This is a genomic window from Microcoleus sp. PH2017_28_MFU_U_A, assembly GCF_020738035.1.
In the GTDB taxonomy this organism is placed as follows: domain Bacteria; phylum Cyanobacteriota; class Cyanobacteriia; order Cyanobacteriales; family Microcoleaceae; genus Microcoleus.
The window spans coordinates 1-42,417 of record NZ_JAEQCX010000124.1 but is presented as its reverse complement, the minus strand read 5'-3'; the positions used below and the strand labels follow the sequence as shown (position 1 = coordinate 42,417).

Genomic DNA, 42,417 nt, shown 5'->3' with positions numbered 1-42,417 from the left:
AACCAGGGGCAAATAGTCTCGTGCGATCGCCCGAGTTGCGGACAAAGCTACCCAAATAGTCAAGGATGGGTAGCTTTGTCCATAAATTAAGTTACAGTTCCTAACCCTGGGCTTTCACTTTTTGGCCGCAGGTGTGGCTGTGAGAGAAACGCCCCTGTTTATTACTTTAGGAGAACCGGAAGCGCAATTGCGCGCCAATGCCGAAACTCTCGGTTTTGACATGGAGGCGATGGCCTTCCTCGATTTGAGCCCCTCCTCAGAATTTTTTACCGAAGTTCAAACCTACGACATTTTCTCGCCGTCGGAGGTGGAACGAGAACCGACTACACAAAAGATTATCGATCGAGTCCAAGCTGTCAATTTCTACTCTGCTGCGCCGCTGCGAATCGGTTAACATCCCGGTTGGGGCGATGATGGCACAAGGAAGTCTTTAGGTGATACCTGTGGAACCTTTGCTGTATTCGCCGGATCAGTTTGCGAGTATGGTACGCCAAGAGGTGGAACAGGAAAAGACGCGGATTGTGATGATTGACAGTATTTATGGCTATCAGATTTCGATGCGCGGGCAAGATTTGGTGAATAATTTGCACGCTTTGTGCAAGTATCTCAAGAATATGGGAGTCACGGTGATCTTGATTAATGATGTTCTGCTGCTGGGTCGAGCTGAGTCAGGAAAAATGGCGCTTTGTTTGCTACCGCTAGACTTGGCAAAGTTTTGTAAAGAGTTGGTATCGGAATTTCAGAACAGCCTGAAGTTGAAACCTCAAAACGATCCGGTGACGCTGATTTTTGTGAATCAGTGTCAATCGGCGATTGCCTGTTTGGAGGCTAGCTTGCTGCGGCGCATTCTCAGCAATTTGCTGTCTAATGCTATTAAGTATTCTCCTCCGAATACCGAAGTAGTTTTTGAATTAAAACTAACTGAAACCGAGGCTGTTTTTTAGGTGCAAGATGCCGGAATTGGCATACCTTTGGCAGACCAAGAACGGCTGTTTGATTCATTTTTTCGTGCGAAAAATGTCGGTATAATTCCCGGTACAGGACTGGGGCTGAGCATTGTTAAAAAATGTGTGGACTTGCACGGCGTCGAAATTGCGTTGAGCAGTGAAGAAGATGTCGGTAGTAAATTTACCGTAACGCTGCCGCTCGCAAAACTGGAAGAAGAGCAACTGTCGCCTGCAACGCCTTAAACTAGATGCAGGCACGATCTTGAGATATTCAGTATGGAAATCGCAGATGTAATCGCGCTAGTCCATCCGGCGATCGCAGTAGCGCTAGTTTTCAAATGGTTTGTAGTAAGGACTTTAGTCCCCTAACTTTTATGAGGACTAAAGTCCTCACTACAAACATTTTTTATGATTAAATCAAAGTTCTATAGGAGCAATGGCATTTAATAGCTCTTCTAGGATAAACCGCAGCAAGGATTGAGTTGCTAATATTAAACCCAATCGGGCTTGAGCGAGTTTTGGCTGTTCTGTTTTGACTTCGCCCCAAATTCGGCACTGGCTGTAAAAAGTCTGAAATGCTGCGCTCAAACTATTGGCTAATTTGAAATAATTAACAGGTTTTTCGGGTTGATTTGCCTCAAAAACCGGAGCTAAACAGTCTAGCACTGCGATCAGTTCCGAAATTAAACTGCGTTCTGCTGGAGCTACTAATAGCAGCCGACGATCGCCCTCGTCAACCCAAGGAATAGGATTTGGGGCCGCCAGCGACCAAATTTGCGGCGCTGTGGTGACATTCGGCTGTGCGATCGCAATTAACCGATCGCGATCGGCCATTCGCAGCAGGGAACAGCAGCGTGCGTGGCTGTACTGAATCGGAAACAGCCGATCGGCGGATATAACAGGAGATAAAGTGCGATATTCTGGAACAGGGAGGGGAATTTGAGCTAATCGCTGCAACCAGAAAGCTAAACCCGCATCAGTCAGCTCTAGCTCAATTATTCCTGACGGTGCGACTTGAACGGCGAAATCTGGACAACACAGCGGCTTGAGAATTTCAGCCAACTGTGCGGCGATCGCCTGCGGTGTCTGGTCCCAAGTTGCAGCCCATTTCAGGGCGATCGCAGACACGTACACCACCCGCTCCCTATTTTTAGCCCGATTTAACGGAATTTCGCTCGTTGTGCCTTGCTCTTCGATCGCGAAGAGAAACCTTAAGAGCAAAAAACACTTCACTGTAACTTCCGGGCACTGGGATATATTTAATGTATCCATATCGGCTATTCTTGCAGTAAAAGTGCCTAGAGACTGTTACCACTTGCGCTATCTTTGTACGTTAAACTGCTGATGTCAAAGGTAGTCGATCGGCTCGCCCGGGCGAGTTCACATCGAAGGAATGGGCTTTCTAGCGATTTTTGGGGTAAATATACAATAATTTACGATCGACTCATTGCCGAATTCTACCATTTTCATGTATTTTTTGCTACATTGAGTTTTTAGGTGAAACTGAGAAGAGTCAGCACAGTTAAGAAGCGTGTCAGCTCAATGGGGGGTTGGTTGTCTCACTTAGTATCGCAATGCAGGCAAAAGCTGTTTTTCTCACTAACTAAATATATCCCAGAGCCTCACTTATGCAATCAACTTCCACACCTCTAGAAACGATCGATCGACCGTTTATCACCTGGCAGCGAATTATCGACTGGGCCCAGGAACACTACCGCTGCCGGACTTTTAGCAAAGACGAGAAGATTCCCGCCAGACCCGGACTGCTCTATTTAGTCCAGAAAGGTTCTGTGCGGCTCGTCGGTAGCGCTCAAGTTAGCGCCGCTGCAACAAAGTCCAAATCCGTTTCCAAAACTACAGAAGAAGCTTTTTTGGGCTTCGTCGGCGCCGGTCAGCCCTTTGAACTGGTTGCTCAGTCTCCCTTTACGCTCCAAGCTTACGCCCACGCCGATCACACTCACGTAGTGTGGATGTACTGGCACGATTTGGATAATTGGCCTCACTTCCGCCGGGAAATTTTGGATGCGTTTCGCTACCAGCACCAGCGAAAGCTTCTCTGGCTCAGCACTTTGGGACAGCGCCGGACGATCGACAGATTGCTGGGTTTTCTCACTTTGTTGATCGAAGAGTTCGGCGAACCCTACGTAGGTGATGGAGAACCGGATGTGGTGCGGGGCTATCGGTTGCCTTGGGCCTTGACTCACGCTCAAATTGGCAGCGCCATCGGCTCGACGCGGGTAACGGTGACGCGGCTGATGGGCAAATTGCGATCGAAAGGTTTGATTAATACTGAGGATGATAATTTAATCTGTTTGCCTGCTAAGGCTACTCCCCAAAAGACAAAAAATCAAAAGCAGGATGTAGAAGCATTCCTCGAAGACGATCTCGAAGACGATCTCGAAGACGATCTCGATGAAGATTTCGACGATTCTCTCGATGACGATCTCGAAGAATCTGCATAAAATCCTGCGGGTGATTGCTAACAGCACTTAGCTATTATAGTATGGCTGTTTTCTTCTTGCTTCTTGCTTCTTCGGTGTACGATGAGTTTTGTAAACTTTTCTCGTTCTCGAATGGTGCGAATGATGTCGGACAAGCAAAAATCTCCAATCCCGAACAATCAGCAACGGGTGGTATTCTGCGACTTTGACGGCACGATAACTGTTGAAGAAACTTTTGTGGCAATGCTCAAGCATTTTGCACTGGAATTGTCGTCTCAACTGATGCCGGAAATGTACGCGAGAAGGATCAGTTTGCGCTCGGGAGTGCGGCAGTTACTAGAGTCTATTCCCTCGGAATGTTATGGGGAAATTGTGGAATTTTCTAGGGGACAACTGATGCGGCCGGGATTGGTGGAATTGCTGGATTTTTTGGACGCGCAAAGGGTGGATTTTGCGATCGTTTCCGGCGGCCTGCGGGTTATGGTAGAGACGGTTATGGGTGATTTGGCACACCGGGCGATCGCAATTTATGCTGTAGATGTGGACGCTAGCGGCCCTCACTTGCAAGTCAATTCTGAGTTTGAAGGAGATACAGAATTGGTATCTAAGGTGCGAGTGATGGCGCAGCACCCAGCCCAGGAACAGGTGGCCATCGGAGATTCGCTGACGGATTTTAACATGGCTTTGCAGGCGAACTCGGTGTTTGCGCGCGATCGGCTTGCCGAATATCTAGACGAACAGCAAAAGCCGTATACTAAATGGGATAATTTTTTTGACGTGTTGGAAAATTTATCCCAGCAATGGAATTGCAACTAAACTATTGGCCAAACAGGGCATAGGGCATAGGGCATGGGGCATGGGGCATGGGGCATGGGGCATGGGGCATGGGGCATGGGGCATGGGGCATGGGGCATGGGGCATGGGGCATAGGGCTGCGGTATGTGTATTAGACTTGAATTGCAAAAATCGGAAAACACCCTGAAATTATCTGCGTTTATCTGTGTTTATCTGTCTGACATCTGCGGTTGAAGGATCGATCGAAGACTTATGCAATCTTGTCTATTGGTAAAGTGCGCGTTGCACACCCTGCACTTAGATATGCCAGCACAATTCCTATTAACGTAAAAGGTAGATAAAAAACTGAGGATTAGTAGAGAATGAGTGAGGATGTGAGATCGGATTTAATTGTAGCAGCCAAACATTTTTACGATCGCGGTTGGATGGCTGGGACTGCTGGCAATCTTTCAGCCCGCTTACCAGACGGCAGTTTTTGGATTACTGCTAGCGGCCGCCAGAAAGGGCAGTTAACCCCTTCAGATTTTATCAGAATGAGTTCCGAAGGCGCGATCGTCGAACAACCCGTTCCAGACAGCCGCCCTTCCGCCGAAACCAGCATTCACTTAGCCGTTTACGATTGTTTTCCAGGCGCTAAAGCTTGCTATCACGTACACTCAATCGAGGCAAATTTAGTTTCTCGGCTAACAGCAGATGATTCAGTGCCTTTACCTGCGATCGAAATGCTGAAAGGTTTGGGGGTGTGGGAGGAAAACCCACAGGTGGCGATACCCCTATTTGCAAATTATTTAGAAGTGCCTAAAATAGCCAAGGAAATTTGTGAATATTTCGCCGTTTGTGTACCCTCTGTACCCGCGTTGTTAATTCGCGATCACGGCATCACAGTCTGGGCAGACTCAACCGCCGCCGCCTACAATTATGTAGAAATTGTAGAATATATTTTTCGCTACACCCTCGCAGCCAGCCAATTAAACTTAAATTTGAGATGTTAGATTGGGCCAGTCTCGGACGCAAAATCTAATATTTCTAGGGCGTGCAGAGGCGCAGCTTGCCACTAAATATCGCGTCCAACCAGTTTTTTAGTCCGGGACTTTCATTCAGTTGACAGTTGACAGTTGACAGTTGACAGCGACCTCTACGCTTAAGTCCGAGGATTGGAGTAATGAATAGTCTGATTTTAATTTCTCCCGGGCTTGGGGCTTTCAACCAATTCTTTCTGGTAACGAACTAGCAAATATCGAGAAAAGGCAAAAACATGGCTAAATATACCCGAGTTTTATCGATAGATGGAGGCGGAATTAGAGGGATTATCCCCGCGCAAATTGGAGTCACCCTAGAGTCAAAGCTACAACAAAAAAGCGGCAACTCAGATGCCAGAATAGCTGACTATTTTGATTTAATCGCCGGCACGAGTGCGGGAGGAATTTTAACCTGTCTCTATTTGTTTCCGGATGCAAAAAATTCCAGCAGGCCTCAGTGGACTGCCCAAGACGCGGTTAATTTTTCGATCGATAGTGGCATCGACTTTTTTCAAAGTTCATTTTTGAAAACACTCGAATCTCTAGACGGTTTGATAGATGAGAAATATCCGAGCGATGCATTAGAAAAATTCTGTTGGCAAAACTTCAAAGATTGCAAACTCAGCCAACTCCTGAAACCTTGTTTAATTTCCAGTTACGATGTCGAAAGGAGAAAAGCTCATTTTTTCAATCAAATAGATGCTAAAAAATATCCAGCAGCAGACTATTTTCTCAGAGATATCGCCAGAGCCACATCTGCTGCTCCCTCTTACTTTGAACTTCCCAAAATCTACTCTTTGACAAACGAATCCTATGCTTTAATTGACGGAGGAGTATTCGCCAACAATCCCGCACTTTGTGCCTATGCCGAAGTGAGAAATAAATTAAGAATTCCCGAGACTCGCTCCGACAAAGGCCCGACAGCAAAAGATATGGTAATTTTATCGCTGGGGACGGGACAAGCTCAGAAAAAATTTCCCTACGAGGAAGTGAAAAATTGGGGTAAAATTGAGTGGGTTCAGCCTTTGATTAATATCATGATGACGGGAGTTGCTGAAACTATAGATTATCAAATTATCCAAATTTTTGATGCCATTGACAAACCCAATCAATATTTGAGAATTTCTCCAGATTTAAGCCACGAACCACGACTGCCGATTGATGATGCCTCGGCAGAGAAAATATCAACTCTGGTGAGAATTGGCAAGGAGCAAGCCGAAAAGTATAATGAAGAGTTGGATAAGTTTATCGACTTGTTGCTTGCCGAGTAATCAATAGAAATTAATTCTTTGGTACGTAGTTGCGCTTCAGCGCTCTTAGCTTATATTATAAAGAGCGCGCTTTGTGCAACTGCATACCTTTTGTATAAGTTACCAACCGCAGGGCTGGCAGACTTAAAAAATATATAGCCTTTCTCAAAAAGATGAGGTATAACAGACAGCTCATATAACTACTAAACTTAGGGGGCTAAAGCCCAACAACGTACCTCATTTTTGTGATAACCGCTATATGTTGACAAATTGTGCAATAATTGCTGTACAATTGGCGAAAATCTCAGTAGTGGCAGTGCTTCGCCGTATTTGCAATTAATCGCCAGCAGTCAGTCATTGGTTAAAAATTACCAAAAGCGCGATCGACATTTAGATGAAACCTTCAAGAACAGGTGGTTTCAGCGTTTTTTAGTGACGCTGTTCCTAGGTGGCCAAGTCTTGCTGCGCCTACTCCAAGGCAAAATTGACCGCCGCAAAATCATGGAACATTTAGTCACAGTAGGCTTGGATTCTTTGCGCTCCGTGCTGCTAATAGCCTTTTTTGCAGGCATGATTTTTACTGTTCAATCCGCGAGAGAATTGATTCGGTTTGGGGCGGTTGGGGCGGTGGGAGGTGCTTTTGCAGTGGCATTTTGCCGCGAATTAGCACCAGTTTTAACGGCGGGCGTGGTGGCGGGACAAGTAGGTTCTGCCTTTGCCGCAGAGATAGGAGAAATGCAGGTGACGGAACAAATAGACGCCCTGTATATGTTGAGAACAAATCCCGTTGATTATTTGGTAGTCCCGAGGGTGATAGCTTGCTGTGTCATGTTGCCGATTTTAACAATTTTTTCGGTGGCGGTGGGGATTTTGGGCGGGTTGTTTGTGGCGGTTAATTTTTATGAGTTGGAACCTTCGGTATTTTTGGAATCGGTGCGGACTTTTTTGGGGCCTTGGGATTTAGTAACTGTGGCAATTAAGAGTGTAATTTTTGGGTTGATAATTGCGCTTGTCGGTTGCGGTTGGGGGTTGACGACGGCGGGCGGAGGGAAAGGGGTAGGCCAAGCTGCAACGGCGGCGGTTGTGACTTCTTGGGTGTTTGTTTTTGTGGCGGATTTCTTTTTATCGCTGTTGATGTTTCACGAGTTGGGAATTACGAGAAGCGGGGGGTAATTGTTGTTAGAAAACTCGGCGGTTGAAACCGCGTCTATACAGAAAACTCGGCGGTTGAAACCGCGTCTATACAAACGAAACCTGCCTCCGCAGGTTGAAGAAATAACTACATAAATTAAGTTCGTAGTGAGGACTTTAGTCCTTCTTCATGGCGCCGGAATATAAGGAGGGCGATAAACTCGAATTGCTTGAATAGGAACTGTCCCGTCTGTTTCGGGGACGATTTCGAGGATGTGTTTGGAGTTGCTCAAATTCTGAGCCAATGTTGTAGGATATTCGCGACTTGAATCTGCAATTTGTGGCGGAATGTATGAATCAACAAACATCGGCTTAACTTGCCACGAAATCTCAAAGCCTTTCGGAGTAGGCTTTTTCGAGTATTCATAGGCATTTTGCAGCCACCAGTTTCTCGGTTCGATCGCGACGCGGCCCGATTTTGAAACAAACATTTTGTCGTTGGTACCGCTGCCGTCGTAACCTGTTTGAGAACCTACTACGTCAAATTTAAACTTGGTAGCATCGCTGTTAATCTCAGTGATTGTAGCTTTCCAATCTTCGACGATGAGCGGTTTTTGATTGGATACTTGGATGATTGCTGGCCAACCGACGCCGAGAGTAATGCTGGGTCTGGTGATGCTGTAAAGTTCGGGAAATTCTGAGGGTTTTTTGCCGTCGATCGCAATTTTAGCAGAAATTGCCTTGCCGTTGAAGCTTCGATCGGCGATCGCATCTATCCGATTCCCTTCAAACTCCAAAACTAACTTGCCATTCTGCCACTTAACATCAGTGCCCACTGTATAAGTTTTGACTAAATTCTGCTGCGCTGTTTGAGGAGAACTTGGGTTGTATCGCAGGTAGGGTTTAATGAGAGCAGCTAGCAGAAAATTCCCCCAAGCGTTGAGGTGAATGCTGTCGCTCAATAGCTGTTTTGGCTGCAAGCGATTGTCTGTCAGATACCTGCGCCAAGGTGCGCGGATTTCCGCGATTTCGCAGCCGTATTTATTTGCCAACTCAGGCAACCATTTGGTAGAATGAGTGTTGTGCCATTCGTAGCCTTTGACTTCATTTTCATTGTCGTTTTTACCTGTCGGAATCCAGGTTATGTGGTCTGAATGCAAGAGTATTTCGCTAGTAGTGCGGCGGCGGACATTGGCAATTATCGCTTCGTAATCTTCCTCACCTCCGTAGACGTGGAAAATCAGCAAGTCTGGATAAAAAGGATACAAATCATGTTCGCTGGGACGGATTAAAATAGACGAGGCAAAGCCTCCGATTGCGCGATTTTCCACAATCAAATCTGCATCGGGAAATCGCTTTTTTAATTCCTGCACTACATCTTGCCACCAATCTTGCTGAGTGATGGATTGACCGTAAAATAGGATGCGTACTTGGTGGCGTTCTGTGGGAGTGCTGGTTGCAAGTAACCCCATTGTTCGTTGAATTCCCGCTCCAAAACTAGCATTATTTGCAAGAGGAGCGGGCGGGGGAAATGGGGTGGCGACGGCTATTTTTTTGAGAGCCGGAACTAACAGGAAGCTCAAACACAACAAAAGTAGCCACAAGTATCTATAAATCTGGGAGTTTATGCTATTTTTCGGCCGTTTTGCCATTGTTTGATTTTTCCGTTATCTAAAACTTACCAGAAATAATTGGTTGAAAGCCTCTCACGAGTGAGGGAGAAATTAAAATCAGACTATTCATTACTCCAATCCTCTTCCTTCTAGCTAGAGGTCGCTCTCAAACTGTCAACTGTCAACTGTCAACTGTCAACTGTTGAACCCTAACTAGCAAGAGTAGCTGTAGGCTGTGCAATGCGAACCTTCCGAGAGCTTGTATGGTAGATGAGAATGCGGACTTCACGAGTAGCTTTCGGCTGTACAGTGCGCGCCTTACGAGTTGCTTGTTGATTCTTGATTCTGCTATATTAACAAATATACTGCGACAAAAGATGATATAATATTTGCTGATTAATTGCAAGAACTCGATCGCACGTCAAATGGATTACAAAACAGCCCGCAGTTTTCTGATCGACCAAGGAACCGCCCTGGAAACCAAGAAAAATCCCGACGCCTTCCTGATGCGCCTCAAAGAAGGCCAGCCACCCGTACCGGGACAGGTGACATCGATTTTATTAGCTTTAAAAATATTGTTTGAAGGGCTTCAAGAATCTCCAATGCTCGATCGCCAATTAATCTCGGCCCTCCATTTACTCTCCGCAGACAGTTTGCTGCAATTTGAAGCAGGACGGGCCAGAGGAGTTTCTTGGCCGCCGCTGCTGAAAGAAGACTTAAATAGAATTGCGATCGGAGTCAAGAATATCTTTTCCGGAGTCTGGCAATAATTAGCTAAGTCAACTCCCGACGTTCAACAAGAGAAATTGTCAAACTCTACTCGCGAAAGCTTTCTAGGGATGCTAAAAGAGCGGGAAGTCCCGCCAGGGAGGCCGATACTAAAGCCTCATCTTTATACACTCGCGATCGGACTCTGCGGATATTTTTAGCAGCCGAGGTTGTAGAGCCTCGCATCTCCCTATTGCTGGTTTCGACTAGCCCTAAATGTCTGGTTTCTCGGTTCAGGCAAAACATAGCTGTATCCTTATTTGATCCGTAGAGCCTCCAAATTTCTCGGGGCTTGCTCAATATTTATATTGTTACTCGGATTGGTAATAGGGATGAAACCATGAAATAATTATTCACGATAGTCAGGGATCGAGTTAAACTGTATCATAACTCTTATCAAACTCCATCGCAAATCTTATTAATTTGTTACAGAAAGTGTTTGTTTAAGCCGATCGCCCGCTGCGACACAGACACTAGCGGGTGTATCTCAGTTTTGCATTTGTAGTAGTGCGAGCTTAAGAGCTCGCGTATTGTACAATACGCGAGCTCTTAAGCTCGCACTGTAAAAAAAATGCTTTTTGCAAAAATGAGATGCTCCCGACACTAGCTACATGAGACAGTCATGCCTGTCACCGCATAAAATCTCCGGCAACAGGCCTTACTGCCCCGATAACTCCCCCCCACGATCGCCAACAAACTCTTCGTAGTGATGACTTTAGTCCTAATATGCGGACTTAAGTCCGCACTACGAACCTATTTGATATAACGGGTGCATCTCTGTTTTGCATTTGTAGTGCTGTCCCCGCTCGCGTGCTATATATAGCACGCGAGCTCTTAAGCTCGCACTGTAAAAAAAAATGCTTTTTCCAAAAATGAGATGCTCCCGATATAACTCCCTAAGAACCAGCATTTGCCAATTCTTCTCGCAGCACTTTCTGGTAGACTTTCGGCAAACTTGAACTCATAGAATTGTTCTCAATTCCATATCCCAAACTCGTCCAAGTTCCCGACAGCATCCGCAAAACATCAGTTAATCTTTCCTGTCGCAACATCTCAGGAATATCGGCTTTCCAAAATTTGCGATCGCTCAACCAAGCATAAACCACAGCATCTTGATATTCCGGTTCAAAACTGTAATCTTGCCACAATACAAAATTACCAGGCTTTGGATGATAGCGCTTCGCTTTATCTTTCCAAGTTGAAGTCAAAAATTGATACCTACCCGCCGCCGTAGTACATTTGCCAACATTCGGGCCGTTAACAATCTTCACGCACCAGTCAGGATGACGGCTCAAATCTAATACATATTTTCCGCCGTAAACAACGTGATAAGGCCGAGAAACATTGGACTCGCTAGCAGAAATAGTCCGCATCAAAGCTCGAATGTAAGGATCGCCCGTTTTCATAGCCAGCGGTGGCATTTTTCTCACCTCGCTCGCAGACTGCGAAAACTGCTGATTTCCCCGCAAATTTGCTACCAAAAAAACAGCGCAGCTAATTACAGCGCCGATGACAATTATAAATCCGAGAATTTGAAGTTCCGATCGCCTCAGCAAACTTTTTTGGCGGCGGCGCAGTTTCTCGGTTTCAAATGCAGTCATTTCCATTTCGGCGATTTCGGCTAATTTTCGATCCGCCCGCATCCGCCGCACGCGAAAATCGTGTTGGTATAGCGGCGCGGCTAATAGCGTTAAACTCGATAAAGCTCCTGCCAATTTTACCAGCCAGAAATCGAATTCACCTGCGATCGCCACATTTGTGAGAGTGGAGATTCCTGCGAGCATTTGCGCCGGATCGATCGATCGCACTGACCAATAATAAATCGCCATTTGCACCAACAGCGCCAGATTGAATGCAAAAAAAATCACTACTACAGCATTCAACCCTTCTCGCAAGTGCGATCGCACTCCAGTATGCCGCCGCTTGAACTTGCGCGCCACTCGAAAGCGGCCCGGCAGCATAGTCAGCAAGGGATTGAGGATTTTGACGGCTAAAAAGTGAGCGACAAAGAACAAAGGTAACTGAATCAGCCAAGCCGCCAGCAGCAGAGCCAGAAAGCCGATATCGTCGTTGGCGAAAGGAATGCCCCTGCGAAGGACAAAACTAAAACTCTGAGCGAGAGCAAATGCCCTTAACCACGAAATCGGATAGGGGAACCAAGCTGGCCACTTGAGAGTTTTCATCATGCGGGGAAGGGGAAATTTCAATGGCGGATTGTCAAGCTCTTAAGATTTTGCCAGATTTGGCGATCGAAAAATTGGCAATTCCTCTGCGGTTTGTACTGATGGGACTTGGGCGCGGGTGCGTCAGCCGATTTGAGATTCTTCGACTTCGCTGTACAAGTTTTAGATTTTAGATACTTCGACTTCGCTGTACAAGTTTTAGATTTACCCGTAAAAAAACCCGGTTTCTTGGTTCGCTACCAGGGACTAAAGAAACCGGGTTTTTTACCTAAATTGTTGGCTGTAAATGCGTATTTTCGTAAAAAAACCCGGTTTCTGGGAACCAGTGCACCAGTCCTAATTCAATCAAACCACGCCAGCAAACAACTCCTCAAAACTCTTTTGCGGGGCCTCCGGCTTCGCCACAATCTCCACAACCTTGTTGCGAGAAGCAGGCTGAAACAGCGCCTCCACACAGACTTGAGCTACCTTACTGCGGGGAATGCTGCTTTCAAACAGTGTATCTGCACTCCTCATGACGATCGCATCTGAATTATCCTCATTTTTGAGACCGCCCGGACGGACGATCGTATAAGTCAAGCCGGATTTTTGCAAATATTCCTCCGCCTGCTTCTTCCAAACCAGAATCAGCCAAAACAGATTCAGCGGGTGAAAAAACTGAGAAACGCACAGAGAAGTCACCAGCACAAAATGCTCAATTCCCTTAGCCTTAGCTGCCTCCACCAAATTTTTAGTACCCTCCAAATCCACCTTGTAAGGCGCAGTCGGGTCAAAACCCGGGGCCGCCCCCGTCGCGCACAGCAACACCGTACTATCGCCGATCGCATCGCCCAGAGAAGTGGCATTTAATACATCGCCGGTAACTAACTCTGCCTCCGGTGGTAAAATCTGCCTCGCTGTCTCTAGATTTCGGACGAGGGCACGCACTGGAATGCCACGCTTGACTAATTCTGCGACGATTCGGCGGCCAGTCTGACCTGTCGCTCCTGCTACAAATGCTTTCATAAGTCGAGTTATGCTGTTCTAGGGTAAGTTTTGTTACTATCTATTTCTCAATTGTAGGGAGGAAACTCCCCGACCACATCCCCAACCCGACTGATTGGCGTGTATTACAGGAGAGCATGTCAGGAACCTCAGCCCCAACGGCATGAGGCTTGAAAGAGAAATCGGACAAGCCATTCTGACCAGCCTAAGTCTTAACTGACTACGTTTTTTGAGTCATGACACCCTGAGATGCTTTCGCTAGTCTCTTGCTCTGTCGCTGGTGGTTAAACAGTTTTAAGGTCACTGAAACAGTGCTGCTAGCCCAACAAGCTCAGAAAACTTTGACCGACAAGCTAACATTACCCCGAAAGGGAGGCTCAATTGAGCAAAATACTATGCGTACAGGATTGGAAGATTTGAAGCGGTAATTGTCCCGTTGAAAGTGCAATACAAAAGCACCCCGAATTAACCAATCCCAAGGCGGTAGTAAATTCAAAAATGCAAAGCCGTCCTAGAAGGACGGGGTTTCTACCCATAATTTTGATGATGAAGCAGAATTCCGCTGAATATCAAACTGTTGAAGCTTCTGACGAAAATTGCTACGCAGATGCGAGTTTCAGACAGCCCGAAAGTGCAGGTGCGGATGCAGGCGAGGAAGTTGAGCCGATTTGGTTTCACACCCACTTTGAAGACAGCATGGAGATGTACGCCGATGCTGCAACGGTGGCCGAGCATTTCAACAATCACAAGACTTGGTTTTGTCAGTGCGCTGCGCCAATGAAGGCCCAGCCGATCGGCGAAAACGGCTACGATCTATTAATCGGTCGTTTTGGGGCCTTCGGCTACCGAGTTGAAGCAAGAATTGGTTTAGAGTTGCTGCCGCCTGACGCTGAAGGCTGCTATTTGATTCAGACTATCCCGGTTCCGAATTATACCTCGCCCGGATATGAAGTGGATTTTCGATCGGCAATGAAGCTAGTCGAGATACCGTCTGACGAGTTTGCAGCCGATTGGCCTGCGTCGCAACGCGCCCAGCTACCGCCTGCGATTACCAGCGCCACCTGGAAGCTGGATTTAGCTGTAGGGGTTTGCTTTCCCAAGTTTATTCGATCGATGTCTCAACCTCTCATTGAAAAAACCGGCGATGCGCTTTTGGAAAAAATCATCAAACAAGTCAACCGCCGCTTGACATATAAAACTCAGCTTGTTTTCCATGAAAATTTAGGAATTCCCTTTCCCAAAAACCCGAAGAAACACTAACAAAAAAACGCTCGCGGTTGAAACCATAGCGGATCGAATGAAAGATGAGGTACGTTGTTGGGCTTTAGCCCTCTTTCTTAGTTGAACTGCTTATAAGCTGTCATACCTCATCTTTTTAATACCAATTTTTAACGAAATAACAGTATTCTTGTCCCCCCCCTGATTCATGGGGGGGCTAGGGGGGTGTTCGAGTGTTGCACAATTTTAGATAATTGGTATAAGAAACATTATATTATGCTTTTCACTCGCCGTCCTGCCGAGTACCCTTCAGGAAAGCTAACGCCTGCGTTTTTGTAAACCTAGTTTCAACCGCCGCCTGCGTTTCTGCGCCGCCAGCAAGGGAAGCTGACAAAGCCCTTATTTTTACTCACAGTAACGTGACAAGAAGATTTAATCGAACCAACATTAAAACCGCTGTTATTTCTAATCGCATTTCCCCTTCCTCCCTGACTCGCGACTGCCAGCAAACTGCCCTTAACCGTATTATTTTCTACAATTGCATTCTGCATCCCATTAATTTTTTGCTCAGTATCCGCATTCACATAAATCAAAGGCCAATCACCCTTAACATTAGACAATAACTTATTCCCAAAAATCCTCACATCTCGAATCCGAGGCACTTGAGAAATACCGATGTAAGAATTGCCAGTATTACCGACAATCTCCGCTTGCCGAACCGAAGTTCCGCCGCAGCAAGCATGAATCACAATTCCCCCTCCGTCATTGCTGAGAAACTCGGAATCTTTCAGTTGATGTCGGTACACTTGAAAGTCATTATCTTGTATTAAAACATTCCAGCCGGCCCATTCGATCGCCCTACTGTTAAAACTCGTATTTTTCCCAGCGACTCCCGCGCCTGTATCGTCCGTCCACCAGCGCTTGCGGGCATCATCTCGAATCGCATTATTTTTAACAACCAAGCCATTTCCCGACGCTCGGATTCCCGCCCTCATGGTATGATAAACCCAATTATCGCGAATCGCAATACCTTTGCGAAACAGACCCGGCTCAGCACTTGGTTCCGCCGCCAGCACAAAGTTTTCTTCAGATTTGCCAGCCTTGGAACGGTTGACTAAAATACCGAAATGGTTGCTGTAGTCGAATCTAACATCATATTGGGCGATCGCGCCTGTCTCGCCAGATTTTACTTGATATTCAGGTTGCTGGTAATTATCTGTTATACTATCGTTAAGTCGATTGTTGGCAATTAAGACATTAGCCAAAGCATTAACTTTGATATTAGCGACATAGGGATTGGCATATCGCTGCCACGCTGCTTGAAAATTCAGGTCTGGGACTGAGGAACTGGGTTCGGCAACGTTATTGCTGCGGAGGCCGTAAACCACAATATTTCGATTTTTACTGTAGTCGAGGTTGCTGAGCAAGTAAATTGGCGATCGGTTAATATCTAGATTAACCACACCAATATTGCTATCAGTATTAGGATTTTCAGTAAAGATTCTTTTAAAAGCCGTGCTGTTCGGACTTCCCATCCCTGAAAGTTGCGGTTCGTATTTAGGAAACACAAATTTTGTCTGAGGATTGTACAAAGTTTGTTTAGCATCTGTCATTGCGGGAGTTTCCCCTCGGATGACTACTCCCGACTTCAAATAGATACTGTCTGGAAACTCATAAGTCCCCGCTGGAAAATAGACAACTCCGCCACCGTTAGCAGCAGCAATATCTCGGGCAAAATTAAACCTGTCAATCAGAGTGCCGCCTTGGAAGTCTTGGATATTGTATGCACAAGTCCATTTAATTTCCGATGTCCAAGGATAAGATTGTTTTCCGTATCGAGAATCTATCGGATTATCCGTTGGCCCGCCGCTGGAACTTCCGCAGCCTAACAGTTGTCCGGGAAATAGCGATGATTTTGCTTTGACAATAAAGTTGTTGATATTATTGAAATTAGTTACATAAAAACTTCCGATTAACGAGACAATAAATATACCCAAAAATATATAAAACTGAACTTGAAGTGAAATTAATCTTCTTTTCTCGTTATCTTGAGAACAAGGATATCTAACAGCGGCGAAACTGAGAGTCCACCAGGCAATATGTGCGTATTGAGCGCAATCAAACCAGGTAACAGCAAAAACCAGATAAGCAATAGCAACTGCTGCAATCCCGCCAATAGAGGATTGCAGCGCTAAAGATAAATAATATCCCCAAAGTGCAATGCCACCAATCAGCCCCAAAATCCCAACTGATACAGTTGTATCGAGAATCCAATTGTGAGCTTTATAAGTAGGAATTTCTCTGGTGCTAATTTCACCTTTTATGTTAATATAGTCGTAGGTAAACTCGTTCAAGTTGACGACTCTCGGAGTTACTTGAGGATTTCTGATATATGGATAAGCAATCCCTAAGCCGTCGAATCCCCATCCAAATAACGGGCGTTTTTTGATTCCTCTGGCTGCAAGTTCCCACATGGGCGATCGGCTGGACACGACTTGTTCGATGCTCGGTTTTTGCCAGTTGAGGGGTCTGTTAAGCGTCATGATGCCCGCAGCGAGGGTGCCCATCAGGGCTATACCGGTGAGAATTTTGTAGTATTGGCGTCCCAACAAATAAGCACAGGCAACAATCAAAGCTACAATTGCACTGCGGGTAGATGTGAACAGCAGTGCAGGAACAGCTAAAATCAAAGTAATTGCAGTTAATTTAGTATTCGTAAATCTCCAAAACCAACCGAAAATCGCAGTAATTGCCGTTAACGCTAAAACTATAGCTGCGTGGCCGCGGTGGGAGTACAATCCTATGGGCTGCTGTCCTTGAAAAATGCTGCTGGCTAAGACATCGCCTCTGATTTGTTTCCCCATTGTAGCGGTGTAGTCAATCCGCCAGTCAATGATTTGGGGGAAGATACTAAGAGAAAGAATGATGCCACCAATTAGCAATCCTTGGAATTGGGAATTGATCAGTTGCGGGCGCGCGATTAAGAGCAAGCTGTTGCTGAGAGTGAAGGCGGCAATTAACAGCCAGTATAGCCAGCCATCTCCCATTTGATCTTGACCGAGAAAAGAGGTTAAGGGAAAAGGACTGTGCAGAGTGGAGATAGCTCCTATTGAGAGAAATATTGTCCAAAGTATTAGAGAAATCTTCCATTGTCTGGAAATGGTTAGGACTTTTCTTTGTTCCCACAAAAGAGCGAGATTGACTCCTACTATTAGCCAGATAATTAATACCTTGGGGGAAGTCCAGATGATGCCCCGGCTGCTTCCCCAAGGGTTGATGAGAATGATGCTGAGGGCAAACAGGATGGTGTAGAGGCTTTTCATTACTCTTTGTTTTTCCTATTTTTTAGTCTGGTAATGACAGGCAATATGGCTAGGGCAAATAGTGTTCCTAATGCGGTAGTAGGTTCGGGAACGGCTTCTACGGGGAGGGCATCGTCGTCGGTGTTTTTAGATGAAACATTTTGAGTTTTTGCAGTGAGAGTATCGTCAACATACGATAGTTGTGGGTCTTGAAGTAACTTGCTGCTGATTCCTGCCAGGTATATATCTTTCATGGTTAGCTTATGACCATTTTTGAGTGCAAAGTTCGCTGTGGAATTGTTATTTAAACCTTGATTATAAACATTTGCACTGACAGCCTGAGTAGAGTTTCCCGGCTCGCATCCACCACCACCGCTACTGGGGACACAAGGAGTGAATTTACTTGTCCAGCCCCATGACATCCCATGATAAATCTTATATTTATCCAGAGAATTAGCTGTACCTTCAAATGAAACCAAGTATAATTCAAAATTCCAGTCATGATCGTAAACGAAACTTGGTTTTGGCTCTTGTGTGGCGTTATACGGGACATCATAGAAGGTATATGAAGGCCATCCTGTTGCAGGGTTAAGCTCATTTGAATAGGATCCCGGATACCAAGGAAGTTTAGCAATTTCTGGATCGAGAGAGTCACGAGAAGGAATATCAATTAGGTCGAAATATGCAGCGGTTAAGTTATCACTAAATTTGAGTAACTGACCGCCAGTATCAGCTTTTATTCTTTGAATCCAGTGAACAGAATCGTACGCTAGTGGCTGTTGAGGGTATCCCTCATAATCTACAAAAATAGAAGCCCCTATTCCACCAGATTTAGCAGAAAAACTTGGGTCAACTTGATTTAGCTCAGCTCCGCACGAAGTTCCAGGAGTACAAGGGTAGTAAGTCTTAACATTAAAACCGCCTTCTAAATTACTACCCGGTTCAAATTGTGCAAAAGCTCCATAAGACTGTCTGAGTACATTCAAAAAATCGTCAGTTCCGCCTAACTTTATTTCTGTAATATCTTTAGTTGTAACAGTAACAGTTCCATTGATATTGAGAGCTGGAACAGCCATCGGTAAAGATGCTGATTGACTTGTTGTTTGCCCTGTAAGATAAAAAGCAAAACTTGACTTGCATGTCCGCTCTATCAGTAGAATTGTCACTAAAATCGCGAGAGAGTATTTTTGAGTTTTCATGTTGGTAATTTTTCCTTTGATAAGCTCTATTTTGCATGAAAAAGATGCTGAATGTAATGATGAGCCAAGTTTTTTCAAGGCTCTACTAATTTGATTTCTACCCAAGGAGTGGAGAAATGAACTGTTAAAGCTTTTCTTTTGGATCTGATAAATTGTCTTTTCAATCTGTCAGAATATACGATCTCGGAATGGGTATTATTGTACGTAAATCGAATCCGATAAATACCAGGTTTGAATGATACGAATGACTGAGGATCGCTACCATTGTACTTCGATATAAATAACGTGAGCTTAGTCAAATTCCACCAGCTAAAATTTCCAGACCAAAATAATGAGAAGCTTTCTCCTGGTGGAATCCATGGAAAATTCACTTGTGTAGGAAACATATAGTTCCATCTAACGAATCCTCCAGAAGTTACTTTTTTACCATTCGAGTCAATGATTTCTAGCAGAAGATTATTCTTGCTGCTGAATGTGATGGGTTCTGAAGTTTGGTTGGTAATGCGAAGACCAAGACGTATAGGTGTAGATGTGTCTGTCCGATTTTCTGGTATGTTGAATACCCGAGTTGGTAATACAGCTTCAAAGCCGATACCATTGACCTCAACTGCATTATTTTCTGTCGATCTAACTTCGGGCAATTCAGCAATCTTGCCCGTACTTGTATTTTCCGAATCCACGAACATAATTTTTCGCCATGGACTAGATAATCGACCTGTTAAAACTCCTTCCATGTGCTTAGATTCGAGGATTTTCATGTCTTCAGATGTGGTCTCTTCATCAGTATTGCTATATTTCAAGCGAATCTGAAAAGTACCCGGTTTCGGTGAAAAAACAAAAAATATTTTCGACCTATCATCTGTGACTTTTATTCCTAACACCTTCTTATTAGCAATCTTATAACTGTGCAAGAAACCTTGCCAGATTAATGTAAGATTTTGTTTGGGTGGAATTAAAGGAAAGTCGGCTTCAGTAAATGTTAGAGGTCGGAATTTAAGTATTTCAGGGAAAATAAATTCGTTATTTAACCCCAGGACTTCAGGCATTAGGCTATCCCTGCGAATTCGCACCGGTGCAGATGTGTTATTGGTGATGCAAATACCAAATTCTATGGGTGTGGGATCGCTTTCGGCGTCTTTGGGTATTCTTAACAACCGATCGGGTATTACTGTTTCAAAGGTGACGCCATTTGTTGCCACTGCATTGCGATCGGCTAAGCGAACAGATACTAATTCAGTATTTTTGCCTGCGATCGTATTTCTTGCAGCCAAGAATTCGGGAGAAGGATGAGCTACTGCTACTTCTCTAGACAGAACTAAAGCTATCAAAAATAGGAAAAAATACTTCATCATTTCGCCCCCTGAATTACCGGACAATCAGCGGAAAAACCAGAACCACACCGCCACACCAATTACCATCAGCCAAAACAACTTCCCACCACGGCCACTCGAATCCCCAGGATGTTCAACCAAAGTATACCTGTAATATCCCAACACAGGCTCACAATCATTCTTCTTCGGTGCAGTTCTCGGCCAAGTACGGGTAGATGACGGCCAACAATCCTCTGGGATACTCCGTAGTCTACCTGGTAGATAGCCGTAAGTTAAATTCAGCTTTAAACGAGGAGGTAAGTGTTCTTGAAGAGCCAGTTCTTTCTGTGTCACCTGCACAAACTCTGACTTCAGTTGCGTGGTCCGATGAGGCCCTACTGTTCGATCGCAATTGATACAAAACTGATTGCAAGTAAGCTTTTGAGGCTGAGGACAGTGAAATTTATCGCAGTAATGTTTTTCGCCGTGATGTGTTTGCGAGTAGTTCATAACTATGCCTTTCATTTCCTGATTAATGAGTTGACAGACAGACAACAACCTCAATCCTGATTTGACTATTCTTGGCTTGGACGGTCTTTGAGTCTTTTAATTAATTGACCGCGATGCCACAACCTTAAGCGGTAATTAAATAGATTGGCAATGCTTATAAAAAAAAACTATCGTAAAGCTTAAATTCGATAATTAAAACTCATATTAGTTAGTAATTTAGGCTTAATTTAAGTTAATAAAACATTGCAACCGACACAACAAAGTTCATATTTATTCACAATAGTAAAGGATTTAAAAGCTATTTTTGCTGAATATATGAGGTAATTGTAGCATTGATTACATTTTTACGTGATGCCAGCCGAAAGGTCGCACGTTTGGACAATTTACTCAAAAGCTCGATCGCACTTCTTGCACAATGGAACTCAAAAGGTCGATCGCACTTCTTGCACAATGGACACAATGGAACTCAAAAGGTCGATCGCACTTCTTGCACAATGGAACTCAAAAGGTCGATCGCACTTCTTGCACAATGGAACTCAAAAGGTCGATCGCACGTTTGGACAATTGACTCAAAAGGTCGATCGCACGTTTAGACAATTTACTCAAAAGTTAGACAATTTAGTCAAAAGGTCGATCGAAAACAGACAGACAACAACCTCAATAAATACTCTACTACTTCTGAGTTTTCCTGTTTTTGAGCTTGAGGAATATACCTAATCCGGTGAGTGCTAATAGCGTTCCTAATTCAGTCGTAGGTTCGGGAACGGCTTCAGCGGGTAGGGCATCATCGTCAGGGTTTTTAGTTTTGGAGGCTAGGGAGTTGTTATCCTCTGAGGCTAGTTCTGGGTCTTCCAATAAGTCGCCGCTGATGCCAGCTAAATCAAGTTCATTTTCGTTACTGTCGGTTGATGATAATTCTGGGTCTTCGAGCAAGTTGCCACTGATGCTAGCTAAATTGACTTGGTTTTCGTTGTTGTCTGTTGATGATGATTCTGGGTCTTCAAGTAAATCACTGCTGATGCTAGCTAAATTGACTTGGTTTTCGTTGCTGTCCGTTGATGATAGTTCTGAGTCTTCAAGTAAATCACGACTAACGCCAGCTAGGTTTGCATTGTTCAAACTATTGTCCGTTGATGATAATTCTGGGTCTTCAAGTAACTCACTGCTGATATTTGCTAGGTCTGTGGCATCGCTATCAACACCAAAAGTTGCGTAGGTGCGGGCAGCGCGAATTGGCGAACTGGGCCGCTGAAAGGGTGAGGGTGATGTAGTAGTAGTTGTTGTTGTTGTTGATGTTGAGACAACGACAGTTGATGATGTTGACCCTAGTGGAGATGTTACCCAAGGTGTAGGAGTTGGCCAGGGTGAGGGAGTCCAAGGTGAGGGAGTTGGCAAAGGTGTCGAGGTTAGTCGAGGTGATGGTGTTGGTGTTGTTGCCCATGGTGCAGGCGTAGGCCAAGGTGATGGAGTCCAAGCTGAGGGTGTTGGCGTTGGTGATGAAGTCCAAGCTGAGGGTGTAGGAGTTCGTGATGGAGTCCAAGCTGAGGGTACTGGTGCAGGCCCGGGTGTTGGTGCAGGTGATACTAATATTATTGTTGATGGTGTTGGTGACGGGCTTGGTGCAGGTGCTGGACGCGGGGTTGGCAAAGGTGACGGGGTTGGTCGTGGTGTTGGTGATGGTGTTGGTTTTGGCGTTGGCGATACTGCCACGCAACCGATACCACCGCCACCGCTGCTGCTATTGGCGACAATGGTGCTGCCACTTTTTGTCAACATATTTGGTGGACAAAGTTCAAGTGGAGTTTCGGGTGTTTGAGTGGGCTTTGGAATGAAAGCTGGAACGCGAACTGGTTGACCTTTAGGAAAATACTGGTATGTCCAACCCCATCTGACCCCATTATAAATCGTGACTTCTCTTGGCTTGGATGGATTGGCTTCAGCTAGGTAAAGTTCCCCAATCCAGTAAAAATTGCGATTTAAATATCTACGTCTATACGGGTTATCCACAAATAAACCATCTGGTCGTAAGTTTCTACCTGAAATACCATAGTAGGGATGTGGGGAATTTATTCCTCTCTCATTACGAAGGATGTTATCGATATAGCTTTTGCTTTGACCAAACACTCCTAATCCTTGACGCGGATGGTTAGTGATAACTCGCTGGATCCAGTAAAGGTTTTTATTTTGATTAGGGTGGGGATCGGATGCCAGTGGATTGTAAGTTAAAGCCATTGGAGATCCCACTCCATATTTTTGTTTAAGGTCATCTGGGAAAATAGCCTCCCGAGGGCAAGTATCTTCAGTACCACAGGCGTAACGAATCTTGATATTAAAACTTCCTTGTAAATCGCGCCCACGTTTAAAACTCCACGGATTTTTTGAGAGGTTGGTGTAAATTTTTAAGTCATTTAATAGTCCTTTTGTCCCTCCCCGTTCTATTTCGGTAACAAATCTTGTAGACTTTGTAAGATTAAGAGTATCGTCGGGATCGAGGACTCTTAAAAGTGTAAGACCTGTGCCACCATCTTTCAACTTAGACAGGGCAAAACTATCCATCTGGCTAGCGCTTTGCGTGAGAGTAAAGGCATTACTTGATTGACAAAAAAGCGTACCTATCAAGGTGGTTGATGATAATACAAATACAAATTTTATGAATTGCATTGTTTTTACCTCTTTTGCTAACTTTCTCAAAATCAATAGTCACAGCGATTCACCATTCAAGGCGGAGTTAAGTGGAATTCAACAAAGGGAGTGTCTACCCGTCCAGTCCAAACTTTTTTCATTATTTCTATTAGCCAATCTTCCAGTGGATCCCCTATAAAATCTGTCTTATGTGTGGAATCCATCGTACTTTCATACCGGAACCGAAGCTGATATATACCTGGTTTGAGTGAGTCAAAAGAGCACCAGCCACCATATTCGTTAGAGAAACCAAGCGAAAATTGGTCGAGCTTCCTCCAGTAGAGACTGGTACTTGGAAAGAATGTTGCGCTTTTTCCAGGTGTGACTAACAAAAAATCAGATTTTTCAAGTTGCCATCTCGTCCAGTCGTTATTATAGCCTCCCCGAAGTACCTGACCATCTGGCGTTACCAAATCAGGGGTAAAAGTGCCATAAAAGCTGAAGTAAAATGGAGTTAACGTGTTATTGGTAATCCGCATCCCAATCTGTGAATAATTTTCTGGCTTGGGACTCTTGTTTCTATTTATCACGGTCAAAAACGGCTTCGGTATGAAAGTTTCAAAACGAATTCCATCTACTTCCACTACGTTTTTATGATCTTCAACAGGTGTCAGCAAGCGAAAATTAGCGAAGGGAGTTGTCAACTCACCTGTCCCAGTTACTTCTATTATCGTTTCTTCTATTATCGTTTCTTGTCCAGTCTGAAGAAAAGCAAAAGTGAGCGGATTGAAGTATGATATCGTCCCAGTAGGGTTTTCATAAATGAATCGAATCTGATATTCCCCAGGCCCCACAGTATCAAAAGACCAAGATTTATCGAGGTCTATAGGCAGTTCATCGTAGGTAGCACGATGTAATATCAGTTGCAGTACATTATTTTGCCAAGACAGTCTTCCTTCCAGAGATGTGACTGTTTGCTCTCCAACCCCAATTAACTTCCCACTATATTCACTGCTGCTAACTTGCGTGTTTATCGGTTCTTTTCGATGCAGTGCTTGACCATCTGGGCCGATGATTTCTGGGATTAAGGCATCATACAATATGAAAGGAATCGGGGTTTGTGTAGGATTGGTAATGCTGACAGTGAAGCTCAAGGGAGCAGTAGCACCGGGCTTGTTTTCGGGGATAGCTAGTGCAATAATTTGTGGCTCTTTAATTCCCAGTTGGAGGCCAGATTGTTTAATATTATTGCTGTTATTCGATTCTTGAGATGTCATATTTTGAACCCTTCCAAGTCTTGAGTGTTTATTGCCAACTGCTTCTATACTGGCATAAGTTATTACCACGATCGCAGAAATTACTAAAGCCAATAAAAATCGGAAAAAATACTTCATCGCTCGCCCTCTGAATTAGCGCACAATCAGCGGAAAAACTAGAACCACACCGTCGCAGCAATTACCATCAGCCAAAACAACTTCCCCAATCCCATATCTATCTCCGTTCTGCTTTCTCGATTCTTATCTATTTTGTAAATAGATTCAGGCTGATAAAACCTTGTAGCACCGGGATTTGGGGGAATAATATTAAAAGCAATACTTGCTTTGCCCGTCAATCCAACTATCAAGAATGATGTTAACAAAACTTGGGGATATTGTCGAAATAACATGGGTTTTGACTCCTAGAGGTATGAGGTTTAAAAGAAATATCAGCTTTTAAGGATAATTAGATGAAATAGGCTCTTTCACTTTAAGCTCAATTCAAGAACGCACTAAGCGAAAGTCTACAAAGGGAGTTGATATTTGACCGCTCCAGATATCTAAAGTCGTGTATGTTTCTACAGACTCGTATATTTTAACCATTGTTTGATCGCTCCTATATGTAAACCTAACTTGGTATGTTTCTAGAGTTAGAGGTTCAAAAACCCATATGCCACCATTTCCGGTAGGAGTCTTAAGTCCAAACTGCTCTTCCCAAAGCCCAAAAATTTCTGCTTCGGGAAAAAAGGTAATATCCTCTCCGGGCATAACGGAAAGAACATCAGAATTAGAGGGCCCGCTAAGGCTAATCCACTCACCTCCGAATGGAATTAGTCCATCTACTCCCATAATTTCTAGAAATAAGGTGAAATAAAAGCTAAATCTAAGGGGAGTAGATGTATTATTGGTAATCCGAATACCAATCTGCACGGGGATTATAAAGGAGGAGTAGTAAATTGATATAGGTGATAAAAATTTCATTAGGTACAGAAGTTTATGTATTAAATTGTTTTTGGGTATGCTTAAAACTCGCTCTGGTACTAAAATTTCAAAGCGAACACCATCCATTTCCACAGCATTGCTGTCTGCTTCTACTGGTTGAACCAAGCGAAGATTTACAAAAGGACTAATCAATAGTTCTGACTCGCTCTCTTCTACATTTGTTATTTCGAGAGGAGCTATCTCAGGTATTACTCTGTTTGCACAGTTGTGTTGATAGATAAACCTAATTTGATAATTTCCGGGCAATAGTGGCTCAAACAACCAGAAATTGTGAAGTTTTATCGACCCGAAAAATTCGTTGAACTTAGTAGAAATTTTCAGTGCAAGTAAGTTATTTTCCCAGGCAAGACTTGCGTCGATCGTGATAGTTTTGGATTCTCTAGGCTCAACTAACATATAATTAATTTCTCTGGTTTCGTAGCACTCCTGCGATAAGTTTAAGTTCGATATAAATTCAGTCAATCTGCCCGCCCATCCTGTTCTATATCTGTTCGGTTGAACTTCAGATTCTGGCTTTTCGTTAACTAATTGCCGCTGTAAGGCTTGACCCTCGGATGTTACAATTTCTGGAATCAAGGTTCCAGAGAGGTTGAAGTGGAAAGACATTGAAGTGTTATTGGTAATATGAATATATAATTCTATAGGAGGCGTGATGCCCGCTCTGTTTTCAGGGATGGTGAGCGCCGTAGGGTCAGGCAGCATAATTTCCATATTAATGCCACTTACTTCAATTGCGTTGTTGTCACTGAATTGTTCTGATGTCATGTTGGTTAACCTTTTGATTTTTAGAGATGAAGGATATCAATACTGATGAATTGCAACGGATTGAGAGAAGTAGCACCGGGCTTGTTTTCGGGGATAGCTAGTGCAATAATTTGTGGCTCTCTGATTTCCAGTAGGAGACCAGATTGTTTGATTTTATTGCTGTTATTCGCTCCTTGAGATGTCATATAGCATTTCTCAAAAAGATGAGGTATAACTGACAGCCCACACAACCCTTAAACTAATAGGGCCCAAGCCCAACAACGTACCTCATCTTTCTGAGAACTGCTATATTTTGAACCATTCCAAGTTTTGAGTGTTCATTGCCAACTGCTTTTATACTGGCATAGGTTATTACCACGATCGCAGAAATTACTAAAGCCAATAAAAACCGCAAAAGATACTTCATCGCTCTCTGGATTATCAAATAATCAGCGAAAAAACCAGAACCACACCGCCGCACCAATTACCATCAGCCAAAACAATTTACCGCCACTTCCTGAATCTGACGACCCAGTTAGCAAAACATACCTGTAATACCCCAGAACTTGCCCAGATTCGTTCTCAAGAGGCACAGAATTATCTCGACCATCCCAATAATTTCGGGGAGGATATTGCTGTTGATAATCCGAAATACTTTGCCAAGGAACTCGGGATGTTGGGCAATAATTGTGAGGAATATTCTGCTTGGTATTCGGTGGATAACTGTAGCATAGCTGCTGTCGGAAATGCAGTGATAAGCGCTCTCTTTGAGCCAGTTCCTTTTTAGTAATCGGCACAAACTCCGACTTCAAGTCGAAAACAGGGCGCGGGCCAACTTGGCTACAGCAATTACCACAAAACTGATTGTGAGTAAGGTTTGATGGTGTAGAGCAATTAGATTTGTCGCAGTAATGTTTTTCACTACCCTGTTGTTGTCGGTACATAATTCCTCCTGATTAGTGCAGGCGCGAGTGAATATTGCTAACAATATTCCTTCCCCTGCCTTCCTTCAAATACGGGACTTTCTGCAAACCAACTACAACCACAACACCCGATCGATTGCCACAAACCCAATGAATCTTTAAACAACAGTGGCTTTCGATCTTAACAATCAACCAAACAATGTCTCTGATACAAATGAACGAAGAGATTGATATCAATAGTCACAAACTTAAGCGATGAATGAGAAGCTTGTCAACAGTTATTAGAATTATATTACAATAACTATGTTGTGATAAAAAAAAACTTATAGCGGTTCTCAGAAAGATGAGGTATGACTGACAGCTTATATAACCACTAAACAAAGAGGGCTGAAGCCCAACTACGTACCTCACCTTTTTGAGAAGTGCTATATATTAACTCCCAGGCTTAATTAAAATTCAGAAAACATTGCAAATTCATGAATAAAGTTCATATTTATTCATAAAATTAAGAGTGTTAGGGTCGATCGCACTTCTTGCACAATGGAACTCAAAAGGTCGATCGCACTTATTACACAATTTACTCAAAAGGTCGATCGCAGATTTAGACAATTTACTCAAAAGTTAGACAATTTACTCAAAAGGTCGATCGCACGTTTAGACAATCCAAGTCGAAAACCCGCTCCCCTCGCCCCTCGGCAACCAGCAAGTGTCTCAGATCACAAGGCCGGTCGTAGCGAAGCGGGGCGTAAGCCATCGCCCTCACTGCCCAAAAACCTAAAAATATGTCAAATTAAGTAAGGGGTTATAAAATAACTCTTGCCATATCCGTAGACAGTTATGACAACAAAACTAAGAGCTACAGACACAGACAAAATGGAGATAGACTTGCAGCAGTTCAGGGCAGACCAAGAACTGATTCTCAACCAAGTAGATAATGCGATCGCTCTTTTCGACTCGTCTGACAGCTTAGTTTTGTTTAACAAAAAATTGGCCGAGACTTGGGGACTGTCCCCAGAATGGCTGGCAACCAAGCCTAAGTGCGACTTGTTGTTTGCCGAAATTGTCGATCGCGGTTACTTGTCGCTTCAGCAGTGGGAAGAGTTTCAGCAAGCACTGCAAACATCTCAGGATGAAAGTTTATCATTTTATTTCGAGCAATCCAATGCCGTTTGTTTGGAAGTCTTCGCCACAATTACCAACAGCGGCGGGCGGCTGTTTACCTTTCGAGACGTTACCGTATACCAAAACTCCCAAGCTAGTTTGAATGCAGAAGTCAGGCGCCTGACATTTCTTTTAGGCTTAACTGAACGCCTGCAAAACTCTCACAGTTTGCAAGAAATAGGTCAGTTTGCCCTCAGCTATCTGGTAGAAGCGACGAATGCTGCTTTCGGAGACGTAAAAGTGATTAGCGGTAAGGGAAAAGACAGGCAAGCGGCGGCGATTTCCAACCAAGTTTCTACTCAATTTCTGGCTAGTTACGGGGAACCAGTCGCCGCTGGAATGCAAGAATTGCTCGACAAAGGTATTCCCTACGGCACCGGTTTGCTGTGGGAAGTGGTGGAAACTGGTAAAGCTTTGTTTGTCGATGATTATGCCGAACATCCCAATGCTGTGCCGCAATTTCGGCATCCGGGAATCGGACAATTGGGCATTTTTCCGATCGCATCTACTGACGGCACAATCATCGGAGTGTTGACGCTGGAGTCGCGCAACGTCAAAAAACTGCAAGCTTCCCTCCACCAAGAAGTGCTCACGGCTGCTTGTCGGACTCTGGGGGCCGCAATCCAGCGGGCTCAGACACAAGAAAACCTCCGCCAAGTTAACGAACAATTAGAGTATTCTTCTCAGTTAAAATCCGAGTTTTTAGCCTCGATGTCCCACGAATTGCGGACGCCTCTCAACAGCATTCTCGGATTTTCTGACTTGCTGCTGCGCCAAACATCCGGCCAGTTGAGCGATCGACAAGTTAACTATGTAGAACTGATCGAAAAAAGCGGTCAGCACTTGTTGCAGCTAATTAACGATATTCTCGATCTTTCTAAAATTGAAGCAGGAAAAGTAGAACTCAATTTACTGCCTGTTCGCGTTCACGAACTCGCCACAGACTGTCTGAAAATGATTCAGCCGCGGGCAGATAAAAAGCGAATTGCTTTGTCTTTAGAACTCGACTACCGCATTACTAAAGTTTTGCTCGACGAACGGCGAGTGCGACAAATTGTGATTAATTTACTTTCCAATGCTATCAAATTTACCCCCGAACGGGGACAAGTTAAACTTAGCGGGCGTCTGGCCTACGGCAATGAAATTAATGGCGATTACCGCCCTGATTGTTCTCCTGTAAATGCCAGCACTCCCTACTTTTGTCTTGAGGTGAAAGACTCGGGTATCGGCATTCCTCAGGATCGCTGGCACTTGCTATTTCGACCTTTTCAACAGGTGGATTCTTCCCTGACTAGGCGCCACGAAGGTACAGGTTTGGGTTTGGCTTTGACTAAGCGTCTGGCGGAATTGCACGGCGGAACTGTTTCTTTTCAATCTATTTGCGATCGCGGCAGTTTGTTCCGCGTTTGGCTGCCTTTGACGGAGATGCGTCAAGAGTTGGGCAGCTTTGCTGCTTGTGCTTTGGATGCTAAGTTAGTTCCTGCTTCTGCGATCGCATTACCACTTGGCAGCAAGCGGATTCTGGTGGTGGAAGACCAACCTTTTAACCAAATGTTAATTTCAGAGGTGATGGAATTGGAGGGCTACGGGGTAGAGATTATCGCGGATGGTTCGTCAATGCTCGATCGCATCCTTGCCGCCTCTACTGCGCCCGAGTTGCTGCCGGATTTGATCTTGATGGACATTCAGTTACCCGATGTTGATGGGTTTGAGTTGATGCGCCGAGTGAAAGCAAATCCTGTCTGGGAGTCGGTACCGATGATTGCGGTGACGGCGATGGCGATGGCTGGTGACTGCGATCGATGTTTGGAGGCTGGCGCTTCTGCTTATTTGAGCAAGCCGCTGGATCTGAATTTGGCGATCGCTACAGTCCGTTCTTTTCTCAACTAACAATAATTATTTGCAGTTCCAGCAGTGCCATTTATTACAATTTATAAGTGAAAACGTTAGACTCAATAGTAGATAAATTTCTATAGGACTTGCGCGCACTTGCCTCAGAAACCCGGTTCCTGCCAAAAATATCGAGTTTAATAACTAGAAATATACGAATCAACCAGGTTTCGAGCATCTACACGCGCCAGTCCCGAGCTAAATTCAATATACATCATATTCCATGTCAAACAAGTCGCCCTGCATCATGTTGGTTGATGACGAGCCAGCTAATCTAATTTTACTGGAAGAGTTATTGCAAATGAAAGGATACGCCACAGTATCAGCGCGATCGGGCGATGAAGCCCTCTCCCTCGCCCGCGCATCTCGACCGGATTTAATTTTACTAGATATTATGATGCCGGATATGGACGGTTTTGATGTGTGCGAGATCCTGCGGAATGATACGGCTTTGCAAACTGTACCGGTAATTTTTTTGACTGCTCTCGATGACGATACCTCTCGCCTCAGAGGGTTAGAAATTATGGCCGACGATTATTTAACCAAGCCTTTTAACAGTCGCTTGCTGCTGGCGAAAGTTGAAAATATTTTGCAGTTGAGCCAAATGCGATCGCAAGTTGTGTCTTCCCAATTCAACCAGCAGGTAAAAGAGCAAAGCAAGCGCCAAATTGCCGCCGCCTGGGAGGCCAACGAATATCTTTCCGAAAAATTTCACCTATTTGTCCCGGAACAGCTTCTCGAACGAATTGCGCCCCAAGGGATAGAATCAATTCAGTTGGGCAATGTCACAGAAGAAGAGCTGACTATTTTATTTTGCGACATTCGCGGGTTTACGGCGATCGCAGAATCTCAAGAAGCACGCGAAACCTTTGAATGGTTGAATGCTTTTTTTACGAAAATGAACGATTGCATCACCTCCCACGGCGGGTTTATTGACAAATACCTCGGCGATGCCATCATGGCAGTATTTGACCAGCCGCATTCTCACGCTATAAATGCGATCGAAGCCGCAGTAGCCATGCAAGAAAGTTTGCATGAATTTAATGTCGAGCGCCACAAATACAATTTAGAATATCCCGTCAATATTGGTACGGGAATTAACACGGGTATCGGCATGATCGGCACCTTGGGTTCCGATCGCCGGATGGACTCTACAGTCATCGGCGATGTGGTAAATACAGCTTCTCGGTTAGAAAATTTAACTAAAATATACGGTTGCCAAATAATTGTTAGCGAAAATGCGATCGTTCATGCGAGAGAATTTCTAAATAGCATAAGTCCGAACTCAAGCTCAAAAGAAAGTTTATTATTAAAGTGCGACTTGGAAGTGGAAACACCGGAGAATATGATTTCCACTTCTCACGCGACAGCAGCCGACAGTCATTCGCCAAGCAACAATTATTATTATCGCTGGATCGATCGAGTAACCCCGCGCGGCAAGCAGCAAGCTATTGAAATCTACGAAATCTGGCCAGCATCCAGTCCCGACTCTGAAGCCAAGCAGCTTACCCAGGCTTTATTTGACAAAGGAATTCAAGGATGGCAATCCGAAAGATTTGTCGCCGCCTTGGGATATTTTCAGCAACTAATCGAACAAAACCCTGCTGATACAGTGACCCGTTTTTATATAGAAAAATGCCAAGAAAAACTAGGTCTTATACCTGCCAATATCAGCTCCGAAATGAGATGTAGTTGCGCTTCAGCGCTCTTTCATAGAAGGTACGTAGTTGCGCTTCAGCGCTCTTTCATAGAAGGTACGTAGTTGCGCTTCAGCGCTCTTTCATAGATCGAAGAGCACCCAATCGCAACTACGTACTTAAAAACTAACTCCATAAGAGTGGCTGTTACATCCTGGACTGATCCTAATTTGATCGCACATCAAACCGCCGTCAAAACCTGCTCTCTCAACTTCCCAATCAACTCATTAACCCCGCCAGAATTCAAACGATAACTCAAAGGATGACCAATCAAATAAGCCGAACTTTGAAACAAAACATCAATTTCCACCAAACCATTTTCCCGCAAAGTTTTGCCAGTCGAAACCAAATCCACAATCGCCTCCGACATACCCGTAATCGGCCCCAACTCCACAGAACCGTAAAGCGGCACAATTTCCACCGGCAAATTCAAATTATGAAAATATTCCCTTGCACAGTGTACGAACTTAGAAGCAACTCTACCGTGAGGAGGCAAATCCACACTGCGTCTGTAAGAACTAGATTCCTTCACCGCCACCGACAGCCGACACTTGCCAAATTGTAAATCAATTAAATTTGCAACTTTCGGAGTTTTTTCCCGCAAAACATCATAACCCGCAACGCCCAAATCAGCTTGACCGTATTCCACATAAACCGGCACATCGTGCGTCCTTACTAGCAAAGCTTTTGCCGTTCCGGTAGTGTCATAAATTTGAAGTTGGCGGTTAGAGGAATCGAGAAAAGCACTGAAGTCTAATCCAACGGATTTAAACAGTCGAATGCTATCTCCTAACAGTCCGCCTTTGGGAAGTGCTACGGTAATCATATTGATTTGCGATTGTAAATTGCTTAATTTGGGATGCGGAATCGGCGCTGCCCGAGCGGAAACAGCTTTTTCCTCAACCACAATAGCACAAATTGTTCAAATATCAAAATAAGTTCAGGTATTGCTAATAATTGTGTTTGTGTATAATATATTGTATTGAGGCTGAGTTAAATCGAATTTTCTTAAGGATTGTCTGCTAAATAGATGATAGCTGAAAGTAAAACTATGACCAAATTGACTCTGGTAATCGGCAACAAAAATTATTCGTCTTGGTCGCTGCGTCCTTGGCTGGCGATGAAACAAGCTGGAATAGATTTTGCCGAAGTGAGAATCCCCCTAGACGGGCCGACAACCCATGGGGAAATTCGGCGCTATTCTCCTTCGGGAAAGGTGCCAGTTTTAATTGATGGCGACTTGAAAGTGTGGGAATCTTTAGCAATTTGCGAGTATGTTGCAGAACGCTTTGCAAATGATTTATGGCCGGCGGATGTAGCGCAACGGGCGATCGCCCGTTCCATCTGTGCCGAAATGCACGCAGGCTTCCAAAATCTCCGCGAAAATATGCCGATGGACTGTCGCAACCGCTATCCGGGAGAAGGAATGACGCCCGGTGTCGAAGCAGAGATCGATCGCATCTTGGCAATTTGGCGCGAATGCCGCCAAAAATTCGGCACCAGTGGCGATATGCTGTTCGGAAAATTCACAATTGCTGACGCCATGTTTGCCCCCGTTGTCATGCGTTTTGTCACCTACGAAGTCAAATTAGCTCCCGAAGCAAAAGCTTATGCTGATGCGCTTTTGGCACTGCCTGCAATGCAGGAATGGCTAGCAGCAGCTTGCAGCGAATCGGAAAGTATTCCACATCTTAAAATCTAGCAAAAATCAGTTTGCTTAACCTAAAATCTCCTACCAAAAATCTCATAGTTAAAATCAGGATGCGGATTCTTTTAGTTGATGATGAAGTTGAGTTGACTGACCCTTTGAGTCGAGTTTTAAGCCGCGAAGGTTATACAGTTGATGTCGCATTTGACGGCGCAACTGGCAGCAATTTAGCAATGCAGGGAAATTACGATTTGCTAATTTTGGATTGGATGCTGCCGAGACAAACCGGATTAGCAATTTGTCAGCAATTGCGATCGCAAGGACGGAATACACCAGTCCTATTTCTCACCGCCAAAGACACCCTAGACGATCGCGTACAAGGACTCGACGCAGGCGCAGACGACTATCTAGTCAAGCCATTTGAACTGCGAGAGCTCCTAGCCAGAGTCCGCGCCCTACTGCGCCGCCCCCCTACTTTTGACCCCGAAGTGGCTGTCGGGCGCCTGCAAGTTGCAGATTTACAGCTAGACTACGACAATCAAATAGCCTATCGGGGCGATCGAACAATTGACCTATCAGAAAAAGAATGTCAACTATTAGAATACCTAATGCGACATCCCGGTCAAATACTAACACACGAACAAATCCACCAATACCTGTGGAGTGAAGCCGAAAAACCCAGCAGCAACGTATTAGCAGCTCAAATTCGCCTCCTGCGCCGCAAAATAGAAGCACCCGGTGAATCCGTCCTAATTCACACCGTCTACGGCAGAGGCTATCGCTTTGCAGAAGCCAGTTAATAATAGGAATTGCGCCAAAAATCTTCTAGGGTTCGCAGTCCGCCCATTCCGGATATATAATGCTTTTTGCCAAACTGAGATGCTCCCGCGAGGAACGAAGCAATCGCCAAGACTAAGATTGCTTCGTTCCTCGCAATGACACTTATGATTGGTTGTACAGCTTATTGAGAAGCGCTATATAACGTTATCTGTTTTCCGAAAAACAGGGCTATTATTATCCAAGCATCATCCATTTTTGGTAAAGATTACACCCTAAACCAATCCCTACGGATCTTGACAAACCAAAGTAATTACTGTCACCTCCGGCGGACAAAATAACCTCCCCGGCGCATAAGTACCCAAACCGCGATTCACGTACAACCAATTACTCCCAACCCGATGCAAACCGCTAGCCCATTCCCAGTGACGAACTACTCGATCGCAAGCCGACACAAAAGGAACAAATTTTCGGATTCCTTCAGGAATCAAATAACCAATTTTTCTCACCCAAGCATACAAAGGCCCGATACCAGGAATCACAATTTGACCCCCATGAGTGTGTCCCGAAAACTGCAAATCAATCCGCCACTGTTGCAGATTTTCAGCAGTATCAGGATTGTGAGACAATACAATCCGAGGAATCGCCGGATTGATTGATGCCATTAGAGGCGCAGGTGCAAAATCGCCAGACCAAAAATCTGCAAACCCAACTAAAGCCAATTCAGACCCCAAAGGATAAATCGCTTCATTGTACAAAACCCGAATACCTGCGTTATTCAAAGCATTAGCAACCTTAATTTTTGCCCCTGGATAATAGTGATCGTGATTGCCCAAAACAGCGTAAATTCCCACCCGACTTTGCAAATTTTTCAATCGCTGCACCAAGCCGTAAATAGGCGCCGGATCGTAGGTAATAAAATCTCCGGTTAAAAAAATTAAGTCTGGTTCCGCTTCATTAGCCGCCACAATCGCCTCTTCTAGCAACCATTCCGACAGCCGCTCCCCGTCATAGTGAAAGTCCGTAAGCTGTACAATTTTAGTACCCGATAGATTTGCTGGAAGATTTGCGATCGGTATTGTTAAACAGTCTACTCGCAGTTTCCCAGTTAATAACCTGTGCATAAATATAAGGTTTATTGAGAGAGCGCAACCTCTAGCTTAGCAAATAAACAGACAATACTGCAAAACTAGATGTTTTTCCCTCTTTTTTCTGCCATCTGACTAATAACTACTAACTGATGACTAATGACTAAGAAATCAGGACACGGCTAAGAAATCAGGACACGGCAGTGCCGTTTCCCTACAATTGATCGCGGTAGGGAAACGGCACTGCCGTGTCCGACCTATCTGACTAATGACTAATGTTCGCGAGCTCTTAAGCTCGCACTATGACTAATAACTAATGTTCGCGAGCTCTTAAGCTCGCACTATGACTAATGACTAATGACTAATAACCAATAACTTTATTTTTGATAAATCACCTCAAAAGTTTCGATAGCTTTTTTCTTACCTTTAACTATCACAGAGCCAATTTTCCTAAATTCAAATATATCTTGAGTAGCGCTGTAAACACTGTCGCTGACCAAAATTTGTCCTCCCTCAGCCATTGACTGCAACCTAGATGCAATATTCACCTCATCCCCTATGGCAGTATAATCCATGTGCTGCGGCGAACCAATATTACCAACAACTACCTCCCCCGAACTAATCCCAATACCAGTCAGAAAATTATCCGTAATCCAAGGAACCGACATCCTCCCAATCCGTCGCTGCATATCGATCGCAGTTTCGATCGCCTTCCTTTCGCGATCGGCCACCTCCGAAGGCGCCCCAAACATTGCTACAATCATATCTCCCACAAACTTATTCACAGTACCTTCATGACTAAAAATTACCTCTACCATCTCCGTGAAATACTCATTTAAATACATCACTATTTTCTCAGCAGGCAGCTCCTCACACTTAGTAGTAAAATCTCTAATATCCGAAAAAAGCACCGTTAAATTGCGCTTAGTTGGATTTAGAGAAATATCTCCTTTAGCTTCGATAACTGCTCGCACCACCTGGGGAGAAAGGTATCTTTCCAAATTATTTTTAATTCGTTCTTCCTTCAATTTACTTTCATGTAAAAGCGCATTCTCGATCGCCGCGGCCGCTTGCGATGCCAAAGCCGTAAATAATTTTAAATCCTGTGCCGTATAGTTTACAAGTTCGTTATGACTAATATTGATAACGCCGATTGTACCGTTCTGAGTTGTTAGAGGTGCACAAATCATAGAACGCATCTCATTGTCTCCCATAACATATCTCGGATCGGACAATACATCATTGACTATTTCAGCTTTACCAGAAACAAAAATATGACCTGCTATCCCCATATTGGAACCGATTTTTGTTTTATGGTTGTACTCTTTACCCCTAGCAGAAACAATCTCCAGTTTTCCTGTCTTTTCATTCATTAGCATCACTGAAATATTGGTAGACTCAATCAACTTTTTCGCTTCAGTTACCACCAATTGACTGACTTCAGCCACACCCAAACAAGTAGCTATTTTGCTTGAAAAATCGTACAAAAAATTAACTTCTTCGTACTTATCTAAAGTATCAACAGCCAGAGTTCTTATATCCAAGTCGGCGCTGGCAGCATAACTCAGCATATCGGCAATAAATGCTGCTTTTTGACTTCCTGTTACGTAACCGATAACTTCATCGGCTAGGATGATAGGATAAGTATTGAAGTAGGTCTGACAATCTTCGCCCAATAAAATAGCCCCTTCAACATTCCGAATAGCCATCGGAGCGTCTAAAACACCGAGCGCGCCCTCAATAACCACCCGCAAATCTCTCTTAGAAATCAATTTTTTGAGATTGATACGAACCATTTACTTTGCTATTAATCATGAGTGAGCGATCTATCGTTATTCATTCGTTTGTAACCAGTCAGCCAATTTGAGGATAGAGATTTTAGATTTTAGATTTACAAGGGCAGATAACTCTGGGAGCTTGAAACTTAGTCTAAAATTTTTGGAGCATCCACGACTATAGCCGGGGGATTGTATCCGTTTTTGGGCAGGCTAGCAACCACCAAAAACCAAAAAATATTCTTGTGAATTGATTGTATACCTCTCGCTACATCTGTGCCGTCAAACCCAGAATTTCCCTAGCTTTGACCAGCACTTCTTTCGGGCGAAAAGGTTTAGTCATATAAAGATTTGCCCCCACAGCCATACCGCTTTGCTTATCATATTCTTGTCCCTTAGCTGTCAACATAATAATGTAAACGTCCTCCATACCTAGTTCATTTTTAACCGTATTGCATACCTCTAACCCGCTCATTTTCGGCATCATCACATCGAGAAAAACCAAATCCGGCTTTTCTTCCTTAATTCTGTTCAACGCCTCAACTCCATCTCTCGCAGTCAGCAACTCTACATCATCCTCATCTTCCAACTTTTCTAGAGCCTGCTCCATCAAAATCAGAATATTCGGTTCGTCATCCACAATTAAAACTTTTTTCACAACAATTTCCCATGAATGTGTTTGCTCAGCCCGTTATCCTCTACAATATCTCCCAAAACAATTATGGAGACTTTTTCCAAGCCCTTAGTAAGGCGCAATTTTTTGACTAATTCTTGCTCTTGAGATAAGGCTTCGTCAATAATAATTAAATCCAGCTCGATCGCTCTCACTCGATCCAGGCATTCTGTAACATCAGATGCCTCCATCACATTATATCCCTGAAAAAGCAACGCAGCCGACAAAATTTTGAAAGTAGAAGCATTGTTAACAACGACCAACACCGTCTTATTAGACATCCCTTGTCGCAGCAGCAAGCCGATCTCCTTTAACAGTCCCGCTATATTTATAGGCTTGGTAAAATACCTGTCAACTCCCAAACGCCAGCCCCTGTCTCTGTCTTGAATTAGAGACACGATGATAATCGGAATCCCCCGAGTTTCTGGGTCATTTTTGAGAACTGCCGCCACATCAAAACCGTCGATGTGAGGCATCATTACATCTAAAATAATCAGATCCGGTTTGACTGCTTTAGCCTGAGAAATAGCATCTCTACCGTTAATTGCCTCCGCGACTTTATATCCTTCTTGTTCCAGTGACTGCCTCAATATATCTCGGATGTTAGGCTCATTGTCAACAACTAAAAGTTGCTGGCCTCCTTTAACGCCGAGCGGAGTTCTGCTGAGCACTTGCTGTTTCAGTTGCCCGATTAAATCATTGATAATTTTGCATTTTTCCACCGACTCAATATTTTTAACTAGCGGTATACTAAAGAAAAAAGTGCTGCCCTTGCCTAACTCGCTTTCTAGCCAAATTATACCGCCGTGGTGTTCAACGATTTGTTTAGAAATTGGCAGCCCCAAGCCAGTGCCTTTAGGCTTTTCGGTCAGGATATCTCCCACTTGTTTAAATCTTTCAAAAACTTTGCTTTGGTCTTCTGGTGCAATGCCGATGCCAGTATCAATAATGCTAATAACCAGCTCGTCACCCTCTACTCTTGCCCGACAGGTGACAGAACCTGATTCTGTGAACTTGACTGCATTCGAGATTAAATTGATCGCGACTTGAACCATGCGATCCCGGTCTACTAATACCTGTGGCAGTCCGGGACTAAAATCTTTAATCAACTTTAAATTATTCTTTTCTAATAAAGATGACGTAGCGGCGATCGCCTGTTTTAAGATTTGCACTGGATTTGTCGGCTGTAACTGCCATTCAACTCGCCCCGCTTCCATCTTAGCAATATCCAAAACATCATTAATTAAAGATGTCAGCCGTTCAGCTTCTGAGACAATAATGTTAATATTATCTGCAACTTTATTTAAAGCTTTTTTGATTTTTCTGTCTTCCGATACGACTCCGGGAACAATCACTTCTTCTAGTTTTTCTTTAATCAGCGAAGCAAAACCCAAAACCGAAGTTAAAGGCGTCCGCAGTTCGTGAGAAACTGTAGCCAGAAAATCAGTTTTCATTCGGTCAACTTCTCGTTCCACCGTCACATCTCGAATCAAAATCACCGAACCGAGAGATCGATCTGCTTCGTCTTTTACCGCTTCTTTCAGAATAGTGGTCGCTAAAGCTTGACCTATCCTAGAATTTTCTAGTTCCACTTCCAGCGTCACAATTTCTCCCTCTCTATGTTCAGTCGCCTCAACCAATTGGGCTAATTTTTTAGGAAAGATTTCGGATACTTTTTTCCCCTTCAGGTCAACATCTTTTAATTCAAACATCGCCAGCAGTGCCGGATTAAACCTGGTAATTTTAGCTTCAATGTCAGTGACTAATAACCCGTCAGCCAAATTGTCAACGATCGCATTTAAGTCTGCCAAAGTCGTCCGCAATTCCCAGGACTGCTTTTTAGTGCGATCGAGCAATTCTGCTTGGTGCATAGCTACTCCCAATTGACTGCCAACCTGAGCCAGCAACCTCACTTCTCCTGCTTCCCACTCACGGGAACCAGAGTTCTGGTAAGCTGCTAGCAAACCCCAGAGATTTTCCCCCACAAAAACAGGCGCTACACAATATGCTTTGGCTTGAATTTGTTCCAGAATTTCGATATGACATGGAGAGTGACCAATTTTATAGATGTCATCAACTACAAAAATTTCTTGATGGCGATACCTGCCACCCTCAGTTTTTTGTAAATAATCATCTTGCCAGACTGTTTTAATTTTATCAGTTACTAAAGGTATCCAACCTTCTGCTACCGACTCCGACACAAATTCCCCGCTCCAGTTTGGAAAAAAACGGTAAACTCCAACCCGATCGCAATTGAGAATTTGCCGTACTTCTTGAGTTGTTGCGCTAAATATTTTGTCAATATTTAGCGTCTGGCGAATCCGTTCAATTACTCTAGTTAATGTGCGTTCCTGTTCGGCTGCTTTCGCCTGCTGTTTAGCTTGAAACTGTATTTGTTCTAGGTACTCGGATTGCTGCAAAGCCACGCCCAAATGAGTGGCAATTTGATTCAGTAACTTTACTTCTGTGTCTTCCCAGTGACGCGCACCTGTGTGTTGAAAGGCACTGAGCAATCCCCAGAGTTTCTCTCCTTTAAAAATCGCAACTACCGCACAGGATTTGACACCAAAATATTCTAAAGCTTCTATGTGACAATCGCTCTGGCCGGCATTGTAGATATCATCAGCGATAAAGGTTTCCGCACACCGGAATCGACCTCCTTGGTGTTCGTTTAAGTAGGGGTCTTCCCAACCGCTGCCTACCAATTTCGGCCAGTTTCCCGATTCAGATTCAAAGATAAAGTCGCCGAAATAGTCTTCACGAAATTGATAAATGGCAATGCGATCGACATTCAAAAGTTTGCGAACTTCTGTCGCTGCTGTCTGGAAAATTGTTTCCATATCTAAGGTTTGGCGGATCTTATCAATCATCCGAGTTATGGCTCGTTCTCGGTCTGCTTCCTTAACCAGCTCTTCTGTGCGTTTTCGCAATTGCTCCTCTAGAGTAGTCTGGAGTGCTGTTGACCGCCTATGAGCTTCATCTAAAAGTTTTGCTTGCTGTATTGCTACTCCTAAATGCACCGCAATTTGACTGGCAAAGTCAATTTCATCTTGCTGCCACTGGCGTGGGGCGCGACATTGGTGAATGCAGAGCAATCCCCAAAGTTTATTTCTTTTGATTAAAGGTACGATTAAGTTTGCTTTGACATTAAATTGAGCAAGAACAGCTATATGGCAATCGCTCAATCCGGCTTGATTGATATCATTGACTGCCTGAATTCTTCCTTGCTGATACCGCATTGAATATTGTTTACCAAAGCAGTGATCGTGCACCTTTACAGCTTTTACTGAATGAAACTCTGGGATCACGTCTTCTGACACAAATTCCCCGTCGTCAAATCCTGACTGCTGGTAAAATCGAAATATTGCTACTCGATCGGCATTCAGCAGTTGGCGAACTTCCCGAGCGGTTGATTGAAAAATAATATCTAAGTCTAACGACTCGCGAATTTTGGTCACTACAGCAAATAGCGCCTTTTGTTTGGCAACGATAGCGGGTTCGGGTTTCGAGGCCGACTCTAGTTCGGCAACGCGCGCTTTGAGGGTTTTTATCTCGCTTTTGAGGGACTCGTAATCTTCTGTATCTAATCCTAGATAATTTTCTGACATGGGTTTAACTCTCTTGTGGTTAGTTTATTAAGTATTGATAGTTGTTTATTTTGATAAGTATTAACTCAATTTAATTTTTTTTCAACTAACTTTAGAGAGGATTTGCTCGCTCTGGTTTGATAATTATTGATTAAGGCTCAGTGCGCTAGATTGGCGATCGCACGAGTTGAATTGTCGATCGAACGCTACCCCGATCGAAGCTGGCTTACGCACGCAACTGCTACAGCATTTTTATAATATAGATGACTGGAGTAACAAGCTGTTTAAAACCCGCTGAGTCCCCTTCAGACTGGCATTCCCCGCCCCGCATCTATATTCTTTTGGCAATTTTCCAAGCTCAGACACAGCGCCGCATCCCGATCGCGCGCGGCTACCACGGGGAAGATGTCCCCTACAAAACACTATATATATACATTGCGACAACTGCGAGGGATTGCCCCTACAGCATCAATCTGGCATCTTGCACCACAGTCCGCAACGGACTCGCGTGCGGGTTCCACCAAATAATGGGCTTTTTTCGCCTCTCTATCGTTTCATCAGCTTTCCTGATGACTCTCATCAGTTAAGCTGTCGTTACAGGCCTTTACAAACCTTAACGATACCGTTAATAATAGAGACATCATCCGAACATTGAAAAACCAATAGCAATCATAAACACATGACGGCAACCTTACAACAGCGCGAAAGCGCCAATATCTGGTCGCAATTCTGCAACTGGGTAACATCAACCGACAACCGCATTTATGTAGGTTGGTTCGGAGTCTTGATGATTCCTACCTTGCTGACTGCAACAATCTGCTACGTAATCGCCTTCATCGCTGCTCCTCCAGTGGACATCGACGGCATCCGCGAACCAGTTGCTGGTTCCTTGATGCTGGGTAAC

At 44.2% G+C, this 42,417-nt stretch carries 37 protein-coding genes and 1 pseudogene; 18 read left to right on the top strand and 20 right to left on the bottom strand.

Annotation, left to right across the window (positions count from 1 at the left end; all coding sequences use genetic code 11):
* Positions 1 to 139: 139 nt before the first annotated feature.
* Genes JGK14_RS28090 through JGK14_RS28080 form a run of 3 tightly spaced genes read left to right on the top strand, consistent with a single transcriptional unit; the run spans position 140 to position 1,190 of the window.
* On the top strand, positions 140 to 394 hold the full coding sequence (locus JGK14_RS28090) for a hypothetical protein (RefSeq protein WP_293326224.1): 255 nt from the start codon (positions 140 to 142) through the stop codon (positions 392 to 394).
* Positions 395 to 443: 49 nt separating this feature from the next.
* The gene (locus JGK14_RS28085) at positions 444 to 944 is read left to right on the top strand and encodes a hypothetical protein (protein ID WP_293203436.1); all 501 of its coding nucleotides are present in this window, start codon (positions 444 to 446) and stop codon (positions 942 to 944) included.
* A complete protein-coding gene (locus JGK14_RS28080; RefSeq protein WP_293184566.1) occupies positions 945 to 1,190 on the top strand; it encodes a sensor histidine kinase in 246 nt (81 codons plus the stop codon). It begins immediately after the preceding gene.
* Positions 1,191 to 1,364: 174 nt separating this feature from the next.
* Here JGK14_RS28080 and JGK14_RS28075 read toward each other — a convergent pair whose 3' ends face one another.
* Complete coding sequence (locus JGK14_RS28075; protein WP_293213622.1) at positions 1,365 to 2,219, bottom strand: DALR anticodon-binding domain-containing protein; 855 nt, start codon at positions 2,217 to 2,219, stop codon at positions 1,365 to 1,367.
* Between the two features lie 356 nt (positions 2,220 to 2,575).
* On the opposite strand from JGK14_RS28075, the gene JGK14_RS28070 reads away from it, so the two are divergent.
* The 5 genes from JGK14_RS28070 to JGK14_RS28050 all read left to right on the top strand — a co-directional run bounded on the left by JGK14_RS28070 (position 2,576) and on the right by JGK14_RS28050 (position 7,625).
* Positions 2,576 to 3,409: a Crp/Fnr family transcriptional regulator gene (locus JGK14_RS28070; protein ID WP_363319230.1), complete on the top strand. Its 834-nt coding sequence runs from the start codon at positions 2,576 to 2,578 to the stop codon at positions 3,407 to 3,409.
* A gap of 120 nt (positions 3,410 to 3,529) precedes the next feature.
* Positions 3,530 to 4,204, top strand: a complete 675-nt coding sequence (locus JGK14_RS28065; RefSeq protein WP_442921487.1) for an HAD-IB family phosphatase — start codon at positions 3,530 to 3,532, stop codon at positions 4,202 to 4,204.
* Between the two features lie 341 nt (positions 4,205 to 4,545).
* Positions 4,546 to 5,175, top strand: coding sequence for a methylthioribulose 1-phosphate dehydratase (mtnB, locus tag JGK14_RS28060; protein WP_293184558.1), 630 nt, complete (start codon positions 4,546 to 4,548; stop codon positions 5,173 to 5,175).
* A 263-nt stretch (positions 5,176 to 5,438) separates the two neighbouring features.
* The gene (locus JGK14_RS28055) at positions 5,439 to 6,473 is read left to right on the top strand and encodes a patatin-like phospholipase family protein (RefSeq protein ID WP_293220457.1); all 1,035 of its coding nucleotides are present in this window, start codon (positions 5,439 to 5,441) and stop codon (positions 6,471 to 6,473) included.
* 336 nt (positions 6,474 to 6,809) lie between these two features.
* Entirely contained in the window at positions 6,810 to 7,625 is an 816-nt protein-coding gene (locus tag JGK14_RS28050; protein WP_293232597.1) for an MlaE family lipid ABC transporter permease subunit, read from the top strand.
* 146 nt (positions 7,626 to 7,771) lie between these two features.
* Here the strand turns inward: JGK14_RS28050 and JGK14_RS28045 are convergent, their stop codons facing one another.
* Entirely contained in the window at positions 7,772 to 9,235 is a 1,464-nt protein-coding gene (locus tag JGK14_RS28045) for an SGNH/GDSL hydrolase family protein (RefSeq protein WP_325315740.1), read from the bottom strand.
* Positions 9,236 to 9,621: 386 nt separating this feature from the next.
* On the opposite strand from JGK14_RS28045, the gene JGK14_RS28040 reads away from it, so the two are divergent.
* Entirely contained in the window at positions 9,622 to 9,966 is a 345-nt protein-coding gene (locus tag JGK14_RS28040; protein ID WP_293184551.1) for a Dethiobiotin synthetase, read from the top strand.
* Positions 9,967 to 10,012: 46 nt separating this feature from the next.
* Here the strand turns inward: JGK14_RS28040 and JGK14_RS28035 are convergent, their stop codons facing one another.
* A complete protein-coding gene (locus JGK14_RS28035; RefSeq protein ID WP_293184548.1) occupies positions 10,013 to 10,210 on the bottom strand; it encodes a hypothetical protein in 198 nt (65 codons plus the stop codon).
* Between the two features lie 650 nt (positions 10,211 to 10,860).
* The gene (locus tag JGK14_RS28030; RefSeq protein ID WP_293184574.1) at positions 10,861 to 11,565 is read right to left on the bottom strand and encodes a glycoside hydrolase family 24 protein; all 705 of its coding nucleotides are present in this window, start codon (positions 11,563 to 11,565) and stop codon (positions 10,861 to 10,863) included.
* A 605-nt stretch (positions 11,566 to 12,170) separates the two neighbouring features.
* Here JGK14_RS28030 and JGK14_RS28025 point away from each other — a divergent pair.
* A complete protein-coding gene (locus JGK14_RS28025) occupies positions 12,171 to 12,320 on the top strand; it encodes a hypothetical protein (RefSeq protein ID WP_293184545.1) in 150 nt (49 codons plus the stop codon).
* Between the two features lie 172 nt (positions 12,321 to 12,492).
* On the opposite strand, the gene JGK14_RS28020 is transcribed toward JGK14_RS28025, so the two are convergent.
* Positions 12,493 to 13,152: an NAD(P)H-binding protein gene (locus tag JGK14_RS28020; protein WP_293225535.1), complete on the bottom strand. Its 660-nt coding sequence runs from the start codon at positions 13,150 to 13,152 to the stop codon at positions 12,493 to 12,495.
* A 525-nt stretch (positions 13,153 to 13,677) separates the two neighbouring features.
* Here JGK14_RS28020 and JGK14_RS28015 point away from each other — a divergent pair.
* Positions 13,678 to 14,391, top strand: a complete 714-nt coding sequence (locus JGK14_RS28015) for a DUF1997 domain-containing protein (protein ID WP_293184572.1) — start codon at positions 13,678 to 13,680, stop codon at positions 14,389 to 14,391.
* Positions 14,392 to 14,696: 305 nt separating this feature from the next.
* Here JGK14_RS28015 and JGK14_RS28010 read toward each other — a convergent pair whose 3' ends face one another.
* Genes JGK14_RS28010 through JGK14_RS27995 form a run of 4 tightly spaced genes read right to left on the bottom strand, consistent with a single transcriptional unit; the run spans position 14,697 to position 20,514 of the window.
* Positions 14,697 to 17,672 (bottom strand): O-antigen ligase family protein, encoded by a 2,976-nt coding sequence (locus JGK14_RS28010; protein ID WP_325315739.1) that lies wholly within the window; start codon positions 17,670 to 17,672, stop codon positions 14,697 to 14,699.
* Positions 17,672 to 18,928 carry a hypothetical protein gene (locus tag JGK14_RS28005; RefSeq protein ID WP_293232591.1) on the bottom strand — a complete coding sequence of 419 codons (1,257 nt, stop codon included), beginning with the start codon at positions 18,926 to 18,928 and terminating at the stop codon, positions 17,672 to 17,674. The genes JGK14_RS28010 and JGK14_RS28005 overlap by 1 nt, the downstream gene beginning before the upstream one ends.
* On the bottom strand, positions 18,925 to 20,202 hold the full coding sequence (locus tag JGK14_RS28000) for a hypothetical protein (protein ID WP_293232589.1): 1,278 nt from the start codon (positions 20,200 to 20,202) through the stop codon (positions 18,925 to 18,927). The genes JGK14_RS28005 and JGK14_RS28000 overlap by 4 nt, the downstream gene beginning before the upstream one ends.
* Positions 20,203 to 20,226: 24 nt before the next feature.
* The gene (locus JGK14_RS27995; RefSeq protein ID WP_293209131.1) at positions 20,227 to 20,514 is read right to left on the bottom strand and encodes a hypothetical protein; all 288 of its coding nucleotides are present in this window, start codon (positions 20,512 to 20,514) and stop codon (positions 20,227 to 20,229) included.
* Positions 20,515 to 21,021: 507 nt separating this feature from the next.
* Here JGK14_RS27995 and JGK14_RS27990 point away from each other — a divergent pair.
* Positions 21,022 to 21,387, top strand: a complete 366-nt coding sequence (locus JGK14_RS27990) for a hypothetical protein (RefSeq protein WP_325315738.1) — start codon at positions 21,022 to 21,024, stop codon at positions 21,385 to 21,387.
* On the opposite strand, the gene JGK14_RS27985 is transcribed toward JGK14_RS27990, so the two are convergent.
* The 6 genes from JGK14_RS27985 to JGK14_RS27960 form a co-directional block, all read right to left on the bottom strand.
* Complete coding sequence (locus JGK14_RS27985) at positions 21,343 to 23,331, bottom strand: hypothetical protein (protein WP_325315737.1); 1,989 nt, start codon at positions 23,329 to 23,331, stop codon at positions 21,343 to 21,345. The two genes, JGK14_RS27990 and JGK14_RS27985, sit on opposite strands and share 45 nt — an antisense overlap.
* A gap of 56 nt (positions 23,332 to 23,387) precedes the next feature.
* Entirely contained in the window at positions 23,388 to 24,686 is a 1,299-nt protein-coding gene (locus JGK14_RS27980) for a hypothetical protein (RefSeq protein ID WP_293220665.1), read from the bottom strand.
* Between the two features lie 38 nt (positions 24,687 to 24,724).
* A complete protein-coding gene (locus JGK14_RS27975; protein ID WP_293220668.1) occupies positions 24,725 to 24,958 on the bottom strand; it encodes a hypothetical protein in 234 nt (77 codons plus the stop codon).
* A 91-nt stretch (positions 24,959 to 25,049) separates the two neighbouring features.
* Positions 25,050 to 26,315 (bottom strand): hypothetical protein, encoded by a 1,266-nt coding sequence (locus tag JGK14_RS27970; protein WP_293220671.1) that lies wholly within the window; start codon positions 26,313 to 26,315, stop codon positions 25,050 to 25,052.
* A gap of 20 nt (positions 26,316 to 26,335) precedes the next feature.
* The gene (locus tag JGK14_RS27965) at positions 26,336 to 26,500 is read right to left on the bottom strand and encodes a hypothetical protein (RefSeq protein WP_293208770.1); all 165 of its coding nucleotides are present in this window, start codon (positions 26,498 to 26,500) and stop codon (positions 26,336 to 26,338) included.
* A 243-nt stretch (positions 26,501 to 26,743) separates the two neighbouring features.
* Positions 26,744 to 27,238 (bottom strand): hypothetical protein, encoded by a 495-nt coding sequence (locus JGK14_RS27960; protein WP_293184532.1) that lies wholly within the window; start codon positions 27,236 to 27,238, stop codon positions 26,744 to 26,746.
* An 816-nt stretch (positions 27,239 to 28,054) separates the two neighbouring features.
* On the opposite strand from JGK14_RS27960, the gene JGK14_RS27955 reads away from it, so the two are divergent.
* Together JGK14_RS27955 and JGK14_RS27950 are read left to right on the top strand one after the other, a co-directional pair.
* The gene (locus tag JGK14_RS27955; RefSeq protein ID WP_293220674.1) at positions 28,055 to 30,268 is read left to right on the top strand and encodes a hybrid sensor histidine kinase/response regulator; all 2,214 of its coding nucleotides are present in this window, start codon (positions 28,055 to 28,057) and stop codon (positions 30,266 to 30,268) included.
* Between the two features lie 223 nt (positions 30,269 to 30,491).
* Positions 30,492 to 32,030 carry a response regulator gene (locus JGK14_RS27950; RefSeq protein WP_325315736.1) on the top strand — a complete coding sequence of 513 codons (1,539 nt, stop codon included), beginning with the start codon at positions 30,492 to 30,494 and terminating at the stop codon, positions 32,028 to 32,030.
* Between the two features lie 116 nt (positions 32,031 to 32,146).
* On the opposite strand, the gene hisG is transcribed toward JGK14_RS27950, so the two are convergent.
* The gene (gene hisG, locus JGK14_RS27945; RefSeq protein WP_293184524.1) at positions 32,147 to 32,791 is read right to left on the bottom strand and encodes an ATP phosphoribosyltransferase; all 645 of its coding nucleotides are present in this window, start codon (positions 32,789 to 32,791) and stop codon (positions 32,147 to 32,149) included.
* A 225-nt stretch (positions 32,792 to 33,016) separates the two neighbouring features.
* On the opposite strand from hisG, the gene JGK14_RS27940 reads away from it, so the two are divergent.
* Positions 33,017 to 33,667 (top strand): glutathione S-transferase family protein, encoded by a 651-nt coding sequence (locus JGK14_RS27940; protein ID WP_293313574.1) that lies wholly within the window; start codon positions 33,017 to 33,019, stop codon positions 33,665 to 33,667.
* A gap of 59 nt (positions 33,668 to 33,726) precedes the next feature.
* The gene (gene rppA / locus JGK14_RS27935) at positions 33,727 to 34,413 is read left to right on the top strand and encodes a two-component system response regulator RppA (protein ID WP_325315735.1); all 687 of its coding nucleotides are present in this window, start codon (positions 33,727 to 33,729) and stop codon (positions 34,411 to 34,413) included.
* Positions 34,414 to 34,677: 264 nt separating this feature from the next.
* On the opposite strand, the gene JGK14_RS27930 is transcribed toward rppA, so the two are convergent.
* The 4 genes from JGK14_RS27930 to JGK14_RS27915 all read right to left on the bottom strand — a co-directional run bounded on the left by JGK14_RS27930 (position 34,678) and on the right by JGK14_RS27915 (position 41,534).
* Entirely contained in the window at positions 34,678 to 35,514 is an 837-nt protein-coding gene (locus tag JGK14_RS27930) for a metallophosphoesterase (protein WP_293326238.1), read from the bottom strand.
* A gap of 341 nt (positions 35,515 to 35,855) precedes the next feature.
* The gene (locus JGK14_RS27925; protein WP_293326241.1) at positions 35,856 to 37,274 is read right to left on the bottom strand and encodes an adenylate/guanylate cyclase domain-containing protein; all 1,419 of its coding nucleotides are present in this window, start codon (positions 37,272 to 37,274) and stop codon (positions 35,856 to 35,858) included.
* Positions 37,275 to 37,521: 247 nt separating this feature from the next.
* Positions 37,522 to 37,911, bottom strand: coding sequence for a response regulator transcription factor (locus JGK14_RS27920; RefSeq protein ID WP_442921486.1), 390 nt, complete (start codon positions 37,909 to 37,911; stop codon positions 37,522 to 37,524).
* Positions 37,908 to 41,534 carry a GAF domain-containing protein gene (locus tag JGK14_RS27915; protein ID WP_293271565.1) on the bottom strand — a complete coding sequence of 1,209 codons (3,627 nt, stop codon included), beginning with the start codon at positions 41,532 to 41,534 and terminating at the stop codon, positions 37,908 to 37,910. The genes JGK14_RS27920 and JGK14_RS27915 overlap by 4 nt, the downstream gene beginning before the upstream one ends.
* A gap of 242 nt (positions 41,535 to 41,776) precedes the next feature.
* Between JGK14_RS27915 and JGK14_RS27910 the strand changes: the two genes are divergently transcribed.
* Both JGK14_RS27910 and JGK14_RS27905 read left to right on the top strand, forming a co-directional pair.
* A complete protein-coding gene (locus JGK14_RS27910) occupies positions 41,777 to 42,100 on the top strand; it encodes a hypothetical protein (RefSeq protein WP_293271567.1) in 324 nt (107 codons plus the stop codon).
* A 92-nt stretch (positions 42,101 to 42,192) separates the two neighbouring features.
* Positions 42,193 to 42,417, top strand: a pseudogene (locus JGK14_RS27905) (photosystem II q(b) protein); the annotation flags it as partial.

Bases quoted from the DNA above. Each gene is read 5' to 3' on its own strand.
- JGK14_RS28075 (WP_293213622.1), bottom strand. From the start codon at position 2,219: ATGGATACATTAAATATATCCCAGTGCCCGGAAGTTACAGTGAAGTGT.
- JGK14_RS28070 (WP_363319230.1), top strand. From the start codon at position 2,576: ATGCAATCAACTTCCACACCTCTAGAAACGATCGATCGACCGTTTATC.
- JGK14_RS28065 (WP_442921487.1), top strand. From the start codon at position 3,530: ATGATGTCGGACAAGCAAAAATCTCCAATCCCGAACAATCAGCAACGG.
- mtnB (WP_293184558.1), top strand. From the start codon at position 4,546: ATGAGTGAGGATGTGAGATCGGATTTAATTGTAGCAGCCAAACATTTT.
- JGK14_RS28055 (WP_293220457.1), top strand. From the start codon at position 5,439: ATGGCTAAATATACCCGAGTTTTATCGATAGATGGAGGCGGAATTAGA.
- JGK14_RS28045 (WP_325315740.1), bottom strand. From the start codon at position 9,235: ATGGCAAAACGGCCGAAAAATAGCATAAACTCCCAGATTTATAGATAC.
- JGK14_RS28040 (WP_293184551.1), top strand. From the start codon at position 9,622: ATGGATTACAAAACAGCCCGCAGTTTTCTGATCGACCAAGGAACCGCC.
- JGK14_RS28035 (WP_293184548.1), bottom strand. From the start codon at position 10,210: ATGTTTTGCCTGAACCGAGAAACCAGACATTTAGGGCTAGTCGAAACC.
- JGK14_RS28030 (WP_293184574.1), bottom strand. From the start codon at position 11,565: ATGACTGCATTTGAAACCGAGAAACTGCGCCGCCGCCAAAAAAGTTTG.
- JGK14_RS28025 (WP_293184545.1), top strand. From the start codon at position 12,171: ATGGCGGATTGTCAAGCTCTTAAGATTTTGCCAGATTTGGCGATCGAA.
- JGK14_RS28020 (WP_293225535.1), bottom strand. From the start codon at position 13,152: ATGAAAGCATTTGTAGCAGGAGCGACAGGTCAGACTGGCCGCCGAATC.
- JGK14_RS28015 (WP_293184572.1), top strand. From the start codon at position 13,678: ATGAAGCAGAATTCCGCTGAATATCAAACTGTTGAAGCTTCTGACGAA.
- JGK14_RS28010 (WP_325315739.1), bottom strand. From the start codon at position 17,672: ATGAAAAGCCTCTACACCATCCTGTTTGCCCTCAGCATCATTCTCATC.
- JGK14_RS28000 (WP_293232589.1), bottom strand. From the start codon at position 20,202: ATGATGAAGTATTTTTTCCTATTTTTGATAGCTTTAGTTCTGTCTAGA.
- JGK14_RS27990 (WP_325315738.1), top strand. From the start codon at position 21,022: ATGCCAGCCGAAAGGTCGCACGTTTGGACAATTTACTCAAAAGCTCGA.
- JGK14_RS27985 (WP_325315737.1), bottom strand. From the start codon at position 23,331: ATGCAATTCATAAAATTTGTATTTGTATTATCATCAACCACCTTGATA.
- JGK14_RS27980 (WP_293220665.1), bottom strand. From the start codon at position 24,686: ATGAAGTATTTTTTCCGATTTTTATTGGCTTTAGTAATTTCTGCGATC.
- JGK14_RS27975 (WP_293220668.1), bottom strand. From the start codon at position 24,958: ATGTTATTTCGACAATATCCCCAAGTTTTGTTAACATCATTCTTGATA.
- JGK14_RS27970 (WP_293220671.1), bottom strand. From the start codon at position 26,315: ATGACATCAGAACAATTCAGTGACAACAACGCAATTGAAGTAAGTGGC.
- JGK14_RS27965 (WP_293208770.1), bottom strand. From the start codon at position 26,500: ATGACATCTCAAGGAGCGAATAACAGCAATAAAATCAAACAATCTGGT.
- JGK14_RS27960 (WP_293184532.1), bottom strand. From the start codon at position 27,238: ATGTACCGACAACAACAGGGTAGTGAAAAACATTACTGCGACAAATCT.
- JGK14_RS27955 (WP_293220674.1), top strand. From the start codon at position 28,055: ATGACAACAAAACTAAGAGCTACAGACACAGACAAAATGGAGATAGAC.
- JGK14_RS27950 (WP_325315736.1), top strand. From the start codon at position 30,492: ATGTCAAACAAGTCGCCCTGCATCATGTTGGTTGATGACGAGCCAGCT.
- hisG (WP_293184524.1), bottom strand. From the start codon at position 32,791: ATGATTACCGTAGCACTTCCCAAAGGCGGACTGTTAGGAGATAGCATT.
- JGK14_RS27940 (WP_293313574.1), top strand. From the start codon at position 33,017: ATGACCAAATTGACTCTGGTAATCGGCAACAAAAATTATTCGTCTTGG.
- rppA (WP_325315735.1), top strand. From the start codon at position 33,727: ATGCGGATTCTTTTAGTTGATGATGAAGTTGAGTTGACTGACCCTTTG.
- JGK14_RS27930 (WP_293326238.1), bottom strand. From the start codon at position 35,514: ATGCACAGGTTATTAACTGGGAAACTGCGAGTAGACTGTTTAACAATA.
- JGK14_RS27925 (WP_293326241.1), bottom strand. From the start codon at position 37,274: ATGGTTCGTATCAATCTCAAAAAATTGATTTCTAAGAGAGATTTGCGG.
- JGK14_RS27915 (WP_293271565.1), bottom strand. From the start codon at position 41,534: ATGTCAGAAAATTATCTAGGATTAGATACAGAAGATTACGAGTCCCTC.
- JGK14_RS27910 (WP_293271567.1), top strand. From the start codon at position 41,777: ATGACTGGAGTAACAAGCTGTTTAAAACCCGCTGAGTCCCCTTCAGAC.